The 41344-nt window shown below is 70.6% G+C and carries 39 protein-coding genes; 31 read left to right on the plus strand and 8 right to left on the minus strand.

All coding sequences use genetic code 11. From position 1 onward, the window contains the following. Nucleotides 1-108: 108 nt before the first annotated feature. Nucleotides 109-2280 (minus strand): HelD family protein, encoded by a 2172-nt coding sequence (locus ACFHWT_RS26565; protein WP_416597422.1) that lies wholly within the window; start codon nucleotides 2278-2280, stop codon nucleotides 109-111. Between the two features lie 247 nt (nucleotides 2281-2527). Here ACFHWT_RS26565 and ACFHWT_RS26570 point away from each other — a divergent pair, with 247 nt between their 5' ends. After that, entirely contained in the window at nucleotides 2528-3400 is an 873-nt protein-coding gene (locus tag ACFHWT_RS26570) for a menaquinone biosynthetic enzyme MqnA/MqnD family protein (RefSeq protein ID WP_416597423.1), read from the plus strand. 39 nt (nucleotides 3401-3439) lie between these two features. Here ACFHWT_RS26570 and ACFHWT_RS26575 read toward each other — a convergent pair whose 3' ends face one another. Beyond that, nucleotides 3440-4447 (minus strand): hypothetical protein, encoded by a 1008-nt coding sequence (locus ACFHWT_RS26575; protein ID WP_416597449.1) that lies wholly within the window; start codon nucleotides 4445-4447, stop codon nucleotides 3440-3442. A gap of 73 nt (nucleotides 4448-4520) precedes the next feature. Next, nucleotides 4521-5507, minus strand: a complete 987-nt coding sequence (locus tag ACFHWT_RS26580; RefSeq protein WP_416597424.1) for a serine hydrolase — start codon at nucleotides 5505-5507, stop codon at nucleotides 4521-4523. Nucleotides 5508-5918: 411 nt separating this feature from the next. On the opposite strand from ACFHWT_RS26580, the gene paaA reads away from it, so the two are divergent. The 5 genes from paaA to paaE are packed head-to-tail and all read left to right on the plus strand — an operon-like array spanning nucleotide 5919 to nucleotide 9898. After that, on the plus strand, nucleotides 5919-7073 hold the full coding sequence (gene paaA, locus ACFHWT_RS26585; protein ID WP_416597425.1) for a 1,2-phenylacetyl-CoA epoxidase subunit PaaA: 1155 nt from the start codon (nucleotides 5919-5921) through the stop codon (nucleotides 7071-7073). Then, complete coding sequence (gene paaB, locus ACFHWT_RS26590) at nucleotides 7070-7372, plus strand: 1,2-phenylacetyl-CoA epoxidase subunit PaaB (protein ID WP_416597426.1); 303 nt, start codon at nucleotides 7070-7072, stop codon at nucleotides 7370-7372. Before paaA ends, paaB begins: the two co-directional genes overlap by 4 nt. Next, a complete protein-coding gene (gene paaC, locus ACFHWT_RS26595; protein ID WP_416597427.1) occupies nucleotides 7369-8178 on the plus strand; it encodes a 1,2-phenylacetyl-CoA epoxidase subunit PaaC in 810 nt (269 codons plus the stop codon). The genes paaB and paaC overlap by 4 nt, the downstream gene beginning before the upstream one ends. Beyond that, complete coding sequence (gene paaD / locus ACFHWT_RS26600) at nucleotides 8175-8723, plus strand: 1,2-phenylacetyl-CoA epoxidase subunit PaaD (RefSeq protein ID WP_416597428.1); 549 nt, start codon at nucleotides 8175-8177, stop codon at nucleotides 8721-8723. The genes paaC and paaD overlap by 4 nt, the downstream gene beginning before the upstream one ends. Beyond that, nucleotides 8723-9898, plus strand: a complete 1176-nt coding sequence (gene paaE, locus ACFHWT_RS26605; RefSeq protein WP_416597429.1) for a 1,2-phenylacetyl-CoA epoxidase subunit PaaE — start codon at nucleotides 8723-8725, stop codon at nucleotides 9896-9898. The genes paaD and paaE overlap by 1 nt, the downstream gene beginning before the upstream one ends. A 27-nt stretch (nucleotides 9899-9925) precedes the next feature. On the opposite strand, the gene ACFHWT_RS26610 is transcribed toward paaE, so the two are convergent. From ACFHWT_RS26610 to ACFHWT_RS26625, 4 genes are all read right to left on the minus strand, one after another. Then, the gene (locus ACFHWT_RS26610) at nucleotides 9926-10471 is read right to left on the minus strand and encodes an adenylate kinase (protein WP_416597430.1); all 546 of its coding nucleotides are present in this window, start codon (nucleotides 10469-10471) and stop codon (nucleotides 9926-9928) included. A 16-nt stretch (nucleotides 10472-10487) separates the two neighbouring features. Then, on the minus strand, nucleotides 10488-11759 hold the full coding sequence (locus tag ACFHWT_RS26615; RefSeq protein WP_416597431.1) for a glycosyltransferase: 1272 nt from the start codon (nucleotides 11757-11759) through the stop codon (nucleotides 10488-10490). A gap of 146 nt (nucleotides 11760-11905) precedes the next feature. Continuing rightward, complete coding sequence (locus ACFHWT_RS26620; protein ID WP_416556507.1) at nucleotides 11906-12094, minus strand: hypothetical protein; 189 nt, start codon at nucleotides 12092-12094, stop codon at nucleotides 11906-11908. Nucleotides 12095-12494: 400 nt separating this feature from the next. After that, nucleotides 12495-13916, minus strand: a complete 1422-nt coding sequence (locus tag ACFHWT_RS26625; protein WP_416597432.1) for a phospholipid carrier-dependent glycosyltransferase — start codon at nucleotides 13914-13916, stop codon at nucleotides 12495-12497. Nucleotides 13917-13918: 2 nt separating this feature from the next. Between ACFHWT_RS26625 and mqnC the strand changes: the two genes are divergently transcribed. The 21 genes from mqnC to ACFHWT_RS26730 all read left to right on the plus strand — a co-directional run bounded on the left by mqnC (nucleotide 13919) and on the right by ACFHWT_RS26730 (nucleotide 37465). After that, on the plus strand, nucleotides 13919-15109 hold the full coding sequence (mqnC, locus tag ACFHWT_RS26630; protein ID WP_416597433.1) for a cyclic dehypoxanthinyl futalosine synthase: 1191 nt from the start codon (nucleotides 13919-13921) through the stop codon (nucleotides 15107-15109). A gap of 509 nt (nucleotides 15110-15618) precedes the next feature. Further along, entirely contained in the window at nucleotides 15619-16320 is a 702-nt protein-coding gene (locus ACFHWT_RS26635) for a demethylmenaquinone methyltransferase (RefSeq protein ID WP_416597450.1), read from the plus strand. Nucleotides 16321-16565: 245 nt separating this feature from the next. Further along, a complete protein-coding gene (locus ACFHWT_RS26640) occupies nucleotides 16566-17837 on the plus strand; it encodes a geranylgeranyl reductase family protein (protein WP_416597434.1) in 1272 nt (423 codons plus the stop codon). 138 nt (nucleotides 17838-17975) lie between these two features. Next, entirely contained in the window at nucleotides 17976-18341 is a 366-nt protein-coding gene (locus ACFHWT_RS26645) for an NADH-quinone oxidoreductase subunit A (RefSeq protein ID WP_123607118.1), read from the plus strand. Nucleotides 18342-18351: 10 nt separating this feature from the next. Continuing rightward, complete coding sequence (locus ACFHWT_RS26650) at nucleotides 18352-19029, plus strand: NuoB/complex I 20 kDa subunit family protein (RefSeq protein ID WP_123607119.1); 678 nt, start codon at nucleotides 18352-18354, stop codon at nucleotides 19027-19029. Between the two features lie 31 nt (nucleotides 19030-19060). After that, entirely contained in the window at nucleotides 19061-19807 is a 747-nt protein-coding gene (locus ACFHWT_RS26655; protein WP_416597435.1) for an NADH-quinone oxidoreductase subunit C, read from the plus strand. Beyond that, nucleotides 19804-21126: an NADH-quinone oxidoreductase subunit D gene (locus ACFHWT_RS26660; protein WP_282233277.1), complete on the plus strand. Its 1323-nt coding sequence runs from the start codon at nucleotides 19804-19806 to the stop codon at nucleotides 21124-21126. Before ACFHWT_RS26655 ends, ACFHWT_RS26660 begins: the two co-directional genes overlap by 4 nt. After that, nucleotides 21123-22121: an NADH-quinone oxidoreductase subunit NuoE gene (nuoE, locus tag ACFHWT_RS26665; protein WP_416597451.1), complete on the plus strand. Its 999-nt coding sequence runs from the start codon at nucleotides 21123-21125 to the stop codon at nucleotides 22119-22121. Before ACFHWT_RS26660 ends, nuoE begins: the two co-directional genes overlap by 4 nt. Next, nucleotides 22118-23470, plus strand: a complete 1353-nt coding sequence (gene nuoF / locus ACFHWT_RS26670; protein ID WP_416597436.1) for an NADH-quinone oxidoreductase subunit NuoF — start codon at nucleotides 22118-22120, stop codon at nucleotides 23468-23470. The genes nuoE and nuoF overlap by 4 nt, the downstream gene beginning before the upstream one ends. After that, entirely contained in the window at nucleotides 23470-26013 is a 2544-nt protein-coding gene (locus ACFHWT_RS26675) for an NADH-quinone oxidoreductase subunit G (protein WP_416597437.1), read from the plus strand. Before nuoF ends, ACFHWT_RS26675 begins: the two co-directional genes overlap by 1 nt. Further along, a complete protein-coding gene (gene nuoH, locus ACFHWT_RS26680; protein ID WP_416597438.1) occupies nucleotides 26010-27356 on the plus strand; it encodes an NADH-quinone oxidoreductase subunit NuoH in 1347 nt (448 codons plus the stop codon). Before ACFHWT_RS26675 ends, nuoH begins: the two co-directional genes overlap by 4 nt. 1 nt (nucleotide 27357) lies before the next feature. Beyond that, nucleotides 27358-27954, plus strand: coding sequence for an NADH-quinone oxidoreductase subunit NuoI (gene nuoI, locus ACFHWT_RS26685; RefSeq protein ID WP_348775094.1), 597 nt, complete (start codon nucleotides 27358-27360; stop codon nucleotides 27952-27954). Continuing rightward, nucleotides 27951-28706, plus strand: coding sequence for an NADH-quinone oxidoreductase subunit J (locus tag ACFHWT_RS26690; protein WP_416597439.1), 756 nt, complete (start codon nucleotides 27951-27953; stop codon nucleotides 28704-28706). The genes nuoI and ACFHWT_RS26690 overlap by 4 nt, the downstream gene beginning before the upstream one ends. Then, a complete protein-coding gene (nuoK, locus tag ACFHWT_RS26695) occupies nucleotides 28703-29002 on the plus strand; it encodes an NADH-quinone oxidoreductase subunit NuoK (RefSeq protein WP_123607128.1) in 300 nt (99 codons plus the stop codon). Before ACFHWT_RS26690 ends, nuoK begins: the two co-directional genes overlap by 4 nt. Before the next feature lie 12 nt (nucleotides 29003-29014). After that, nucleotides 29015-30934 (plus strand): NADH-quinone oxidoreductase subunit L, encoded by a 1920-nt coding sequence (gene nuoL / locus ACFHWT_RS26700; RefSeq protein ID WP_416597440.1) that lies wholly within the window; start codon nucleotides 29015-29017, stop codon nucleotides 30932-30934. After that, nucleotides 30931-32466 (plus strand): NADH-quinone oxidoreductase subunit M, encoded by a 1536-nt coding sequence (locus ACFHWT_RS26705; RefSeq protein ID WP_416597441.1) that lies wholly within the window; start codon nucleotides 30931-30933, stop codon nucleotides 32464-32466. The genes nuoL and ACFHWT_RS26705 overlap by 4 nt, the downstream gene beginning before the upstream one ends. After that, entirely contained in the window at nucleotides 32463-34019 is a 1557-nt protein-coding gene (gene nuoN, locus ACFHWT_RS26710; protein WP_282233282.1) for an NADH-quinone oxidoreductase subunit NuoN, read from the plus strand. Before ACFHWT_RS26705 ends, nuoN begins: the two co-directional genes overlap by 4 nt. A gap of 45 nt (nucleotides 34020-34064) precedes the next feature. Continuing rightward, nucleotides 34065-35123 carry a polyprenyl synthetase family protein gene (locus tag ACFHWT_RS26715; RefSeq protein WP_416597442.1) on the plus strand — a complete coding sequence of 353 codons (1059 nt, stop codon included), beginning with the start codon at nucleotides 34065-34067 and terminating at the stop codon, nucleotides 35121-35123. Between the two features lie 274 nt (nucleotides 35124-35397). After that, nucleotides 35398-36192, plus strand: coding sequence for an IclR family transcriptional regulator (locus tag ACFHWT_RS26720; protein ID WP_416597443.1), 795 nt, complete (start codon nucleotides 35398-35400; stop codon nucleotides 36190-36192). A 92-nt stretch (nucleotides 36193-36284) separates the two neighbouring features. Beyond that, on the plus strand, nucleotides 36285-36779 hold the full coding sequence (locus ACFHWT_RS26725; RefSeq protein WP_233606748.1) for a sigma-70 family RNA polymerase sigma factor: 495 nt from the start codon (nucleotides 36285-36287) through the stop codon (nucleotides 36777-36779). Then, the gene (locus ACFHWT_RS26730; RefSeq protein ID WP_416597444.1) at nucleotides 36776-37465 is read left to right on the plus strand and encodes an anti-sigma factor family protein; all 690 of its coding nucleotides are present in this window, start codon (nucleotides 36776-36778) and stop codon (nucleotides 37463-37465) included. The genes ACFHWT_RS26725 and ACFHWT_RS26730 overlap by 4 nt, the downstream gene beginning before the upstream one ends. A 54-nt stretch (nucleotides 37466-37519) precedes the next feature. On the opposite strand, the gene ACFHWT_RS26735 is transcribed toward ACFHWT_RS26730, so the two are convergent. Then, nucleotides 37520-37906 (minus strand): phage holin family protein, encoded by a 387-nt coding sequence (locus tag ACFHWT_RS26735; protein ID WP_416597445.1) that lies wholly within the window; start codon nucleotides 37904-37906, stop codon nucleotides 37520-37522. A gap of 146 nt (nucleotides 37907-38052) precedes the next feature. Here ACFHWT_RS26735 and eccB point away from each other — a divergent pair, with 146 nt between their 5' ends. The 4 genes from eccB to ACFHWT_RS26755 all read left to right on the plus strand — a co-directional run. Then, entirely contained in the window at nucleotides 38053-39390 is a 1338-nt protein-coding gene (gene eccB, locus ACFHWT_RS26740; RefSeq protein WP_416597446.1) for a type VII secretion protein EccB, read from the plus strand. A gap of 223 nt (nucleotides 39391-39613) precedes the next feature. Continuing rightward, nucleotides 39614-39931, plus strand: a complete 318-nt coding sequence (locus ACFHWT_RS26745) for a WXG100 family type VII secretion target (RefSeq protein WP_416597447.1) — start codon at nucleotides 39614-39616, stop codon at nucleotides 39929-39931. An 81-nt stretch (nucleotides 39932-40012) separates the two neighbouring features. After that, nucleotides 40013-40306, plus strand: coding sequence for a WXG100 family type VII secretion target (locus ACFHWT_RS26750; RefSeq protein WP_416597452.1), 294 nt, complete (start codon nucleotides 40013-40015; stop codon nucleotides 40304-40306). Nucleotides 40307-40450: 144 nt separating this feature from the next. After that, the coding region (locus ACFHWT_RS26755) for an SseB family protein (RefSeq protein WP_416597448.1) at nucleotides 40451-41344 on the plus strand (894 nt) is incomplete at its 3' end.

Consider the following 41344-nt stretch of genomic DNA (forward strand, 5'->3'; position numbering starts at 1 on the left):
TCTCACGGACGCGTACTCGCTCTCCCACCCGGACAGCCTGGCGGCACCCCACCGCCCGGACCAGCACCCGCACGGCGCGTCACGAGGCAAACGTTCCCTGACACGGCACTAGTACCGCCGTCGGTTCTGCTGGTGCCGCCGGTCGGTCTGGGCGTGGTCCGTCCGGGCGTGGTCGGTCAGCGGGGGCGGCAACGGTTCGGCGTGCAGCACCGTCAACCGGGACACCGCCCGGGTCAGCACCACGTACAGCCGGTGCAGCCCACGCGGCTCGGCCGCGACGATACCGGCCGGCTCGACCACCACCACGTGGTCGTACTCCAGGCCTTTCACCTCGGTCGCGGCGACCACCGACACTCGGATCGCGGGGTCGCCGGCGGCTCCGGTGACGCCGATACCGGCGGCGGTGAGGGCATCGCGTAGGCCGGGCACCGCGGACTCGGCGGCGATCACCCCGACCGAGCCGTCGTGGGTCAGCGCCGCGTGGACCTCGGCCACCGTGGCACCGGTCAGATCATCGACGGTACGCAGCGACAGCGACCCGTCGCGACGCAGCGACACCGCCGGTGGTACGTCCACTTCGAGCGCCGGCAGCAGCCGGTTGGCCAGCTCGACCACCACCGCCGGCACCCGGAAGCCGACCGTCAGCGGCACCACCGGGGCGTCGGGCCGATCGAGGTGGGTCAGGGTGCGGTGCCAGTCGGTGGCCGCCCACGGGGCGGTGCCCTGGGCCAGGTCGCCGAGCAGGGTGACCGAGCCGTGTTCGCAGCGTCGGGCGATCGCCCGGCACTGCATCGGCGACAGATCCTGCGCCTCGTCGACCACCACGTGCCCGTACCCGGTCGGCCGGTCGAGTAGCCCGGCGACCTCGTCGATCAGCACCAGGTCGGCCTCGGTCCATCTGGTGGTGCGGACCGATCTGGCCGGTGGCCGCAGCAGTGCCGCCTGTTCGGCCTCGTCGAGCAGACCGCCGGCGGCGGCCGCCAGCCGCTGCGGATCGGTGAGCAGCGTGGACACCACCTCGGTCGGGGTGAGTGCCGGCCAGACCCGGTCCAGCAGGGCGCGTACCGGGGCCACCCGGGCCATTCGCCGCAGCCAGGCGTCGCTCGGTGATTCGGCGCGCCGGGTCTCGGCCTGGCGTTGCAGCAGCGCGACGATCCGGGCCAGCACCCGTTCCCGACCGGTCCGGTACGGCGGATCCTCCTCGCGGACCGTCCGCACGATCCGGTGCAACGCCTCGACGCCGATCCGCCAGCGGTAAGAGCCGTCCGGCACCACGATCGACTCGTCCGGTTCGCCGAGGTACGCCTCGACGGCGCGACGCAGTACCTGCGCCATCCTGGGGTCGTGTTTGAGCGCGGCGGCGGCCGGGGTGTCCTCGGCCCGTACCGGTACCGAGTCGATCAGGTCGGCGACCGTGCACTGGGCCACCTCGACCTCGCCGAGGGCGGGCAGCACGTTGGCGATGTAGGACAGGAACACCCGGTTCGGCCCGACGATCAGCACTCCGGCCTTGCGTAGCCGTTCCCGGTGCGCGTACAGCAGGTAGGCGGCCCGGTGCAGGCCGACCGCGGTCTTGCCGGTGCCGGGCGCGCCCTGTACGCAGATCGACTCGGCCAGCTCGGCGCGGACCAGTTCGTCCTGTTCGGGCTGGATGGTGGCGACGATGTCCCGCATCGGGCCGACCCGGGGCCGTTCGATCTCGGTGGTCAGGATGCGGGAGGCGGTGCCGAGCTCCTCGCCCCGGTCGAGGTGTTCGTCCTCGAAGCTGGTGAGTTCGCCGCCGGCGTAGCCGAACCGGCGGCGGACCCGTACCTGCTGCGGGTCGCGGGCGCTGGCCTGGTAGAAGGCCCGGCTGATCGGCGCACGCCAGTCGAGGACCAGTGGTTCGCCGGTGTCGTCGGCGACATGCCGGCGGCCGATGTGGTGGCGACTGATCTGGTCCCGACCGGTCCGCAGCCCACCCGGATCGGGCTCGCGGCCTGGCGCGAGGTCGTCGTCGAGGTTGTCGTCGAGGTCGGAATCGAGGTCCAGGTCGAGCCGGCCGAAGAACAGCGGCGTGTCCGGGTTGTCGGCCAGCTCGGCGACCCGGCGGGCCAGGTGCCGGCCCAGGGTCTCGGCGGTGTACGCGTCCCCGGCGACCCGGTCGCCGGTGCTGAACAGGGCTTCGGCCCGGCTGCGCATCCGGGCGAGCGCGGCGCGGGAGGCGGTCAGATGGGCGCGTTCGGCGGCGAGTTCGCCGTCGAGGTCGGGTAGGCGGCTGTCGAGGTCGGGTGCGGGCATGCTGACTCCTGGCTGGGATCGCCGGCGTGCTCGCTCGCGTGTCCGGAACCGGGTCGGCCGGTGCCCGGCGCGGGGGACGTCCGCTGCGGTGCGACTCACCGCGGCCGTCAAGCGGCCATCGACTTTACTCTCGGCCCGTCGCGGGTCAACCAGTTTCCCCATCGGCGGGCGTACGGGGGTGCGGGGTGCGCCACAGGTCCGGGCCGCCGCCGGGCGTGGCGACCACCCGACGGCTACCGTGGAGATCATGAGTCACGGTGACGGGGGCGAGGGCGGCGGGCTGCGCCGACCACGGGTCGGGCACATCCAGTTCCTCAACTGCCTGCCCATCTACTGGGGGCTGATGCGCTCCGGCGCGCTGCTCGACGTCAACCTGCACAAGGACTCCCCGGAGCGGCTCGGTGCCGCCCTGGTCGCCGGCGATCTGGACATCGGCCCGATCTCGTTGGTCGAGTACCTGCGGCACGCCGACCAGTTCCTGCTGCTGCCGGACATCGCGGTCGGCAGTGACGGTCCGGTGTTGTCGGTGAACGTCGTCGCCACCCGGCCACTGGGCGAATTGTCCGGCCGCCCGGTGGCGCTGGGCTCCACCTCGCGAACCGGCGTGCTGCTGGCCCGGATGCTGCTGGCCGAACGGTACGGCGTCGACCCGGACTACTTCACCTGCCCGCCGGACGTCACCCAGATGCTGCTGGAGGCCGACGCCGCCGTGCTGATCGGCGACGTCGCGCTGCGGGCCCGCCACGAGGCTCCGGCGCGCGGCCTGGCCGTCACCGACCTGGGGCAGGCGTGGCGGGACTGGACCGGGCTGCCGATGGTCTTCGCCGTCTGGGCGGTCCGCCGTGACTTCGCCGCCGCCCACCCCGGCCAGGTCAAGGAGGTCCACCAGGCGTTCCTGCGGTCGCGTGACCTCTGCCTCGCGGAGCTCGACGAGGTGGCCCGGTCCGCCGCCAGGTGGGAGCCGTTCGACGCGCCGACGCTGGCTTCGTACTTCCGGGCGTTGGACTTCTCGCTCGGTGACCGGCAGGTGGCCGGGCTGCGGGAGTTCGCCCGCCGGGCGGCCGGATCGGGTGCCGCCCCGGCGCTGCCGTCGGCCGGCCCCGAGTTCTTCCTGCCCTGACCCGCCTGCGCTTCCTGCCCCTGACCGCGCCCGGATGGCTCAGCTGCCGGCCGAGGCGGTCGCGGCGGCCCGTAGCTGCTGGGCCACCCCACGGCAGATCTGCGCGCCGTACGTGTAGGGCTGGTCGACCGGGAACCGGGTCATCACTCCGATGGTCCACCCGTCGCCGATCGCCAGGCAGTTGACGTGCCACTCCCGCTCGTCGTCCCGGATCACCCAGCCGTTCTTGACGGCAATCCCGTCGGCTTCGTCCGCCGGGAACGCTTCGACCACCCCGAAATCGCCTGGACCGCGTACGCTGCGCATCTCAGTCAGCAGCCAGTCGGTCCACTCGGCGCCGGCCGCCCGGCCGTCGGCGATGCACGCCCCGATCCGGGCCACGTCGCGGGGGGAGAGCCGGGTGGTGCTCCACCGGTTCTCGGTCGAGCTGCGGCTGTCGGTGAGCCCGCAGATCCGGATCATCCGCTCGGTCGCCGCGGTCCGGCCGATCTCCTGCCACAGCTCCTCCGCGACCTGGTTGTCGCTGTCCCTGATCATGATCTCGAGCTGCCGCATCCGGAAGTCACTCGGCGTCCGGCCCGCTTCGGCCGAGGTACGCAGGTAGTCGGCGGCGATCCACGCCTTGATCAGCGACGCCGTGGTACTGGTCTCGGCCAGGTTGGCGGATCCGTGGACCTCGCCGGTCCGTTGGTCGAGCATCGCCCACGACCACCAACCGTCGATGCCGTCCAGCCGTACCGTGGTCGGCGCGACGGCCAGCGGTGACAGCGTCGGGTCGGGCTCCGGGGTCGGGCTCTCGCTCGGGCCGGACGTCGGGGTCGACGCCGGTTGACGCCAGCTGGGCTGTTGGTCCGTGGCCTGCTGGTCGGTCGGCTGCTCGCCGGCGGCGGCCAACGGCGCGCCGGGAACCAGCCGCAACCCGGCGATGCCGGCGACTGCCAGGGCGACTACCCCGATCACGATCAGCGGCGTACGCCATCCGGCCCGGGTGTGGCGGGCCACGCCGCCCGGTCGTCCGGTCACCTGCCGGGAGGGTCGGCTGGCCATCAGCCGACCCGGTCGGCTGGTGAACAGCCGGTGCAGCCGGCGGGTCGACGGAATCCAGGAGGTGGGTGGCATGTCACCCGGCCGGTGTCGCCGAGGGCGGCAGTACGGCGGGCGGCTGGATGGCGGCACCAGCGTGTGGGGTGACCAGTTGCCGGGCCACCTCACGGCAGATGCCCGCCCCGTACTCGAGGCCGTAGCGGCCCGGGTACCGGGTCATCACCGCGAGCACCCAGTCGTCGTGTACGGCCAGGCAGTTGAGATGCCACAGGCCGTCCGCCCAGATCAGCGTCCAACCGTTCTTGATGCCGACCGGCGACTCCCGCAGCAGGCTCTCCGGCAGGCCGTCGATGATGCCCCAGCGGCCCCCGCCGGAGGTGGTTTCCTGCTCGGACGCGGCGGTCCCACCCCGCACCTGGGACATCTCGTCGAGCACCCAGTCGGTCCACAACGGGCCGGCGGCGGTGCCGTTCTTGACGCACTCGCCCATCAGCACGGCATCGCGGGCGGACATCTGGGTGTAGCTCCACCAGACGTTGTCCTCCTTCGGCGGCACGACCATCCGGGTCTGCTGGAGGCCGCACATCTTGATCATCCGGGTGATCACGTCTTCGCCGCCGGCCTCGTAGAACAGCAGGTCGGTGGCCCGGTCGTCGCTGTCGCGGATGGCCAGGCTGGCCTGCTGCAGGATCGTCGAATCAGGCTCGGCGTCATCGAGCTGCCGTAGGTAGTCCGCGACGATCCAGATCTTGATCATCGATTCGGTGGAGCTGGTCTCGGTCATGTTGGCCGAGCCGCCGATCTCGCCGCTGTCGCGGTCCAGCAGCGCCCAGGTCATGAAACCGTCGACCGGGACCGAGACCGGTACGGCCCGCAACGTCGGCACGGCCGGCGGCTCAGGGGACTCGGCCATGGCGAGGGCCGGATCGGTCAGCTCGACGGCGGACCGGTTGGCGTTCGGCCCGGTCCCGCCGACGAACCGGGCCGAGGCGGTGGGGATCACCAAAACGGCACCGACCACCAGGGCTGCCAGCACGACAGTGAGTGTCACGCGTGAACTCATGGGGGGCTGCTCCGGGGAGTGAATCGGTGATTTCAGCTCGTCGGTGCTCTGGCGGGTCGCGTCGGTACGGGAAGGTCCTGGTACCGGGTGTTTCTGGGACTGCGGGTTCTCTTGCCGACAAATACGGTCAGGTGGGCCGGTGCGAGCCTCGTCGCCGCCGCGCCATTGGGCAGTTTACGGGGCGAATCTCGGAGTGCCAGCCCTCGCGCGCCGGAGATCTCAGGGGATGAGTGGTGAATGCATATGCTTCGTCCGGTTAGATGAGTATTTTCATAATAATAAGTGGATAAACATCATGTTAGCTGGGCGCCTCTGGTGACGCCCTGTGCAAACTTGATCCCGTGCCGTGAAGATTCTCGAGTGCTGTTACAGGGCTTGGCTGCGACTGGGGTCTCTTGTAACACTAGATCGGTGGACGGTGACGACGCCCAGACGGTGAGTGGTGCCCGCAGCGGGCTCCTCGACGAGGTCGAGGCCGCCGAAGCTGACCTGCGCGATGCGGCGCTGCGCGGCCCGATCCCCGGTCCACGCGCCGCCGACGATCCGATCGATCCCGACCGCACGGCCGATCCCGACCGGGACTTCATCGAAATGATCGACGCCGACCAGAAGATCGAGCCGCGCGACTGGATGCCGGACGGCTACCGCCGCACACTCATCCGGCAGATCGCGCAGCACGCGCACTCCGAGATCATCGGAATGCAGCCCGAAGGCAACTGGCTGACTCGGGCGCCCAGCCTGCACCGCAAGGCGATCCTGCTGGCAAAGGTCCAGGACGAGGCCGGCCACGGGCTGTACCTGTACGCCGCGGCGGAGACTCTCGGCGTCAGTCGGGAAGAGTTGGTCGACCTGCTGCTCGCCGGCCGGCAGAAGTACAGCTCCATCTTCAACTACCCCACGCTGACCTGGGCGGACGTCGGCGCGATCGGTTGGTTGGTGGACGGCGCGGCGATCATCAACCAGGTCCCACTGTGCCGCTGCTCGTACGGCCCGTACGCCCGCGCCATGATCCGCATCTGCAAGGAGGAGTCGTTCCACCAACGGCAGGGCTACGAGATCCTGCACACCCTCGCGCACGGTACGCCGGCCCAGCGTCGGATGGCTCAGGACGCGGTGGACCGCTGGTGGTACCCGTCGCTGGCGATGTTCGGGCCGCCGGACGCCGACTCGACCCATTCGGGTCAGTCGATGCGCTGGAAGATCAAACGGTTCTCCAACGACGAGCTGCGCCAACGCTTCGTGGACATGTGCGTCCAGCAGGTCGGCCCGCTCGGGCTCACCCTGCCCGATCCCGAACTACGGTGGAACGAGCAGCGTCAGGCGTACGACTTCACCCCGCCGGACTACGACGAACTGCTCCGGGTGATCCGCGGCGACGGGCCGTGCAACCGGCAGCGGCTCGCCCATCGGCGGGCCGCGCACGCCGCCGGCGGCTGGGTCCGCGAGGCGTCCCGGGCGTACGCCGAGAAGCAGGCCAGCCGGCGGAAAGCCGGCCCCGTCCCGGCTGGAGCCGGTGCCGTGCCGGCCGGAGTGGCCGCTCCGCCGGTCGGAGCGGGTGCCGGATGAGCGGCGAACCGCCCCGCACGCCGCCTACCCCGCTGTGGGAGGTCTTCGTGCGGTCCCGGCGCGGGCTCGCCCACACCCACGTCGGCAGCCTGCACGCGCCGGACGCGACGCTCGCCCTGCGGCACGCCCGCGACCTGTACACCCGACGACAGGAAGGTGTCTCGATCTGGGTGGTACCGGCGGAGTCGATCACCGCATCCAGCCCGGACGAGAAGGACGCCTTTTTCGACCCGGCGGCCGACAAGGTCTACCGGCACCCGACCTTCTACCAGGTGCCGGACGGAGCGCGGCACCTGTGACCACGACACCCCCCGACCAGCTGCTCTGCTGGGCCGACGACGCGTTGATCACCGCCCAGCGGCTGGCCGCCTGGTGCGCCCGCGCCCCCGAGCTGGAGGAGGACGTCGCCCTCACCAACATCGCGCTCGACCAGCTCGGCGTGGCCCGGCTGCTGCTGTCGTACGCCGCCGAGCAGCTCACCCCCGGTGCGGTGCCGGCCGCGCCGGCCGACCAGCCGGTCACTGAGGACATTTTGGCCTTCCTCCGCTCTGACCAGGAGTTTCGCAACTGCCTGCTGGTGGAGTTGCCAGACGACGACTACGCGGTGACCATCGGCAAGCTGCTGTTCCTCGCTGCGTACCAGGTCCGGCTCTACGCCGTGCTGAGCGCCGGCGCGGACCAGCGGCTCGCGGCGATCGCCGGCAAGGCGGCCAAGGAGTCCGCCTACCATCTCGACCACGCACGACTGTGGACCCTGCGGCTCGGCGACGGCACCGAAGAGTCGCACCGCCGCATGCAGCACGCGGTCGACGAGCTCTGGCCGTACACCTATGAACTGGTCGCCCCGGTGCCCGGCAGCGGCCTTGCCGACCTGCGGGCCGACTGGCTCGCCGTAGTCGGCCCGATCCTTACCGAAGCCACCCTGGCCGCGCCGACCGACACCGGACCCACCGACGGCCCAGGCTCTCGGCGCGGGCCCACCGCCGCTGGCGGTGGCGGCTGGCGGCCCGGCGGCGGTCGGCTGGGCCGACACACCGAGCACCTGTCGTACCTGCTGGCAGAGATGCAGGTGGTGCACCGGGCCCATCCGGGTGCGCGATGGTGACCGGACGCCCCGTAACCGCCGACGGGGCCAGCTCGGCTGTTGGTGGGGCCAGCTCAGCCGCCCGCGCGGCGGTCGAAGCCGTCGTCGATCCGGAAATCCGCGTACTCACCATCGCCGAGCTCGGCATCCTCCGTGCCGTCGAGGTCGCCGCGGCCACCGGCGCGGTCCGGGTGACGGTCACCCCCACCTACAGCGGGTGCCCGGCGATGGAGCTGATCCGGGCCGAGATCCGGGCGGCGCTGCACCGGTCCGGCTTCACCGATGTCGCGGTCGTCACCGAGTTGGCGCCCGCGTGGAGCACCGACTGGATCACCGAGGCGGGCCGGCGCAAGCTCGCCGCCGCCGGGATCGCCCCACCGCCGGCCGCCGGGATCGCCGCACCGCCGCCGGGCGCTGGGCCGGTGCCGGTCCCGTTGACCGTTCGCTGCCCGGCCTGCGGCTCACCGCGGACCGAGCAGCTGAGCCGATTCGGCGCCACGGCCTGCAAGGCGCTGTGGCGGTGCCAGGACTGCACCGAGCCGTTCGAGCAGATGAAGGCGTTCTGATGGCAGTGACGATCAGCCGACCGGCGCGACGGCGCCCGGTGTTTCATCCGCTCCCGGTGACCGGCGTCGACCAGCTCACCGCCGACGCCGTCGCGGTCACCTTCGCCGTACCGCCGGAGCTGCGCGACGCGTACCGGTTCCAGGCCGGGCAACATCTGACCGTACGGCTGGTCGACCCGTCCGGTGGCCCGGAGATCCGCCGCTCGTACTCCATCTGCTCGACCCCGGCGGAGCTCGCCGACCACGGCCGGCTGCGGATCGGCGTGCGGCACGTCGCCGGTGGCGCATTCTCCGGGTACGCGGTGCGCCAGCTTGCCGCCGGGGCCACCGTGGAGGTGATGCCGCCGCTCGGGCATTTCACCACCGGGTTCGAGCCGGGCCGGAGCCGGTACTACGGCGCACTGGCCGCCGGCTCCGGCATCACCCCGGTGCTGTCCCTGCTCGCCACCGGGCTGGCCACCGAGCCGGGCAGCCGGTTCAGCCTCGTCTTCGGCAACCGGTCCGCGCACACCGTGATGTTCGCCGACGAGATCGCCGATCTGAAGGACCGGTACCCGGACCGGCTGCAGGTGGTGCACGTGCTGTCCCGCGAGACGCAGGACGCAGAGTTGCTCACCGGGCGGATCGACGCCGCCCGGTTCCACCGGCTGCTGAACACCGTGGTGCCGGGCGATCATGTGGACGAGTGGTTTCTTTGTGGACCTTATGGGCTGGTCATGACGGCCCGGCAGGTGCTCGCCGAGCGGGGCGTGCCAGACGAGGCCGTACACAGCGAACTCTTCCACGCCGGGGATGCGCCGCCCGCCGCCGCCCCCGCGGGGGCGGCTTTCCGGGCAGTCGCCGGTGCGGCTGTTGCTGCGGCCGGTGCCGGCGCGTTGACCAATGTCGACACGGTGGGCGGCACCCAGGTGACCGTACTGCTCGACGGGCGGGCGTCGACGGTGCGGACGCGGCCGGGGGAGCGGGTGCTCGACGCGGCCCTGCGGGTCCGGTCCGAGCTGCCGTACGCCTGCAAGGGCGGGGTGTGCTCCACCTGCCGTGCGAAGGTCGTCGACGGCGAGGTGACGATGGCCCGCAACTACGCGCTGGAGCCGGACGAGGTGGCCGCCGGTTACGTGCTGACTTGCCAGTCGATGCCCACCACCCCGACGCTCACCGTCGACTACGACGCCTGACGTGCTGGCCACAGCTCCTGCCGGGCGTCACGGTGGTGATCGTCGACCGAGCTGGTCGAGCAGTTGGCGGGCCTGCTGGTGGGAGGTGAGTCGGACGAACCGCAGCCGGCTCCACCGCGGATCGGCCGAAGCCTCCTGCAGCCGGCTCCGGTAGCGGGCGTGCTGTTGCCAGGCCCACACGATGATCGACTCTGCCGGATCCAGGCTGAACACGTTCGACCAGCGTTCCCGGTTGCCGTTCCACAGCTCCACCCGGCGAGCGGCGCGGCCCACCGTGCGTTGGACGATCTGCCGCATCACCTGCCGGCGTGGCAGGTCGAACCAGATCACCGTGTCGGCCCGTCGCCAGACCAGGTCGCGCACCGACGAGTAGTTGCCGTCCGCCACCCAGCCGTCGCCGGTGACCGCCGCCGCCACCCGTTCCCGGAACTCCGGTTCCGGCGTCGGCTGCCAGTCCTGCTGGTGGAACAGGGCGTCCAACTCGATGTGCGGCACGCCGAGCCGTACGGCCAACTCGGTGGCCAGAGTGGACTTACCCGAACCTGGCGCCCCCATCACCGACACCCGTTGCATGGGTCGCAGGTTAGCGTCAGGAGATCACCTCGGCATCGGCTTTGGTGGCCTGCTCGACGCGGGTGGTCCGCTGCTCGGGAATCGACGGGGCAGTCAACGTGACCTCGACCGTTTTCCGGGTGCCCCACCCGGTCTTCCAGCAGGTGACCACGCCGTACCACCGAGCGACGCGCAGTACCAGCATCGCCCAGAGCACTGCGACCGGGGCGAGCATCCAAGTCCCCAACTGGTACGCCGTCGACTGGTCGGACCGGCGGATCGCCAGGTAGCGGAGGCACTGTGCATAGCCGATGGCCATCGGCACACAGATGAGCCAGGGTAGCGCGGCCAGCGAGGGCTCCCGGATCGGTAGTACCACCGCGATGGTCATGAACAGTGCAGTGGACAGTAGCGTCGTCGCCCACCGGATCAGGTGTAGCCAGTACGCCCACGACCGCAACGGCAGGTATCGCATCCGCCACAGTGATCGGATGAACGATCCGCGCATCCAGCGGATGAACATCCGCAGGAAATGGCCGGTCTGCTCCGGCATCAGCGCGAAGGCGAACGCGCTGGGCTGTTGCACGGTTCGGCCGCGCAGCATGGCGAACAGGGTCAGCATCGAGTCGTCGCTGAACGGCACCCGACGTCCCGCAAACCTCTCATGCAGATAGCTGTCCAGGTTGTCGCGAATCACCTGACCTCGGTAGACGGCGATAGGCCCCGAGTTGACCCAGACCGCCCCGAATACCGACAGGCTGGACCGATCGGTCAGCTGGCCGGTGACGAACCACAGGTCGGTGAACCGGGTCAGGAACGATGCGTGAACATTGGCTGCCATCACAATCCCGGCGACGGACTGCACCGTCTGGTCAGCGAGGGGTTTGAGTAGCTCGTTGAGAGTTTCCGGGTCGCTGATCGTGTCCGAGTCGACCGTCCAGTACACATCCGCGTCCGCCGCCTGGCCGACCCCGGCCGCCTGCGCGTGCCTCTTGCCGGCATTGTCCTGGCGCAGCCATACCGGACGGATGCCGCTGTCGCTGGCTGCCCGCTGGAACCAGGTGCGAATGTCGGCGTACCCGACGTCGCCGGTGGTGGAACCGTCATCCACCACGACAATCGTCTGCGGCCGTCGTCGTTGACCGATCATGGACTCGAGGCATGCGCGTAGCGCGGCCGGATCCTCGTTGTACGTGGGGACCAACGCGGCCACCTTTAGCGTGTCGAGGAGCCGCTGCCCCGCTGGGCCGACCTGGTAGGGCTGGTTGAGGTAGGCAAATCCCAACTGCCACACCAGCAGTCCGTACATCAGGACGTAGATCGCGACGAACTGATGCCCGCTGCCTGCGCTAAGAAAGCCAATTGCTGCAAACGCGTGGTGGGCCGCCCATGCCGCTACTGCCGCCAGAAGGAATGCTGCGGCGGTGAGGATCCGACCCCTGACGAGGGTCGCGGTCATCGATGGGCGGCGGAGCGACCTCGACGGAACGACAACCGGACGAGAACCGCTCCGAAGATGATCATTACTACTGCGGTGGCTGCCATCACCAGGGGCAGTGGCAGGCTGAGCTGTCCGAGACCGGCCACACCACCGATGGTGACCGCAGCGTTCGCGCCGGTCCGCGGCAGGGAATCACCAGACATGACGTTGTCTCCTTGACTGCGGGCGGATAGGGGGATTTCGAGCACAATGGTCAGCCGAGATCGATATTGGCGGCACGTCCGGACGGGGGTCCGGTTGGTGTATGGGGAGTACGGAGGCCGACTGACTGTTGTGGTGCCGGCCGAAGGCGGTGACCGGGCGGTTCCCGTTCGGCCGCAGACAAGAGTAGTTGCGTCGGCGACAAAGCGCTAGATGTGTCATCGATCAAAATCACAAACAAAACGTGAGTCCCTTTGTGCTGCGATCGTATTTCTGAGTTCTTCTCATGACTTATTCTCGAGTTTGTTCACATCGTGCGCCTGGCTGAGGAGAGATGCGAGTCAGCCGCTCAATCGATCGTTCCACTCTGCTCAGCCGACCCGCCGACAGCGGGAGCACCGGTCACCGGTCGACGTGGATCAGACCCTCAGCCGCCAGGGCCGCTGCCGCAGCCGCCAGCGGCAGGGCCGGTAACGCGTACCGGGGCTCGTACATGCCGATCGCCACGGTGAACACGGCCAGCCCGGGGCCGGCGGCCAACAGCAGTCCGGTGTCGAGCCGGATCCAGCCGGCGACCCGCCGGCGGGCGGCCAGCGCCGCGATGGTCAGCAGCACCGCCAACGACATCACCACCGGGATGCTCCGGGTCCAGCTGCCGTACTGGTGCAGCGCCCGGGTCAGCGGGGTGGCCGGGTCCGCGACGACCGGGTCGGCGACCGCCGCCTGGAATCCGGTGGACGCCTGGGCCGGCGGACAGTTCTGCTCGACCCGCACGTCGGCGGAGCGGAACCGGACCGGCGGCACCAGGCGCTGCCGCAGGCACTCGTTCATCGGCCCGAGATACAGGCCGGGGACGAAGTGTGCCGCGCTTTCCCGGCCGACCGTGGCGAGGTAGTCGCCGGGCTGCTGGCTGATCACCGACCGGGAGAAGCTGGTCAACACGCGGGCGCCCTCCGGGGTGTACACCCAGTCGCCGAGTCGGGCCGGCCGCCGCCAGAAGAACGCGTCGGCTCGGTCCCAACGCTGGTCCAGCGGCTGGTCCGGGCAGGCGATCCGTTCTTCGTCGGTCAGTTCGATGCGGTCGCAGTCGGCGATCATCGCGGCCCGGCCGTACAGGGCGGTGCCGCTCTGCGCGCTGTAGACGCTCTGCCGGTCGCCGATCCAGACCATCACCATGACGTACGGCACGCCGAAGGCGAGCAGGTAGCCCACGACCGGCCGCCAGCCGACCCGGCGTACCACCAGGTAGCCGGCGAGCAGCAGGGCGACCGGCAGTGCGGTGGGTTTGGTCACCCAGGCGACGGCGATCAGCCCGCCGGAGACGACGGCCGCCACCGGACCGGGTCGGGGCGACCAGAGCAGCGCCCCGACCGAGGCGGCGAACAGCACCATGAACATCAGGTCGGGCAGCAGATAGTGCCCCATGGTGAGGACCAAAGAGTCGAAGATCAGCGGTACGGCGGCCAGCGTGGCCAGCCAGCGGACCACGCCCCGGCGCAGCAGCAGGGCGTACAGGCCGACGGCGAGCAGCAGACTGAGCAGGTGCTGGACGGCCGCGACGGCGGCGAGCGTGCGGGTTTGTTGCAGCGCGGACAGCAGCAGCACGTAGCCGATCGGCCGGTTCGGGTGCGGTTCTAGCGGCTGCTGCAGCATCAGCAGGTACTCGCCGCTGTCGCCGTGGAACCAGAACGCCGGCCGGTACGCGACCAGGTAGGCGATCCGCAGCCCGAGACCGGCGGCGAGCAGGATCACCAGGGGCAGGTGGCGGCGCAGTGACGTCATCCGGCGGCTCTGCCCCTCCCTCGACATGGCAGTACGCTTCATGCGTGACTACCAGCCGGGAGATCGACAGCATCCTGCAGCGTGGCGCCGACGGTGGGCGGATCTCCGCCGAGGAGGCGCTGCTGATCTACACCGAAGCGCCGTTCCACGCCCTCGGCGAGGCCGCGGACGCGGTGCGCCGTCGCCGGTACCCGGACAACGTCGTGACGTATCTGATCGATCGCAACATCAATTACACCAACGTCTGCGTCACCGCGTGTCGTTTCTGCGCTTTCTACCGGGCACCCAAGCACGCCGAGGGCTGGGCCCACCCGATCGAGGAGATCCTGCGTCGGTGCGGCGAGGCGGTCGAGTTGGGCGCCACCCAGGTGATGCTGCAGGGTGGCCACCACCCGGACTTCGGGGTGGAGTACTACGAGCAGCTGTTCGGCGCGGTCAAGGCGGCGTACCCCCGGTTGGTGATCCACTCGATCGGGCCGAGCGAGATTCTGCACATGGCGAAGGTGTCGGGTGTGTCGCTGGACGAGGCGATCGCCCGGATCAAGGCCGCCGGGCTGGATTCGATCGCCGGTGCCGGCGCCGAGATGCTGCCGGACCGGCCCCGGAAGGCGATCGCCCCGCTCAAGGAGTCCGGGGCGCGCTGGCTGGAGGTCATGGAGCTGGCGCACCGGCACGGCATCGAGTCGACCGCCACGATGATGATGGGCACCGGGGAGACCAACGCGGAGCGGATCGAGCATCTGCGGATGATCCGGGACGTCCAGGACTCCACCGGTGGTTTCCGGGCGTTCATCCCCTGGACGTACCAGCCGGAGAACAACCACCTCAAGGGCCGCACCCAGGCGACGACCCTGGAGTACCTGCGGATGATCGCCGTCTCCCGGCTCTTCTTCGACCAGGTGGCGCACCTGCAGGCGTCCTGGCTGACCACCGGCAAGGACGTCGGACAGCTGGCGCTGCACATGGGGGTCGACGATCTTGGTTCGATCATGCTGGAGGAGAACGTGATCTCCTCGGCCGGTGCCCGGCACCGGTCGAACCTGCACGAGCTGATCTGGATGATCCGTTCGGCGGGTCGGATCCCCGCCCAGCGGGACACCGAGTACCACCACCTCGCTGTGCACCGCGATCCGGCGGACGACCCGACCGACGAGCGGGTGGTGTCGCACTTCTCTTCTATCGCGTTGCCCAACGGCGGGGCCCGCCGCGATCTGCCGCTGGTCGACGCGCACTGACCGGCCCGGACGGGCGCTGACCGCGACCGATCGCGCGCTTACCGACCGGACGGGCGCTGACCGGCCCGGATTCGTCCGATCGGGTGGCTGGTGGGGCCGACCAGTCAGCCCTTCTCGGCCGGCGGGTGGGCCGGTGGTCGGCCGGTCGTGGCGGGCAGCACTGTCGATGCGGCGAGGTGGCGCGAACCTTAGGCCAAGGGGCCATAACGTGTTGATCACGAGGGGCGCGAAGCTTCCCGTCGGCCGCTAACGTCCTCGTCAACAACGTTCCGGCAGCCGCCCGCGCCGCGACGCCGTCCCCCTGGTCGTCGCAGGTCACGTCCCCAAGGGCGGTGGTCGCCGGAGCCGTACTCCAGCGGTCCGAGGGGGCCGTCTACATAACGCACGGCATTGCGGGCGAGGTGGTTCGACCACCTCGCCCGTAGTGTGTGTGGCGTCGGTCACCCGTACCGCCGGCCCCGCGCCCAGGTCGGGGCGGGTGGCTGGCAGAGTGGTCGGGCGTGACTGACATCCCGCCGCCGGTCCGCGCCGGCCTGGACAAGCAGCCGGCCGAGGTCGCCGCGATGTTCGACGGCGTGGCCGGCAGGTACGACCTGACCAACACGGTGATCTCCTTCGGCCAGGACCGACGGTGGCGCCGGGCCACCCGGGCGGCGCTCGACCTGCTCCCCGGCGACCGGGTGCTCGACGTCGGTGCCGGCACCGGGGTCTCCACCGCCGAACTCGGCCGGGGCGGGGTGTGGGCGGTCGGCTCGGACATCTCGCTCGGCATGCTGCGGGCCGGCCGCCGGGTCCGCCCGCAGGTGCCGCTGCTCGCCGGGGACGCCTTGGCGTTGCCGTTCCGGGACGCCACCTTCGATGCGGTGACCATTTCGTTCGCGCTGCGCAACGTGGTCGACACCGACGCCGCGTTGGCCGAGCTGGCCCGGGTGACCCGGTCCGGCGGGCGGTTGGTGGTGTGCGAGTTCAGTCAGCCGACCAGTCCCGCCTTCCGGACGCTCTACCTGTCCTATCTCATGCGGTCGCTGCCGGCGGTGGCCCGTGCGGTGGCGAGCAATCCGGACGCGTACGTCTATCTGGCCGAGTCCATCCGGCAGTGGCCGGACCAGGCGGCGCTCGCCGGGCGGATCACGGCGGCGGGGTGGCGGTCGGCGCAGTGGCGCAATCTCACCGGTGGGATCGTGGCGCTGCACCGCGCCACCCGGCGGTAGCGCCGTGCCACCTGGAAGTAGCGCCGTGCTGCCGTACGCCGGATCCGGGTGTTCGGGCGACGGGTCGGTCACCGCTCGGTGTCCGTCAATGGGTGATTTCGGGTCGTCGGTCACCCGCCGAGGTCGCTACCTCGCAGGGTTAGGGTCGCCTAACCGATTGCCGCCCTGTTAACGGTCTTAGACTCACCTGCGAGACGGCTTGTGAAGCATTTCACGAGCGACTGGGAGGCGAACGGGAGGTGGCTGTGAGCGAGACCGAAGCCGATGTGATCGTCGTCGGGGCGGGCCCCGGCGGTTCCGCGACCGCCTTCCACCTCGCCCGGCACGGCGTACGGGTGCTCCTGCTGGAGAAGACCACCTTCCCCCGGGAGAAGGTCTGCGGTGACGGGCTCACGCCGCGCGCCGTCAAGCAGTTGATCAAGCTGGGTGTCGACACCTCGCCCGAGGCCGGCTGGCTGCGCAACCGTGGCCTGCGGGTGATCGGCGGCGGTATCCGGCTGGAGCTCGACTGGCCGGACCTGGCGAGCTTCCCCAACTACGGCCTGGTCCGCACCCGACTGGACTTCGACGACCTGCTGGCCAGGCAGGCGGTCGAGGCGGGAGCGGTGCTGCACACCAACACCAACGTGGTGGCTCCGGTGCTGGACGCCACCGGGCGGGCGATCGGCGTGACCGCCGAGGTCGGCCCGGACAAGCAGCCGGCCACCTTCCATGCCCCGTTGATCGTCGCCGCGGACGGGGTGTCCGGCCGGTTCCCGCTCGCGATGGGGCTGGCCAAGCGCGAGGACCGGCCGATCGGGGTCGCGGTCCGGCGGTACTACCGGTCGCCGGTGCGGCACCGGGACGAGTACCTGGAGTCCTGGCTGGAGCTGCGCAGCCGGGAGGGCGGCGAGAAACTGCTGCCCGGCTACGGCTGGATCTTCGGCATGGGTGACGGCCGGGTCAACGTCGGCCTGGGCGTGCTCAACTCGTCCAGCGCCTTCGGCAAGACCAACTACCGGCGGATGCTGACCGACTGGCTGGGCAGCACGCCACCGGACTGGGGGCTGGCCGACGAGGCCAACGCCGACGGCCCGATCCTCGGCGCGGCGCTGCCGATGGGCTTCAACCGGGTCCCGCACTACACCCGGGGAGTTCTGCTGGTCGGTGACTCCGGCGGTATGGTCAACCCGTTCAACGGTGAAGGCATCGCGTACGCGATGGAGTCCGGCGAGTTGGCCGCCGAGGTGGCGGTGCAGGCGTTGGCCCGGCCAGCCGGCGTCGACCGGGAGCGGGCGCTGGCGCACTACCCGAACGAGCTGAAGGCCCGCTACGGCGGCTACTACCGGCTCGGGAACATCTTCGTGAAGATGATCGGCAACCCACAAATCATGCGAATCGCTACCAAGCACGGCATGCCGCATCCGACACTGATGCGGTTCGTGCTGAAGCTGCTGGCGAACCTGACCGATCCGCGTGGCGGGGACGCGATGGACCGGATGATCAACGCGATGACCAAGGTGGCTCCGGCCGTGTGACGCCGCCGGCAGCACCCCCCGGGCCGTCGGCCCACCGCAGTAGTCGCCAGGATGGGCAACGACGCCCGGTCCCGGCGGGAGACATCACAGATCGCTGGAAACTGACCGCGGGCAGGGAAGGACGAGCAGGAGAAGCCCATGTCGCTCTCGCCTTACATACCCATCGTCGGGGTCTTCGCCCTCGCCTCGGCCTTCGCGCTGTTCTCGGTGGCGGCCGCCCGGCTGGCCGGGCCGCTGCGCTACAACCGGGCCAAGCTCGAAGCGTACGAGTGCGGGATCGAGCCCAGCCCGGAGCCGGTCGGCGGCGGTCGGATCCCGATCAAGTTCTATCTGACCGCGATGATGTTCATCATCTTCGACATCGAGATCATCTTCCTGATCCCGTGGGCGGTCTCGCTGGACCCGCTCGGCGCGTTCGGCTACGTCGCGGTCTCGCTGTTCATCGTCGCCGTCTCGGTCGCCTATGTGTACGAGTGGCGACGCGGCGGGCTCGACTGGGACTGACGGAGGAACCATGGGAATCGAGGAGAAACTCCCCGCCGGCGTACTGCTCACCTCGGTGGAGAAGCTGGTCAACTGGTCCCGCAAGACCTCCGTCTGGGGGGCGACCTTCGGCCTGGCCTGCTGCGCGATCGAGATGATGGCGGCCGGTGCCCCGCACTACGACATGGGTCGCTGGGGCATGGAGGTGTTCCGGGCCTCGCCGCGTCAGGCGGACCTGATGATCGTCGCCGGGCGGGTCAGTCAGAAGATGGCCCCGGTGCTGCGGCAGATCTACGACCAGATGGCCGAGCCCCGCTGGGTGCTGTCGATGGGGGTCTGCGCCTCCAGCGGTGGCATGTTCAACAACTACGCCATCGTGCAGGGCGTGGACCACGTGGTGCCGGTCGACATGTACCTGCCCGGCTGCCCGCCCCGCCCGGAGATGCTCATCGACGCGGTCCTCAAGCTGCGGGAGAAGATCGGCCACGAGCCGCTCGGCCCGAACGGCCGCAAGATGCTGGAGGCCCGCCGGGCCCGCGGTGACGTGCCGGTGGTCGCGCCCGGGGCGATGCCATCGTCGTACCGCTCCGACAAGGCCCGCCGGGCCGAGTGGGAGCAGGCCGTCCGGGAAGGCCGCGAGGAGCAGTTGCGGATCGAGAACTGGATGAAGGCCCAGAACCACCTGCACGCCCGGGAGCGGCTGAAGTGATTCCCGCGTCGACCAGCGAAAGGACGATCCAGTGACCGGGCCGACCAACGCGCCCAGTGAGCAGCCGGGCGGTGGCGTACCCGCCGCCGCCCCGCCGGTCGGGGCGACCAGCGGCGCGCCGGCCGAGTTCCCGCCGGCCAGCGGGGCCGGCCGGGGAATGTTCGGCATCCAGGGCTCCGGCGACACGTCCGGCTTCGGCGGCCTGGTCCGCCGCCGGTCCAGCGTGGCCGGCAGCGAACGGCCGTACGGCGGCTACTTCGACGAGGTGTGCGACGCCCTCGAGGAGGCGTACCCGGCCTTCGCCGACGCGATCGAGAAGGTCATCGTCGACCGGGGCGAGCTGACCCTGCACATCAAGCCGGAGCGAATCGCCGAGGTGTGCCGGGTCATGCGCGACGACGAGGCGCTGCGCTTCGAGCTCTGCTCCTCGGTGTCCGGGGCGGACTACCTGGGTGCCGACGAGCGTCGACTGCACGTCGTCTACCAGCTGACCTCGATGACCTACCGGCGCCGGGTCCGGCTGGAGGCGGCGGTCACCGCCGAGGATCCGCACCTGCCGACCGTCACCGCCGTCTATCCGACCGCCGACTGGCAGGAGCGGGAGACGTACGACATGTTCGGGGTGATCTTCGACGGCCACCCGGCGCTGACCCGGATCCTGATGCCGGACGACTGGGAGGGTCACCCGCAGCGTAAGGACTACCCGCTGGGCGGTGTCCCGGTGGAGTACAAGGGTGCCGAGATCCCACCGCCGGACAAGCGGAGGAGCTACCAATGACGGCCGGATACGCAACCGAACGCGAGACCGACGAGGGCAAGGTCTTCACCGTCACCGGTGGCGACTGGGACACCGTGGTCGGCGGTACGGACCCGCTCACCGACGAGCGGATCATCGTCAACATGGGGCCGCAGCACCCGTCCACCCACGGGGTGCTGCGCCTGGTGCTGGAGCTGGAGGGGGAGACCGTCCGGGAGGCCCGGACGGTCGTCGGCTACCTGCACACCGGGATCGAGAAGAACCTCGAGTACCGCAACTGGGTGCAGGGCACCACGTTCGTCACCCGGATGGACTACCTGGCGCCGATCTTCAACGAGACGGCGTACAGCCTGGCGGTGGAGAAGCTGCTCGGGATCACCGACGACGTCACCGAGCGGGCGAACACCATCCGGGTGCTGATGATGGAGCTCAACCGGATCTCCTCGCACCTGATCTGGCTGGGCACCACCGGCCTGGAGCTCGGCGCGATCTCGATCATGCTGTACTGCTTCCGGGAGCGCGAGTACATCCTGGAGATCTTCGAGCTGGTCTCCGGGCTGCGGATGAACATGGCCTACGTGCGGCCCGGCGGGGTCGCCCAGGACGTGCCGGACGAGGCGATCGCCAAGATCCGCGAGTTCCTCAAGGTGATGCCGAAGCGGCTCAAGGAGTACGAGGACCTGCTCTCCGGGCAGCCGATCTGGCTGGAGCGGACGCAGAACGTCGCGGTGCTCGACGTCACCGGCTGCCTCGCGCTGGGCGTCACCGGGCCGGTGCTGCGCTCCGCCGGGCTGGCCTGGGACCTGCGCAAGACCATGCCGTACTGCGGCTACGAGGACTACGAGTTCGACGTGCCGACCACGCCGACCGCCGACGTCTGGGGCCGTTACCTGGTCCGGATGGCCGAGATGCGCGAGTCGCTGAAGATCATCGAGCAGGCGTTGGACCGGCTGAAGCCCGGTCCGATCATGGTCGCCGACAAGAAGATCGCCTGGCCGGCGCAGCTGGCCATCGGCGTGGACGGCATGGGCAACTCGCTGGAGCACGTCGCCAAGATCATGGGTCAGTCGATGGAGTCGCTGATCCACCACTTCAAGCTGGTGACCGAGGGCTTCCGGGTGCCGCCCGGCCAGGTGTACGTCGGCATCGAGTCGCCCCGCGGCGAGCTGGGCGTGCACGCCGTCTCCGACGGCGGGACCAGGCCGTACCGGGTGCACTACCGCGAACCGAGCTTCGTCAACCTTCAGGCGATCCCGGCCATGGCCGAGGGCGGGCTGCTCGCCGACGTGATCGCCGGGGGCGCCTCGTTGGACCCCGTGATGGGTGGGTGTGACCGCTGATGGGCTTCAGTCAGGAAACGCACGACCGGGCCCGGGAGATCATCGCCCGCTACCCGGCGGACCGCTCCCGGTCGGCACTGCTGCCGCTGCTGCACCTGGTGCAGTCCGAGGAGGGCCACGTATCGCCCGCCGGCGTCGAGTTCTGCGCCGAAGCGCTGGGCATCAACAAGGCCCAGGTCAGCGCAGTCGCCACCTTCTACACCATGTACAAGCGCCGGCCCACCGGCGACTGGCTGGTCAGCGTCTGCACCAACACCATGTGCGACGTACTCGGCGGTCAGCGGGTCTACGACGCGCTCAGCGAACACCTCGGTGTCGGCCACGAGGAGACCACCGCCGACGGCACCATCACCCTGGAGCACGCCGAGTGCCTGGCCGCCTGCGACTACGGCCCGGTGATGACCGTCAACTACGACTTCTTCGACAAGGTCGACCCGGACGTCGCGCTCGGGGTGGTCGAGGAGTTGCGCGCCGGCGGCCGCCCGGCACCCACCCGGGGTGCCCGACTGTGCCCGCTGAAGGAGATGTCGCTGCAGCTGGCCGGCTTCTCCGACACCCGCGAGGGCGCGGTCGCCGACGGTCCGGCCGGCGACGCCACGCTGCGCGGCCTGCGGCTGGCCCAGCAGCACGGCGTCTCGGTCGCCGGCTTCGACCCGAACACGCCGATCAGCGGCGACGCTCCCGCCCCGGCGCCCAGCCGGCCGGCACCGGCGGCGACCGGCAGCACCGCCCCGGACGTCAAGGCCCCGCAGGCCAAGTCGCCGGAGATCCGGGCCGCCGAGACCCGCGCCCCGGACGCGAAGACCCCGGCCCCGGACGCCCCCGGCACCACGGTGCCGACCGACCGGGCCGAGCCGGACAGCGCCGCCGAGGCCGCCGAGTCGGCCGGCGCCGCCGCCAACCCGCCCGCCGGTGACGCCAAACCGGCCGGCGACAACTCGCAGCCACAGCGCGGGTCGCTGCGGGACGCGCGCAGCGAGGAGGGCACCCGATGACCCAGCCGCGACCGGAAACCCTGCAGAAGCTGACCCCGGTGCTGACCAAGCGTTGGCTGTCACCGGACGCCTGGAAGATCGACGTCTACCAGCAGCTCGACGGCTACGCCGCGCTGCGCAAGGTGCTGACCGGTGCGCCGGACGGCCGGGGCCGCGACGCCGACCCGGTGCACCCGGACGACCTGATCAAGCTGATCAAGGACTCCGGGCTGCGCGGCCGGGGCGGTGCCGGCTTCCCCACCGGCCTCAAGTGGGGGTTCATCCCGCAGGGTGACGGCAAGCCGCACTACCTGGTGGTCAACGCCGACGAGGGCGAGCCGGGCACCTGCAAGGACCTGCCGCTGATGATGTACGACCCGCACTCGCTGGTCGAGGGCGTCATCATCGCCTCGTACGCGATCCGAGCCAGCCGCGCCTTCATCTACATCCGCGGTGAGGCGGTGCACGCCGCCCGCCGGCTGCGCAACGCGGTCGACGAGGCGTACCGGGCCGGCTACCTCGGCAAGGACATCCTCGGCTCCGGATTCGACCTGGACCTGGTGGTGCACAGCGGTGCGGGTGCCTACATCTGCGGCGAGGAGACGGCACTGCTGGACTCGCTCGAAGGGTTCCGCGGCCAGCCCCGGCTGCGTCCGCCGTTCCCGGCCACCCACGGCCTGTACGCCTGCCCGACCGTGGTCAACAACGTCGGCACCATCTCCAGCGTGCCGTACATCGTGCTCGGTGGCGCCGCCTGGTGGAAGAGCATGGGTACGGAGAAGTCGTCCGGCCCGATGATCTACTCGCTCTCCGGCCGGATCGCCAACCCGGGGCAGTACGAATGCTCGATGGGCATCACCCTGCGCGAGCTGATCGAGCTGGCCGGTGGCATGCAGCCCGGTCACGAGCTGCGGTTCTGGACGCCCGGCGGTTCGTCGACCCCGCTGCTCACCGCCGAGCACCTGGACGTACCGCTGGACTTCGAAGGGGTGGCCGGCGCCGGCTCGATCCTCGGCACCACCGCCACCCAGATCTTTTCCGACCAGGACTGTCCGGTGTACGCGACCTACCGGTGGCTGGAGTTCTACCACCACGAGTCGTGCGGCAAGTGCACCCCGTGCCGGGAGGGCAACTACTGGATGGTGCGGGTCTTCCGGCGGATCCTCGCCGGTCAGGGCACCCACGAGGACCTGGACACCCTGCTCGACACCTGCGACAACATCCTCGGCCGCTCGTTCTGCGGCCTCGGCGACGGCGCGACCAGCTCGGTGACGTCCTCGCTGAAGTACTTCAAGCAGGACTACCTCGACTACATCGAGGGCCGCACGGCACCGAAGCTGTCGGAGAAAGCATTGGTAGGTGCGCACTAATGGCAGAGGTAGCCAAGACCACCGAGACGGTGACGTTGACCATCGACGGCGTCGAGGTCACCGCGCCCAAGGGCGCACTGTTGATCCGGGTGGCCGAGAAACTGGGCATCGAGATCCCCCGGTTCTGCGACCACCCGCTGCTCGCTCCGGCCGGCGCCTGCCGGCAGTGCCTGGTCGACGTGGAGGGGCAGCGTAAACCGGTCGCCTCCTGCACCCAGACCGTCGCCGACGGCATGGTGGTCCGCACCCAGCTCACCTCCGAGGTGGCCAAGAAGGCCCAGCAGGGGATCATGGAGCTGCTGCTGGTCAACCACCCGCTCGACTGCCCGATGTGCGACAAGGGCGGCGAGTGCCCGCTGCAGAACCAGGCGATGTCCACCGGCCGGCCGGACTCCCGGTTCCACGAGCACAAGCGGGAGTACCCGAAGCCCGTCGAGATCTCCACCCAGGTGCTGCTGGACCGCGAGCGCTGCGTGCTCTGCCAGCGCTGCACCCGGTTCTCCGAGGAGATCGCCGGCGACGCCTTCATCGACCTGATGGACCGCTCCTCCGGCGAGCAGATCAACGTCTACCGGGACGAGGCGTTCGGCGCCGAACCGACGTCGGACGGTGAGGGCGACGGCGACGTGCCGTTCAACTCCTACTTCTCCGGCAACACGGTGCAGATCTGCCCGGTCGGCGCGCTCACCGGTGCCCAGTACCGATTCCGGGCCCGCCCGTTCGACCTGGTTTCCTCGCCGAGCGTTTGTGAGCACTGCTCGGCCGGCTGCGCGCAGCGTACCGACCACCGGCGCGGCAAGGTGATGCGTCGGCTGGCCGGCGACGACCCGGCGGTCAACGAGGAGTGGAACTGCGACAAGGGCCGGTGGGGGTTCCGCTACGCCACCGCCACCGACCGGCTCACCACCCCGCTGGTCCGCGACGCCGACACCGGTGAGCTGCGGGAGGCGTCCTGGAGCGAGGCCCTGGCGGTCGCCGCCGACGGGCTGCGCAACGCCCGCGACGGGGCGTACGGCGTCGGGGTGCTCACCGGCGGTCGGCTCACCGTCGAGGACGCCTACGCGTACGCCAAGTTCGCCCGGGTGGCGCTGCGCACCAACGACATCGACTTCCGGGCCCGACCGGTCACCGGTGCCGCCGGCTCCACCGAGGAGGCCGACTTCCTGGCCGCCCGGGTGGCCGGCAGCTCCGACGTCACCTACGCCGACATCGAGCGGGCCCCGGTGGTGGTGATCGCCGGGCTGGAGCCGGAGGAGGAGTGCCCGATCCTCTTCCTGCGGCTGCGCAAGGCTTACACCAAGAAGGGGCTGCGGGTGATCGCCCTGGCCCCGTACCTGAGCCGGGGCCTGGAGAAGCTGGGCGCCACGCTGGTGCCGACCGTGCCCGGCGACGAGGCGCGGCTGCTCACCGAGGACCGCGCGGTCACCGAGGCACTCGGCCGGTCCGGCGCGATCCTGCTCGTCGGCGAGCGGCTGGCCACCGTACCCGGTGGGTTGTCGACCGCCGGCGCCGTCGCCGAGCGGGCCGGCGCGAAGCTGGCCTGGGTGCCGCGTCGGGCCGGTGACCGGGGCGCGGTCGACGCCGGCTGCCTGCCGAACCTGCTGCCCGGCGGTCGTCCGGTCGCCGACGCGGCGGCCCGGGCGGAGCTGACCGGGGCCTGGGACATCGGTGCCGGGACCATCCCGTCCGAGCCGGGTCGCGACATCGACGCGATCGTCGCGGCGACCGCCGCCGGCAAGATCGGCGCGCTGGTCGTCGCCGGGGTCGACCCGGCCGACCTGGCCGACCCGCGGCTCGCCGAGCAGGCGCTCGACGCGGTGCCGTTCCTGGTCAGCCTGGAGATCCGGCACAGCGCGGTGACCCGCCGCGCGGACGTGGTCCTGCCGGTGGCGCCGGCGGTGGAGAAGGCCGGCAGCTACCTCGACTGGGAGGGCCGGCTGCGCACCTTCGAGGCGGTGCTGAACACCACCGCGATGGCCGACTCCCGGGTGCTCGACGCGCTCGCCGCGCAACTCGGTGTCGCGCTCGGCACCGGCGAGGTCAACCTGATCCGCCGGGAGCTGGGCGCTTTGCCGGCCACCAAGGCGCAGCGGCCCGGTCTGCCGCTGGTCGACCCGACGGCACCGGCCAGCCCGGGTGCCGGCGAGGCGGTGCTGGCGACCTGGCACCACCTGATCGACCTCGGCACCCTCACCGACGGTGACCCCTACCTGGGCGGCACCGCGCGGCCGCCGGTGGTCCGGCTGGCCAAGTCACTGGCCGGGGCGCTCGGGGTGGCCGACGGTGACCCGGTCACCGTCGGCACCGACCGGGGCGCGGTCACCCTGCCGGCGGCGGTCACCGACCTGCTGCCCGACGGGGTGGTCTGGCTACCGACGAACTCGCCCGGCTCGACGGTGCGCCGCAGCCTCGGCGCGATCTCCGGCGCACTGGTCAAGGTCAGCGCCGCCGCCGGCCCGGACGGCACGGCTAGCGGTTCGGACGGCAACGGGCGGATCAGCCACAACGGCGCGACGAACCCGAACCTAGGGGGTCTGCGGTGAACCTGGCACAGGAACCGACGCTGTCCGACTTCGGGCTGGACCCCTGGTGGCTGATCCTGATCAAGGTGGTCTTCGCCTTCGTCTTCGGGCTGCTGGGCACCCTGCTCGGGGTCTGGTTCGAGCGGCGGGTGGTCGGCCGGATGCAGGTCCGTCCCGGCCCCAACCAGGCCGGCCCGTTCGGCCTGCTGCAGACCCTGGCCGACGGGCTGAAGATGGCCTTCAAGGAGGACATCCTCCCCAAGGCGTCGGACAAGGTGGTCTACTTCTTCGCCCCGACGATCTCGGTGATCTGCGCGGTCACCGCGCTGTCGGTGATCCCGTTCGGGCCGATGGTGAGCATCTTCGGCACCCGGACCCCGCTGCAGGTCACCGACGTGCCGGTGGCGGTGCTGGTGCTGCTGGCCTGCTCGTCGATGGGTGTGTACGGGCTGGTGCTCGGCGGCTGGGCGTCCGGGTCGACGTACCCGCTGCTCGGTGGCCTGCGCTCGACGGCGCAGGTGATCTCGTACGAGATCGCGCTCGGGTTGTCGGTGGTCGGCGTGTTCATGACCGCCGGCACCATGTCGACCAGCGGGATCGTCGCCGCCCAGTCCGGCGGTGACCTGTTCACCTCGATCGGCGGGTTCGACCTGTACGCCCCGGGCTGGTACGCGATCCTGCTGCTGCCCAGCTTCATCATCTTCTTCATCGCCGCGGTGGCGGAGACCAACCGGGCACCGTTCGACCTGCCCGAGGCGGAGTCCGAGCTGGTCGCCGGCTATATGACCGAGTACAGCTCGCTGAAGTTCGCGTTGTTCATGCTCTCCGAGTACGTCGCCATGGTGACCATGTCGGCGGTGACGGTGACGCTGTTCCTCGGCGGCTGGCGGGCCCCCTGGCCGGTCAGCATCTGGGACGGGGCGAACAGCGGCTGGTGGCCGATGCTCTGGTTCATGGGCAAGGTGATCGCGCTGATCTTCGTCTTCGTCTGGCTCCGCGGCACCCTGCCCCGGCTGCGCTACGACCAGTTCATGCGGTTCGGCTGGAAGGTGCTGCTGCCGATCAACCTGGCCTGGATTCTGGCGCTCGGCGGGATCCGGGTGACCAGCGGCTGGGAGCGCAACGACCGGCTGATCGCGATCGGTATCCCGGTCGCCATCCTGCTTGCCGTGGTGATCTTCTGGCCGACGCGCAAGGAGCGGCCGGCGCCGACCCTGCAGGAGCAGGTCGACTCCCGGCCACCGGGCAGCTTCCCGCTGCCCCCGATGGACCTGCAGGTCCCGCCCAGCCCACGGGCCAAGCGGGCGGTAGCCGAACGGGAGCCGGCCCAGGTCGGTCCCGCCACCGACGACAAGGAGGTGTGACGTGGGCGCGATCACGGGAACGTTCAAGGGCTTCGGGGTCACCTTCTCCCACATGTTCCGCAAGGTGGTCACCACGGACTACCCGTTCAAGCCGCCGGTGTCCGCGCCGCGCTACCACGGCCGGCACATCCTCAACCGGCACCCGGACGGGCTGGAGAAGTGCATCGGCTGTGAGCTGTGCGCCTGGGCCTGCCCGGCGGACGCGATCTACGTCGAGGGCGGCGACAACACCGAGGAGCAGCGGTTCTCCCCGGGTGAGCGGTACGCCAGCACGTACCAGATCAACTACGCCCGGTGCATCTTCTGCGGGCTGTGCATCGAGGCCTGCCCGACCCGCTCGTTGACCATGAGCAACGAGTACGAGCTGGCCCGCGACTCCCGGCAGGACCTGATCTTCACCAAGGAGCAGCTGCTGGCGCCGCTGCTGCCAGGCATGGAGCAGCCGCCGCACCCGATGCGGCTGGGCGACAGCGAGAAGGACTACTACGTCGGGGCGCTGACCAACCCCGGTACGTCGGCCGGTGCGGAACGGGCGCCCTGGTCGGAGCAGGGCACCCAGGACGGCTCGGGGACGACGACGGGAGAGGGCAAGCCATGACCGAGCTCGTAGCGGAGGTCTCCACCGGGGAGGCGGTGACCTTCTGGATCCTGGCTCCGCTCGCGCTGCTCGGCGCGATCGGCATGGTGTGGGCCCGCAACGCGGTGCACTCCGCACTCTGGCTGGTGCTGACCATGCTCTGCCTCGGCGTGTTCTACGTCGTGCAGGGCGGGCCGTTCATCGGTCTGGTGCAGATCATCGTCTACACCGGCGCGATCATGATGCTGTTCCTGTTCGTGCTGATGCTGGTCGGCCGGGACGCCTCCGACTCGCTGATCGAGACGCTGCGCGGGCAGCGGATCGCCGCGGTCGCCCTCGGCGTCGGCTTCGCCGCGCTGGTCGGCACCGGGCTGTACCGGGGCCTCGGCGGGGTGCAGGCGGTCGGCCTGGAGCAGGCCAACGCGGACGGCAACGTGCAGGGCATCGCCGCCCTGCTGTTCGGCCGCTACCTGGTCGCGTTCGAGGTGACCGCCGCCCTGCTGACCACCGCCGCGATCGGCGCGCTGATCCTGGCGCACATCGAGAAGCGTAAGGAGCAGCGGCGCGGCCAACCGGAGATGATGCGGGCCCGGTTCGCCCCCGGCAGCTACCCCGGCCCGAAGCCGGGGCCGGGTGTCTACGCCACCTCCACCTCGGTGGCCACCCCCGGCCGGCTGCCGGACGGCACGCTCACCGACCGGAGCATTCCGGCGATCCTGCCGACGCGCGAACTCTCGCCCAGCGAGGCCGCCCCGAAGGGGACTGACAAATGACTCCGGACAACTACCTGATCCTGTCGGCGGTGCTGTTCACCATCGGCGCGGTCGGCGTGCTGGTCCGCCGCAACGCGATCGTGCTGTTCATGTGCATCGAGCTGATGCTCAACTCCGCGAACCTGGCGCTGGTCACGTTCAGCCGGATCAACGGTGACCTCAACGGTCAGATCATCGCCTTCTTCGTGATGGTCGTGGCGGCAGCCGAGGTGGTCGTGGGGCTCGCCATCATCATGACCATCTTCCGGACTCGGCGCTCGGCGAGCGTCGACGACGCCAACCTGCTGAAGTACTAAAGGGGCCCACACGTGGAATCGACTGTGGAGTACGCCCAGGCCACGGGGCTGCTGAGTAGCGTGTGGCTGCTGGTGGCCATCCCGCTGGCCAGCGCGGCGATCCTGCTGCTGCTCGGCAAGCGCGCCGACAAGTGGGGACACTGGCTCGGCGTGGTCGCCGTCGGGGCGATCTTCGTCCTCGGCCTGACCTACTTCTTCCAGCTACGCGGCCTGGACAACCGGGCGGTCGAGCTGAGCCTGTGGGAGTTCATCGAGGTCGGTGGCCTGTCGGTGGACTTCGGGCTGCTGTTCGACCCGCTGTCGGCGGTCTTCGTGCTGCTGATCACCGGCGTGGGTTTCCTGATCCACGTGTACGCGGTCGAGTACATGTCGCACGACCCGGGACGACGGCGCTTCTTCGCGTACTTCAACCTGTTCGTCGCCGCGATGCTGGTGCTGGTGCTGGGCAACAACTACGTGATGCTGTTCCTCGGCTGGGAGGGCGTCGGCCTGGCGTCGTACCTGCTGATCTCGTTCTGGTACCACCTGCCGGCCGCGGCGACCGCCGGTAAGAAGGCGTTCCTGATGAACCGGGTCGGCGACGCCGGCCTGGTGCTGGCGATCTTCCTGATGTTCGCCACCCTCGGCACCACCCAGTTCGAGGCGGTGTTCACCAACGCCGGGGCGTTGGCCTCCGGCACCATCCTGGCGATGGGCCTGCTGCTGCTGCTCGGCGCGACCGGCAAGTCCGGACAGTTCCCGCTGCAGGCGTGGTTGCCGGACGCGATGGAGGGCCCGACCCCGGTCTCGGCGCTGATCCACGCCGCGACGATGGTCACCGCCGGTGTCTACCTGATCGCCCGGTCCAACCCGATCTTCTCGGCCAATCCGACGCTGCAGACCGTGGTGGTCAGCGTCGGTGCGCTCACCCTGCTGACCGGGGCGGTCATCGGCTGTGCGAAGGACGACATCAAGCGGGTGTTGGCCTGGTCGACGGTCTCCCAGATCGGGTACATGTTCCTCGGCGTCGGGCTCGGCGGCGGGGCGTACGCGCTGGCGATCGTGCACCTGCTGGCGCACGGTTTCTTCAAGGCCGGGCTGTTCCTCGGCGCCGGCTCGGTGATGCACGGGATGAAGGACCAGGTCGACATCCGGCGGTTCGGCGGCCTGTGGCGGCACATGAAGATCACCTGGGCGACCTTCGGGCTCGCCTGGCTGGCGATCATCGGCATCTGGCCGCTGTCCGGCTACTTCTCCAAGGAGCCGATCATCGCGGCGGCCTTCGAACGGGAGGACTGGACCGCCTGGCTGTTCGGCGGGGCCGCACTGCTCGGTGCCGGGCTGACCGCCTTCTACATGACCCGGCTGTTCGTGCTGACCTTCCACGGCCCGAAGCGGTGGACCGACGACATCGACCACCCACACGAGTCGCCGCCGCTGATGACCGTACCGCTGATCCTGCTCGCGGTCGGATCGGTCGCCGCCGGTTGGCTGATGTCCACCTCGGTGCCCGAGTGGCTGGCCCCGGCGCTGGGCAGCGAGGAGGGCCACCACGAGGCGGTGCTGTCGCACGGCACCGTCACCATCCTGGCGCTGGTGATCACCGTGCTCGGTGCGGCGCTCGGCTGGCTGCTGTTCCGCAACGGCACCGCCGAGCAGGAGCAGCCGGCCGGGGTGCTGGTCACCGCCGCCCGGCACAACCTCTACACCGACGCGGTCAACCGGGTGGTGTTCGAAAAGCCGGGCATCTTCCTTACCCGGGCGCTGGTCTTCCTCGACAACCGGGGAGTCGACGGCCTGGTCAACGGGCTGGCCGCCGCGATCGGCGGCAGCTCCGGGCGGCTGCGGCGGCTGCAGACCGGCTTCGTGCGTTCGTACGCGATGTCCGTGCTCGCCGGTGCCTTCGTGGTGGTCGCGGCGTTCCTCGCCCTGCAGATGGGATGGCTGGCGTGAACGACTTTCCGTTCCTCTCGGTGCTGACCGTGGCGCCGCTGGTCGGCGCGCTCGTGGTGGCGCTCGTCCCGCGTCGCCAGGGGGAGCTGGCCAAGTGGCTGGCGCTCGGCTGGTCGGTGGCGGTGCTGGTGCTGTCGCTGGTGATGTGGTTCGCCTTCACCGTTGGCGGCGACCGGTTCCAGTTCCGCGAGTCCTACCCGTGGATCCCCAACTGGGGGGTGAACTTCACCTTCGCGGCCGACGGCATCGCGCTGGTCATGCTGATGCTGATCGCGGTGCTGGTGCCGCTGGTGATCCTCGCCTCCTGGCACGACGCGGAGGCGTCGAAGCGGTCGGTGCCGGTCTACTTCGGTCTGCTGCTGCTGCTCGAAGGCACGATGATCGGCGTCTTCGCCGCCGCCGACATCTTCCTGTTCTACGTGTTCTTCGAGGTCATGCTGGTGCCGATGTACTTCCTGATCGGCAGCTACGGCGGCCACCAGCGGCAGTACGCGGCAGTGAAGTTCTTCCTCTACTCGCTGGTCGGCGGTCTGTTCATGCTGGCCGCGGTGATCGGGCTGTGGGTGGTCGGCGGGCAGACCTTCGACTGGCAGGCGCTCAGCGAGATCGACATGTCGACCGGCGTGGAACGCTGGCTGTTCCTCGGTTTCTTCGTGGCGTTCGCGATCAAGGCGCCGTTCTTCCCGTTCCACACCTGGCTGCCGGACGCCGGTGGGGCCGCGCCGGCCGGGTCGGCCGCGCTGCTGGTCGGCGTGATGGACAAGGTCGGTACGTTCGGCATCCTGCGCTACTGCCTCGGGCTGTTCCCGGAGGCGTCGCAGTGGTTCGCTCCGTGGGCGCTGGCCCTGGCCGTGATCGGCATCATCTACGCGGCCCTGCTGGCGGTCGGTCAGAACGACCTGAAGCGGCTGGTGTCGTACACCTCGATCTCGCACTTCGGTTTCATCGGAGTCGGCATCTTCGCGTTCACCACCCAGGCCGGTACCGGCGCGGTGCTCTACATGGTCAACCACGGGCTCGCCACCGGCCTGCTCTTCCTGGTCGTCGGGATGTTCGTGGCCCGGCGCGGCTCCGCGCTGATCAGCGACTTCGGCGGGGCCGGCAAGATGGTCCCGGCGCTCGCCGGGGTGTTCTTCTTCGCCGGTCTGGCGTCGCTGGCGCTGCCCGGCACCGCCCCGTTCATCTCCGAGTTCCTGGTGCTGATCGGCACCTTCTCGGTGAACAAACCGGTCGCGGTGATCGCCACCCTCGGCATCATCCTCGCTGCGGCGTACGTGCTGTGGATGGTGCAGCGCACCACCCAGGGCACGTTGAACCCGGCGCTGTCCACGGTCGACGGCATGAAGCGGGACATCACCCTGCGGGAGAAGGTCGTGGTGGCCCCGCTGATCGCCCTGATCCTGCTGTTCGGCTTCTATCCGAAGCCGTTGACCGATGTCATCAACCCGGCCATCGAGGCGACGTTGTTCGATGACGTCGGCACGTCCGACCCCGCCCCGACCGAGGGCGTAATCCAGGAGGCGGCCCGGTGAGCGAGTTCTCATCCCCCGCGATCGACTACGCGGCGATCTCGCCGATGCTGATCCTGTTCGGCGCGGCGATGATCGGCGTCCTCGTCGAGGCGTTCGTGCCCCGCTCACTGCGCAACCCGGTGCAACTGGTGCTGGCCCTGGCCAGCATGGTCGGCGCGCTGGTCGCGGTGGTCCTGCAGGGCAGCACCCGGACGGTGACCGCCGGCGAGGCGATCGCCGTCGACGGCCCCACGCTGTTCCTGCAGGGCGCGATCCTGGTGCTCGGCGTGATGGCGATGCTGCTGATCGGTGAGCGGTCGTTGGAGACCGGCGGCGCCTTCGTCGCCCAGGCGGCGATCGTGGTCAACTCGGCCGAGGACCGCAAACAGGCGGCCGGCCGGTCCGGCGCCACCGAGGTCTACCCGTTGGCGCTGTTCGCCCTCGCCGGCATGCTGCTGTTCGTCGCGGCCAACGACCTGCTGACCATGTTCATCGCCCTGGAGGCGTTCTCGCTTCCGTTGTACCTGCTCTGCGCGCTGGCCCGGCGGCGGCGGCTGCTCAGCCAGGAGGCGGCCCTCAAGTACTTCATGCTGGGTGCCTACTCGTCGGCGTTCTTCCTGTTCGGGCTGGCGCTGACCTACGGTTTCACCTCCGGGGTGGACAGCCCGACCGGGCCCGGGGTCGACTTCGCCACCATCCGGGCGGCGGTGGAGACCTCGCAGTCCAGCCCGGTGCTGCTGTTCGCCGGCATCGCGCTGATCTCGGTCGGCCTGCTGTTCAAGGCGACCGCCGCCCCGTTCCACGTCTGGGCCCCGGACGTCTACCAGGGGGCACCGACGCCGGTGACCGGCTTCATGGCCGCCTGCACCAAGGTCGCCGCGTTCGGCGCGCTGCTGCGGGTCCTGCACGTGGCGTTCTACGGCGCGGCGTGGGACTTCACCCCGGTGCTGGGCACGGTCGCCATCCTGACCATGCTGGTCGGGGCGATCCTGGCGGTCACCCAGACCGACATCAAGCGGCTGCTGGCGTACTCGTCGGTGGCCAACGCCGGTTACCTGCTGGTCGGCGTGCTGTCGCTGTCCGCCGAGGGCCTGGCCAGCACGATGTTCTACCTGGTGGCGTACGGCTTCATCGTGCTCGCCGCGTTCGCGGTGGTCACCCTGGTCCGCGACGCCGACGGCGAGGCCACCCACCTGTCCCGCTGGGCGGGGCTGGGCCGGCGGTCGCCGATGTTCGCCGGCATCTTCACCTTCATCCTGCTGGCGTTCGCCGGCATCCCGTTGACCAGCGGCTTCACCAGCAAGTTCGCGGTCTTCGGGGCGGCGGTCGGGGACGGCCAGATCTGGCTGGTGATCGCCGGTGTGGTGACCAGCATGATTCTCGCCTTCCCGTACCTGCGGGTGGTGGTGATGATGTGGCTGAGCGAGCCGAGCGACGCCACCCCGACGGTGGTCATTCCCGGCGCGCTGACCTCGGCGGCGCTGATGATCGGCGTACTGGCCACCCTGCTGCTCGGGGTGGCGCCGGGGGCGCTGCTCGATCTGACCAGCAACGCCGCCGAGTTTGTCCGATGAACCACCTCACCCGCCCCCAACCTGGGCCGCCACCGCCGCTGTGGCATGGTTGGGGGTGTGGTGAGGACGGCTGACGGCAGCTCCTTCGCGTCCGGCGCGGGAGCGGTGACCTCGATCGGGATCGACATCGTCGACCCGCAGCTGCAGGCGTCCATCGCCGGGATCCTGGGTGGAGTCGAGGCCGAGCTGCGGGACAGCGTGTTCAGCGCCGACCCGTTCGTCACCGAGGCGGCCCGCCATCTGGTCGAGGCCGGTGGCAAACGGTTCCGCCCGTTGCTGGTGGCGCTCGGTGCGCACTTCGGCGACCCGGCGGCACCGCTGGTGGTGCCGGCGGCGGTGGTGATGGAGCTGACCCATCTGGCGACGCTCTACCACGACGACGTGATGGACGAGGCACCGGTGCGGCGCGGTGCGCCGAGCGCCAATTCGCGGTGGACCAACTCGGTGGCGATCCTGGTCGGGGACTACCTGTTCGCCCGAGCCGCCGACCTCGCGGCGGATCTCGGCATCGAGGCGGTACGGCTGCAGGCCCGCACGTTCGCCCGGCTGGTGCACGGTCAGATTGCCGAGACGGTCGGCCCGCGCGACGGGGAGCAGACGGTCGACCACTATCTGCAGGTGATCGGGGACAAGACCGGGTCACTGATCGCGACGTCCGCGCGGTTCGGCGGGATGTTCGGCGGCGCGGCCCCAGAGCATGTCGAGGCCCTGGCCGGGTACGGCGAGATCATCGGGGTGGCGTTCCAGCTCTCCGACGACCTGCTCGACATCGCCTCGGACTCTGCCCAGTCGGGCAAGACACCCGGTACCGATCTGCGGGAGGGGGTGCACACGCTCCCGGTGCTCTACGCGCTCGGCTCGGACGACGGTGACGCCGCCTCCCGGCGACTGCGGGAGATCCTGGCCGCCGGCCCGGTCACCGACGACGATCTGCACGCCGAGGCGCTCGCCCTGCTGCGCGAGGCGCCGGCGCTGAAGCGGGCCCGGGAGACGGTGCGCGGCTACGCGGAGGATGCCCGGTCCCGGCTCGCGCCGCTGCCGCCCGGCCCGGCGCGGCAGGCGATGCAGTCGCTGTGCGACTTCATCGCCGACCGGACGAACTAGCCGGGTAGCCGGGGTCCGGCCCGGTCCGGTCCCGGTCCCGGTCCGCTCTGATCCGGTCCGGTCCGGTCGCACGGGCGGATTTCCGCCGGCCGGCGACGGTACGGGGGCGACGAACGGCACCGCCATTTGCGATGATGTTGCGTTAGCCAATAGCATGAACCGTACGTGTCGGGCGCCACACCGATAGTCGCCACCTGGTGCCCCTGATTCGAAAGGGCATTCCACAGGCGGCTGTCTTTTCATATGGTGTAAGTCCCCGGCGGCGGAGGTGGTTGTGCGCGACCCCTTGGCGGAACCTTCGGACCTCATCCGGAGCGTTTCACGGGCACTGCGTGTGCTCGAAGCGGTCGGACGTGCCCCGCGCGGACTGACCGTCAAACAGATTGCCCGGCGCTGCGAGCTGACCGTGGCCACCACCTACCACCTGGTGCGCACCCTGGCGTACGAGGGCTACGTGATCCGTCGCGAGGACGGCACCTACATCGTCGGCTTGGAGGTGGCCGACCGCTACCGCGAACTGGTCGCCGCGTTCCGTGGCCCGCCAGCGGTCGGTGAGGCGCTGCGCCGCGCGGCGGCGGAGACCGGCTACAGCCACTACCTCGGCCGCTTCGTTGGCGCCCAGGTGGCGGTGACAGCGTCGGCCGACGGGCTGCGCTCACCGTACCTGGAGGACCTGGTGCCCGGCTTCGACGAGGGGGCGCACGCCACCGCGCTGGGCAAGGCGCTGCTCGCCACCCTCACTCCCGACCAGCGGTTCCGCTACCTCAAAGAGTTCGGCATGCGGCCGTTCACCTCGGCCACGATCACCACCATCGAGGGCTTCGAAGCCGATCTCGCGGTCGGCGACCGGCGCGGCATGCACCTGGAGATCGGGCAGTACCGGCAGGGCCTCGCCTGCGCCGCGGTGATGGTCAACGCGGACAAGGACGTCGAGCGGCGGGTGGCGATCGCCTGCGCGTTGCCGGCGGCCGAGATGATGACCTCGGCCCGGGTGGTCCGCGCGAAGCTGCTCACCGCCGCCCGGGCGGTCGCCGAGGCGATGACCGGCCCGGAGCATCCCGGCAACTGAACAGTTTCTCCAGGACCTTGAACCGCCCGGCCGGCGGCTACGTGTCATGAGGCGGAAGGGAAGGGCGCCTCTTGACCGACCAGGATTCACAACTGATGCGCGCGTTGCACGAAGAGCACGGTGACGCGCTCTTCGCCCATGCGCTGCGGCTGGCCGGTGGCGACCGGCAGCGGGCCGAGGACCTGGTCCAGGAGACGCTGCTACGGGCCTGGCGACATCCCGAGTCGCTGGACCCGGAGCGGGGATCCGTACGGGCCTGGCTGTTCACCACGGCGCGGAACCTCGCGATCGACGCCTGGCGTCGACGTAGTGTCCGGGTCGGCGAGGTGGTCACCGACGAACTGCCGGAACCACCACCAGCGGTGGACGAGGCGGACCGTGCCGTGGAGGCGTGGACCGTCGCCGAAGCCCTCGGTCGGCTCTCCCAACCACACCGGGAAGTGCTGATCGAGTGCTTCTACCGGGGGCGTTCGGTCTCCGAGGCGGCGGCCAGACTCGGTGTTCCGCCGGGTACCGTGAAGTCACGGACACATTACGCACTGCGCTCGCTGCGGCTGGTGCTGGAGGAGATGGGGGTGACCCAGTGAGGTGTGACTACGCGCACGACGACGGCGCGTACGTCCTGGGCGCCCTGTCACCCGCCGAGCGGGCTGCGTACGAGCATCACCTCGCCGGCTGCCCGAGCTGCCGGCAGGCGGTCGCCGACATCGCGGTGCTGCCCGGTCTGCTCGGCCGGCTGGATCCGGCCGGCTTCGAACAGATCAGCGACCCGCCGTCGACCGAGCCCCGGTTGGCCACCCTGGTCGACGCGGCGGGCCGGGCCCGCCGCCGGGGCCGGCGGATGCGCCGGTGGCAGACCGCCGGGGCGGCGCTGGCCGCCGCCGGTCTCGCGATCGTGGTCGGTTTCGGGGTCGGCTGGGTGGGGGCCGGCGGTACGCCGGAGACCACGCCCGGCTCCCAGCTCGTCGCGATGCAGCCGGTGGCCTCGCAGTTGCCGATCCACGCCGAGGTGGGCCTGCAGGCGGCGGCGAACGGCACCGAGGTCACCATGCGCTGCTGGTGGGAGCCGACCAACCCGGACGGCCGACCGATGGACTTCGAGCTGGTCGCCTACGACCGGGACGGGGCCAAGCAGCAGGTCGGCTCGTGGGCGGTCAGTCCCGGAGCCGAGATCGTCTTCACCGGGGCGACCCGGTTCGAGCACGACCAGTTGGAACGGCTCGAACTGGTCCGTTCCGACGGCGCGGCGATCCTGGCGTACCAGGTCGGCTGACCTGGTTGGCGGCTGACCGGGTGGCGTACCAGGCCGGCCGACCTGGCTGGCCGGTCAGTCCCGGTCCAGGACCAGACCCAGCAGCCAGGTGACCACTCCGACCAGCAGCGCCCCGAGCACGGCGGCCGGCCAGAAACCGTCCACCTGGAACGGCAGGTCGAGCTGCCCGGCGATGAATCCGGTCAACAGGAACAGCAGTCCGTTGACGACCACCGCGATCAGCCCGAGGGTCAGCAGGTACAGGCCACACCCGACGGTCTTGATGATCGGCTGCAGCACCGCGTTCACCACGCCGAAGATGACCGACACGAGCAGCAGCGTGACGACCGCCTCGCCGATCGCGTCGGTCCGCAACGTGATGCCCGGAATGATCAGGGTGGCCAGCCAGAACGCCAACGCCGTACTACCCAGGCGGATGAGGAGGCTTTTCAGGAAACCCATCCGGGAATCCTGCCATGCCGGCCGTCGCCGTCGCGCCCGGCATCGCCGTCCGGCGATACCATCGTGCGTCACCCTCTCTCATGGTCGAACCGCCCGTGACGCCATGTCGTCCGCCGGTTGCGGCCCGTCGGTCCCGGAGGTCGCGGTTGACGTCCCGGCAGCACCAGTTGCAGTCCCACCGGTACGCGGCGCGACGGTTGGTCGACGCGTTGGTGTCCGGGCAGGCCGATCCGGCACGACCATCCCGCCGGACCGCCCCGGCGACGCTGGCCGGGGTACTGGTCGCCGTGCTCGGGTTCGGTGGTGCCACAGCGTACGGGGCGGTCACCGGATCAGCGGCCACCGACTGGCGGGACAGCCGGGTGGTGATCGTCGAGCGGGAGTCCGGGGCCCGGTACGTCTACCGCGCCGGCCGGCTGCACCCGGTGCGGAACTACAGTTCGGCGTTGCTGATCGCGGGTGCGGCTCCACCGCGTACTGTGCTGGTGCGGCGGGCCGCGCTGCGCGGCGTCGAGCGAGGATCCCCGCTGGGTATCCGCGACGCGCCGGACTCGCTGCCCCGCCCCGAGGAGCTGAGCGGGCCGGAGTGGACGGTTTGCTCCAGCGTCGCCGACCAGGGTGAGTCAGCCGCGCCCAGCATGTCGGTGCTGCTCGGCGTGGGTAGCTCCGGCGGTCGGCCGCTCGGCGACGACGCGCTGCTCACCCGGCTACCGGACGGTGCCGTACAGCTGATCTGGCGGGGCCGCCGGCACGCCGTGACCGAACCGGAACTGGTGCTCGCCGCGCTCGGCTGGACCCGGCACCGCCCGCTGCCGGTCGCGCCGGCGGTGGTCCGGGCCCTGCCGGCCGGGGCCGACCTGGGCCGCCTGACGGTCCCCGGTGCCGGGCAGCCGTCCCGGACGATTCCGGACACCACGGTCGGCGAGGTCTTCCTGGTGGTCACCCAGAGCGGCTCGCGACAGTACGCGGTGGCGTACCGGGACGGGCTGGCCGGGATCACCCAGGTGCAGGCCGATCTGCTGCTGACCGCACACGACCAGGCCGGCCCGACCCGGTTGACCCAGGGCCGGTTCAGTAACCTGCCCCGGGTCGACGAGCTGATCCCGGACGGTCCGCAGGCGCCACCGGCCGAGACGCCGGCCCTACGATCGGCGGCGACCGGCACGGTCTGCGTCGGCGGTGCCGGTACCCAGTCCCCGGTACGGGTGACGGTGGATCCGGACGTCCCGGCCAGGGGCGTCCGGTTGCCGCCCGGCGGCGGCGCACTGGTCGAGGCGGTACGGCAGGACGAGGCGGTACGGCAGGACGAGGACACCCCGCAGGTCAGCTTGATCACCGATGCCGGGCTACGCCACCTGGTCCCCGATCCGACGGTTCTGCCGACGCTCGGCTACCCGGACGCCGCGCGGTCGCGGCTGCCGGCCGAGGTGGTCGAGCTTGTGCCGGCCGGTCCGGACCTGGACCGTCGGCACGCCCTCGGCTGACCCGCCTCACCGGGTTAGCCGCCCGCTGGCTGGTTCGTCGCCGGTGTCACCGCAACCGAGCCGTTATCCACAGCGCACGAGGTGGGGCTGCGGCGGTGGGCCGACCCGGCTACGGTCGGCGAGGTGACGTTCACCGTCGTGGCGGCGGGTGAGCGGCCACCGTCCGGCGCGGGAGGCACCGGCGCGGAGGCACCGGCAGGACCGGACCGAGAGGGGTCACAGCGTGTCGCAGACGCAAGCCGAGTTGGCGGTCATGCAGCGGGCAGCCAGCCGCTTCGACCAGGTCGACGAGGAGCTCGACGCGATGCTGCGCGGTCTGCTGCAGCGGTTGGAGGTGCTGCAGCATGCCTGGCGTGGTGCCGGTGGCCGATCCTTCGAGCAGGTCACAGCCGGGTGGGCCAGAGAGCAGGCGGCGCTGCACCGGGCGTTGCGCGAGACTGCCGGAGCGATCCGTACCGCCGGGACGCAGTACCAGGCGGCTGACGACGCGGCGGCGGACCGGGTGACCCGGGCGGGACGACGGATCGAGCTGCCGCTCTGAGACGGACTGGCAGCCTGCCGGCCTGTCGCTTCGGGACGGCCTGGCAGGCGGGCGGTGGCACGACACGGAGGAGGTGACCAGTTGGCCGACGGCGAGCTGGTGGTGGATTTCCGGGCGCTGCAACAGGCCAGCACCGACATCGGGCAGGCACTGCGTACTCTCGGATCGCAGTTGCACCAGGTGGAACGGGAGGCTGCGCCACTGGTAGCGACCTGGGACGGTGCGGCCCGTCAGGCGTACGAGCAGCGGCAGGCCCGGTGGCGCGGCGCGGCGCAGAATCTCCAGGCCCTGCTGCGGGAGATCAAGGTCGCGGTCGACGAGTCGGCCGCCGATTATCTGAGCACTGAACGGCGCAACGCGGACCTGTTCCGATGAGCCGAACAGTGTCCTCTCGACTACGCGAAGTATTTTCTCGGATTAGTTGATCTGCAAGGCGTCCGCCGGCCGTTGTGATCGTGGCACCACCTTGTAGGTTGTACCGGACGCGTGTGGCCTGTCCGGTGGAAAGGGGGGTCGGCCGTGACCGATTGGCAACCGGCCACCGAGATCGAGGCCGCGATGCGTGACGCCCTGCTCCGTCAGGACCAGGAGCTCTACTTCCAACTGCTGGCCGGCACCGAGTTGCTGCTCCCGGTTTCGGCTCAGGCCCTGGCCGGTCAGGCCCCGATGGGCTGGGGCACCTGGACCACGAACGGGCGGACCCACGTTCTCGCGTTCACCTCGCCCGTCACCCTGCACGCATGCCTTGGTGACAGCGGCAGTTCCGCCCGTCGGGTGACGTTCGCGGAGCTGGCTGCCAGCTGGCCGAACCTGGAGTGGTGGCTGGCGGTCAATCCGGGTCTGCCGATCGAAGGCTGGCTGCCGGCCTGGTTCGTCGCCCAGTTGGCCCGCGGAGACGCGCGACTGCCGAACCGCGGCGGCCAGTCCGAGGGCCGCGCCGATGCCGCCGCCCGGGCCCGCGCGACCGCCACCGTCCCGGGACCGGCCGGCCACCCTGGCGGTGCCGGGCCCGTCGACGGTGGGCATGCTCCATCGCCCGATCACGGCCGGCATCCCACCCAGTACGCCGCCGAAGCTACCGCCGCTGCCAGCCCTCCGCCGGCACCGACCGCTCCGGCACCGGAAGGTCAGTGGCCGCACCCGGACAACGCGGCCGCCGAACCGGCACCGCCGACCGCCCGTCCGGTGTCGCCGAGCTCGCCGCCACCGTACGGGTCGACCCGATCCCCGGCCGGCGCGACCGCCGGGCTGTCGGCCGGCGGTCTGCCCCGCCGGGTGCCGACTCCCGCGCCGCCCACCGAAGACCCGTCACCAGCGGCGGAACAGCCTGGCGCGGCCGGCGACCCGGCCGTCGGGCCGGCGGTCGAGCCACCGTCCGGGCCGGCGGTCGAGCCACCGTCCGGGCCGGCGGTC

The organism is Micromonospora sp. LOL_021 (assembly GCF_048060215.1).
Classification (GTDB): domain Bacteria; phylum Actinomycetota; class Actinomycetes; order Mycobacteriales; family Micromonosporaceae; genus Micromonospora_E.

Excerpts from the sequence above, each read along its gene's own strand:
- ACFHWT_RS26580 (WP_416597424.1), bottom strand. The coding sequence starts at position 5,507 with ATGAGTTCACGCGTGACACTCACTGTCGTGCTGGCAGCCCTGGTGGTC.
- paaB (WP_416597426.1), top strand. The coding sequence starts at position 7,070 with ATGAGCGGCGAACCGCCCCGCACGCCGCCTACCCCGCTGTGGGAGGTC.
- ACFHWT_RS26570 (WP_416597423.1), top strand. The coding sequence starts at position 2,528 with ATGAGTCACGGTGACGGGGGCGAGGGCGGCGGGCTGCGCCGACCACGG.
- ACFHWT_RS26675 (WP_416597437.1), top strand. The coding sequence starts at position 23,470 with ATGGCAGAGGTAGCCAAGACCACCGAGACGGTGACGTTGACCATCGAC.
- ACFHWT_RS26610 (WP_416597430.1), bottom strand. The coding sequence starts at position 10,471 with ATGCAACGGGTGTCGGTGATGGGGGCGCCAGGTTCGGGTAAGTCCACT.
- ACFHWT_RS26615 (WP_416597431.1), bottom strand. The coding sequence starts at position 11,759 with ATGTACGGACTGCTGGTGTGGCAGTTGGGATTTGCCTACCTCAACCAG.
- ACFHWT_RS26735 (WP_416597445.1), bottom strand. The coding sequence starts at position 37,906 with ATGGGTTTCCTGAAAAGCCTCCTCATCCGCCTGGGTAGTACGGCGTTG.
- nuoF (WP_416597436.1), top strand. The coding sequence starts at position 22,118 with ATGACCCAGCCGCGACCGGAAACCCTGCAGAAGCTGACCCCGGTGCTG.
- ACFHWT_RS26650 (WP_123607119.1), top strand. The coding sequence starts at position 18,352 with ATGGGAATCGAGGAGAAACTCCCCGCCGGCGTACTGCTCACCTCGGTG.
- ACFHWT_RS26575 (WP_416597449.1), bottom strand. The coding sequence starts at position 4,447 with ATGGCCAGCCGACCCTCCCGGCAGGTGACCGGACGACCGGGCGGCGTG.
- paaE (WP_416597429.1), top strand. The coding sequence starts at position 8,723 with ATGGCAGTGACGATCAGCCGACCGGCGCGACGGCGCCCGGTGTTTCAT.
- ACFHWT_RS26625 (WP_416597432.1), bottom strand. The coding sequence starts at position 13,916 with ATGAAGCGTACTGCCATGTCGAGGGAGGGGCAGAGCCGCCGGATGACG.
- ACFHWT_RS26620 (WP_416556507.1), bottom strand. The coding sequence starts at position 12,094 with ATGTCTGGTGATTCCCTGCCGCGGACCGGCGCGAACGCTGCGGTCACC.
- ACFHWT_RS26565 (WP_416597422.1), bottom strand. The coding sequence starts at position 2,280 with ATGCCCGCACCCGACCTCGACAGCCGCCTACCCGACCTCGACGGCGAA.
- ACFHWT_RS26715 (WP_416597442.1), top strand. The coding sequence starts at position 34,065 with ATGGTTGGGGGTGTGGTGAGGACGGCTGACGGCAGCTCCTTCGCGTCC.
- ACFHWT_RS26690 (WP_416597439.1), top strand. The coding sequence starts at position 27,951 with ATGACCGAGCTCGTAGCGGAGGTCTCCACCGGGGAGGCGGTGACCTTC.
- ACFHWT_RS26660 (WP_282233277.1), top strand. The coding sequence starts at position 19,804 with ATGACGGCCGGATACGCAACCGAACGCGAGACCGACGAGGGCAAGGTC.
- ACFHWT_RS26645 (WP_123607118.1), top strand. The coding sequence starts at position 17,976 with ATGTCGCTCTCGCCTTACATACCCATCGTCGGGGTCTTCGCCCTCGCC.
- nuoK (WP_123607128.1), top strand. The coding sequence starts at position 28,703 with ATGACTCCGGACAACTACCTGATCCTGTCGGCGGTGCTGTTCACCATC.